Annotated in this window: 43 protein-coding genes and 1 pseudogene (1 of these 44 running past the window's edge); 15 read left to right on the forward strand and 29 right to left on the reverse strand. The window is 37.7% G+C overall.

What is annotated here, in order from left to right:
• Positions 1-83: 83 nt before the first annotated feature.
• Together F968_RS12590 and hrpA are read right to left on the reverse strand one after the other, a co-directional pair.
• Positions 84-1190 carry a beta-ketoacyl-ACP synthase III gene (locus tag F968_RS12590; protein ID WP_004793623.1) on the reverse strand — a complete coding sequence of 369 codons (1107 nt, stop codon included), beginning with the start codon at positions 1188-1190 and terminating at the stop codon, positions 84-86.
• Positions 1191-1285: 95 nt separating this feature from the next.
• Positions 1286-5143 (reverse strand): ATP-dependent RNA helicase HrpA, encoded by a 3858-nt coding sequence (gene hrpA / locus F968_RS12595; RefSeq protein ID WP_004793624.1) that lies wholly within the window; start codon positions 5141-5143, stop codon positions 1286-1288.
• Between the two features lie 352 nt (positions 5144-5495).
• On the opposite strand from hrpA, the gene ahpC reads away from it, so the two are divergent.
• On the forward strand, positions 5496-6059 hold the full coding sequence (ahpC, locus tag F968_RS12600; protein ID WP_003652649.1) for an alkyl hydroperoxide reductase subunit C: 564 nt from the start codon (positions 5496-5498) through the stop codon (positions 6057-6059).
• A 253-nt stretch (positions 6060-6312) separates the two neighbouring features.
• Positions 6313-6522, forward strand: coding sequence for a KTSC domain-containing protein (locus tag F968_RS12605; RefSeq protein ID WP_004793625.1), 210 nt, complete (start codon positions 6313-6315; stop codon positions 6520-6522).
• Between the two features lie 49 nt (positions 6523-6571).
• Here the strand turns inward: F968_RS12605 and F968_RS12610 are convergent, their stop codons facing one another.
• Positions 6572-7765, reverse strand: coding sequence for an alkane 1-monooxygenase (locus tag F968_RS12610; RefSeq protein ID WP_004793627.1), 1194 nt, complete (start codon positions 7763-7765; stop codon positions 6572-6574).
• A 120-nt stretch (positions 7766-7885) separates the two neighbouring features.
• Between F968_RS12610 and F968_RS12615 the strand changes: the two genes are divergently transcribed.
• On the forward strand, positions 7886-8935 hold the full coding sequence (locus tag F968_RS12615) for a helix-turn-helix domain-containing protein (RefSeq protein ID WP_004793628.1): 1050 nt from the start codon (positions 7886-7888) through the stop codon (positions 8933-8935).
• Here the strand turns inward: F968_RS12615 and F968_RS12620 are convergent.
• Together F968_RS12620 and F968_RS12625 are read right to left on the reverse strand one after the other, a co-directional pair.
• A complete protein-coding gene (locus F968_RS12620) occupies positions 8912-9499 on the reverse strand; it encodes an O-methyltransferase (RefSeq protein ID WP_004793630.1) in 588 nt (195 codons plus the stop codon). The genes F968_RS12615 and F968_RS12620 overlap by 24 nt on opposite strands.
• Positions 9500-9544: 45 nt before the next feature.
• Entirely contained in the window at positions 9545-9763 is a 219-nt protein-coding gene (locus F968_RS12625; protein WP_004793632.1) for a DUF1653 domain-containing protein, read from the reverse strand.
• A 256-nt stretch (positions 9764-10019) separates the two neighbouring features.
• Here F968_RS12625 and ahpF point away from each other — a divergent pair, with 256 nt between their 5' ends.
• Positions 10020-11585: an alkyl hydroperoxide reductase subunit F gene (gene ahpF / locus F968_RS12630; protein WP_004793633.1), complete on the forward strand. Its 1566-nt coding sequence runs from the start codon at positions 10020-10022 to the stop codon at positions 11583-11585.
• A gap of 171 nt (positions 11586-11756) precedes the next feature.
• On the forward strand, positions 11757-12101 hold the full coding sequence (locus tag F968_RS12635) for a hypothetical protein (protein WP_004793635.1): 345 nt from the start codon (positions 11757-11759) through the stop codon (positions 12099-12101).
• A 59-nt stretch (positions 12102-12160) separates the two neighbouring features.
• Here the strand turns inward: F968_RS12635 and F968_RS12640 are convergent, their stop codons facing one another.
• Positions 12161-12772, reverse strand: a complete 612-nt coding sequence (locus tag F968_RS12640) for a glutathione binding-like protein (protein WP_004793637.1) — start codon at positions 12770-12772, stop codon at positions 12161-12163.
• Between the two features lie 207 nt (positions 12773-12979).
• Positions 12980-15418 (reverse strand): ExeM/NucH family extracellular endonuclease, encoded by a 2439-nt coding sequence (locus tag F968_RS12645; protein ID WP_004793639.1) that lies wholly within the window; start codon positions 15416-15418, stop codon positions 12980-12982.
• A 145-nt stretch (positions 15419-15563) separates the two neighbouring features.
• Here F968_RS12645 and trmB point away from each other — a divergent pair, with 145 nt between their 5' ends.
• Positions 15564-16280: a tRNA (guanosine(46)-N7)-methyltransferase TrmB gene (trmB, locus tag F968_RS12650; RefSeq protein WP_004793641.1), complete on the forward strand. Its 717-nt coding sequence runs from the start codon at positions 15564-15566 to the stop codon at positions 16278-16280.
• 127 nt (positions 16281-16407) lie between these two features.
• Here the strand turns inward: trmB and F968_RS20770 are convergent, their stop codons facing one another.
• From F968_RS20770 to F968_RS12665, 3 genes are all read right to left on the reverse strand, one after another.
• Positions 16408-25128, reverse strand: coding sequence for a putative Ig domain-containing protein (locus tag F968_RS20770; protein ID WP_004793643.1), 8721 nt, complete (start codon positions 25126-25128; stop codon positions 16408-16410).
• A 198-nt stretch (positions 25129-25326) separates the two neighbouring features.
• Entirely contained in the window at positions 25327-26313 is a 987-nt protein-coding gene (locus F968_RS12660; protein ID WP_004793647.1) for a hypothetical protein, read from the reverse strand.
• Positions 26310-27086 carry a hypothetical protein gene (locus F968_RS12665; RefSeq protein WP_004793648.1) on the reverse strand — a complete coding sequence of 259 codons (777 nt, stop codon included), beginning with the start codon at positions 27084-27086 and terminating at the stop codon, positions 26310-26312. Before F968_RS12665 ends, F968_RS12660 begins: the two co-directional genes overlap by 4 nt.
• A 216-nt stretch (positions 27087-27302) precedes the next feature.
• On the opposite strand from F968_RS12665, the gene F968_RS12670 reads away from it, so the two are divergent.
• Entirely contained in the window at positions 27303-27929 is a 627-nt protein-coding gene (locus F968_RS12670; RefSeq protein WP_004793652.1) for a glutathione S-transferase family protein, read from the forward strand.
• A 14-nt stretch (positions 27930-27943) separates the two neighbouring features.
• Here the strand turns inward: F968_RS12670 and F968_RS12675 are convergent, their stop codons facing one another.
• The 5 genes from F968_RS12675 to F968_RS12695 all read right to left on the reverse strand — a co-directional run bounded on the left by F968_RS12675 (position 27944) and on the right by F968_RS12695 (position 33183).
• Entirely contained in the window at positions 27944-28723 is a 780-nt protein-coding gene (locus F968_RS12675; protein WP_004793654.1) for a Rossmann-like and DUF2520 domain-containing protein, read from the reverse strand.
• A 93-nt stretch (positions 28724-28816) separates the two neighbouring features.
• Positions 28817-30238: an OmpA family protein gene (locus F968_RS12680; protein WP_004793657.1), complete on the reverse strand. Its 1422-nt coding sequence runs from the start codon at positions 30236-30238 to the stop codon at positions 28817-28819.
• Positions 30239-30451: 213 nt separating this feature from the next.
• The gene (locus F968_RS12685; RefSeq protein ID WP_004793658.1) at positions 30452-31687 is read right to left on the reverse strand and encodes a dihydroorotase; all 1236 of its coding nucleotides are present in this window, start codon (positions 31685-31687) and stop codon (positions 30452-30454) included.
• Between the two features lie 12 nt (positions 31688-31699).
• Positions 31700-32716, reverse strand: coding sequence for an aspartate carbamoyltransferase catalytic subunit (locus tag F968_RS12690; protein ID WP_003652674.1), 1017 nt, complete (start codon positions 32714-32716; stop codon positions 31700-31702).
• 122 nt (positions 32717-32838) lie between these two features.
• Positions 32839-33183 carry a hypothetical protein gene (locus tag F968_RS12695; protein WP_004793661.1) on the reverse strand — a complete coding sequence of 115 codons (345 nt, stop codon included), beginning with the start codon at positions 33181-33183 and terminating at the stop codon, positions 32839-32841.
• A gap of 239 nt (positions 33184-33422) precedes the next feature.
• Here F968_RS12695 and rlmKL point away from each other — a divergent pair, with 239 nt between their 5' ends.
• Positions 33423-35633 carry a bifunctional 23S rRNA (guanine(2069)-N(7))-methyltransferase RlmK/23S rRNA (guanine(2445)-N(2))-methyltransferase RlmL gene (gene rlmKL / locus F968_RS12700; protein ID WP_034596304.1) on the forward strand — a complete coding sequence of 737 codons (2211 nt, stop codon included), beginning with the start codon at positions 33423-33425 and terminating at the stop codon, positions 35631-35633.
• An 18-nt stretch (positions 35634-35651) separates the two neighbouring features.
• Here rlmKL and F968_RS12705 read toward each other — a convergent pair whose 3' ends face one another.
• Positions 35652-36068: a hypothetical protein gene (locus tag F968_RS12705; protein WP_004793664.1), complete on the reverse strand. Its 417-nt coding sequence runs from the start codon at positions 36066-36068 to the stop codon at positions 35652-35654.
• 269 nt (positions 36069-36337) lie between these two features.
• On the opposite strand from F968_RS12705, the gene F968_RS12710 reads away from it, so the two are divergent.
• Complete coding sequence (locus tag F968_RS12710; protein ID WP_004793667.1) at positions 36338-36832, forward strand: CinA family protein; 495 nt, start codon at positions 36338-36340, stop codon at positions 36830-36832.
• A 50-nt stretch (positions 36833-36882) separates the two neighbouring features.
• On the opposite strand, the gene clpB is transcribed toward F968_RS12710, so the two are convergent.
• A complete protein-coding gene (gene clpB / locus F968_RS12715; protein WP_004793668.1) occupies positions 36883-39462 on the reverse strand; it encodes an ATP-dependent chaperone ClpB in 2580 nt (859 codons plus the stop codon).
• Positions 39463-39762: 300 nt separating this feature from the next.
• Between clpB and F968_RS12720 the strand changes: the two genes are divergently transcribed.
• A complete protein-coding gene (locus tag F968_RS12720) occupies positions 39763-40572 on the forward strand; it encodes a peptidoglycan DD-metalloendopeptidase family protein (protein ID WP_004793669.1) in 810 nt (269 codons plus the stop codon).
• Here the strand turns inward: F968_RS12720 and F968_RS12725 are convergent.
• From F968_RS12725 to F968_RS20675, 3 genes and pseudogenes are all read right to left on the reverse strand, one after another.
• Positions 40569-40994 carry a GNAT family N-acetyltransferase gene (locus tag F968_RS12725; RefSeq protein WP_004793670.1) on the reverse strand — a complete coding sequence of 142 codons (426 nt, stop codon included), beginning with the start codon at positions 40992-40994 and terminating at the stop codon, positions 40569-40571. The genes F968_RS12720 and F968_RS12725 overlap by 4 nt on opposite strands.
• Before the next feature lie 94 nt (positions 40995-41088).
• On the reverse strand, positions 41089-41511 hold the full coding sequence (locus F968_RS12730) for an OsmC family protein (RefSeq protein ID WP_004793672.1): 423 nt from the start codon (positions 41509-41511) through the stop codon (positions 41089-41091).
• Positions 41512-41646: 135 nt separating this feature from the next.
• A pseudogene (locus tag F968_RS20675) lies at positions 41647-41709 on the reverse strand (hypothetical protein); the annotation flags it as partial.
• Positions 41710-41950: 241 nt separating this feature from the next.
• Here F968_RS20675 and crp point away from each other — a divergent pair.
• Together crp and F968_RS12740 are read left to right on the forward strand one after the other, a co-directional pair.
• Positions 41951-42658: a cAMP-activated global transcriptional regulator CRP gene (crp, locus tag F968_RS12735; protein ID WP_004793675.1), complete on the forward strand. Its 708-nt coding sequence runs from the start codon at positions 41951-41953 to the stop codon at positions 42656-42658.
• Positions 42659-42817: 159 nt separating this feature from the next.
• A complete protein-coding gene (locus F968_RS12740) occupies positions 42818-43867 on the forward strand; it encodes an NADP(H)-dependent aldo-keto reductase (RefSeq protein WP_004793677.1) in 1050 nt (349 codons plus the stop codon).
• Positions 43868-43918: 51 nt separating this feature from the next.
• On the opposite strand, the gene F968_RS12745 is transcribed toward F968_RS12740, so the two are convergent.
• From F968_RS12745 to F968_RS12765, 5 genes are all read right to left on the reverse strand, one after another.
• A complete protein-coding gene (locus F968_RS12745) occupies positions 43919-44701 on the reverse strand; it encodes a M48 family metallopeptidase (protein ID WP_034596647.1) in 783 nt (260 codons plus the stop codon).
• 117 nt (positions 44702-44818) lie between these two features.
• A complete protein-coding gene (locus tag F968_RS12750; RefSeq protein WP_004793680.1) occupies positions 44819-45136 on the reverse strand; it encodes a hypothetical protein in 318 nt (105 codons plus the stop codon).
• A gap of 126 nt (positions 45137-45262) precedes the next feature.
• The gene (locus tag F968_RS12755) at positions 45263-46582 is read right to left on the reverse strand and encodes an adenylosuccinate synthase (RefSeq protein ID WP_004793683.1); all 1320 of its coding nucleotides are present in this window, start codon (positions 46580-46582) and stop codon (positions 45263-45265) included.
• 63 nt (positions 46583-46645) lie between these two features.
• The gene (locus F968_RS12760) at positions 46646-47812 is read right to left on the reverse strand and encodes an ATP phosphoribosyltransferase regulatory subunit (protein ID WP_004793685.1); all 1167 of its coding nucleotides are present in this window, start codon (positions 47810-47812) and stop codon (positions 46646-46648) included.
• Between the two features lie 311 nt (positions 47813-48123).
• Positions 48124-49143, reverse strand: coding sequence for a type I glyceraldehyde-3-phosphate dehydrogenase (locus F968_RS12765; protein WP_004793687.1), 1020 nt, complete (start codon positions 49141-49143; stop codon positions 48124-48126).
• Between the two features lie 270 nt (positions 49144-49413).
• Between F968_RS12765 and alaS the strand changes: the two genes are divergently transcribed.
• Positions 49414-52050, forward strand: coding sequence for an alanine--tRNA ligase (gene alaS, locus F968_RS12770; RefSeq protein WP_004793689.1), 2637 nt, complete (start codon positions 49414-49416; stop codon positions 52048-52050).
• Positions 52051-52336: 286 nt separating this feature from the next.
• Positions 52337-53539 carry a tyrosine-type recombinase/integrase gene (locus tag F968_RS12775; RefSeq protein WP_001229162.1) on the forward strand — a complete coding sequence of 401 codons (1203 nt, stop codon included), beginning with the start codon at positions 52337-52339 and terminating at the stop codon, positions 53537-53539.
• A 258-nt stretch (positions 53540-53797) separates the two neighbouring features.
• Here F968_RS12775 and F968_RS12780 read toward each other — a convergent pair whose 3' ends face one another.
• Positions 53798-55444: a phosphoethanolamine transferase gene (locus F968_RS12780; RefSeq protein ID WP_004793693.1), complete on the reverse strand. Its 1647-nt coding sequence runs from the start codon at positions 55442-55444 to the stop codon at positions 53798-53800.
• Positions 55445-55622: 178 nt separating this feature from the next.
• Between F968_RS12780 and F968_RS12785 the strand changes: the two genes are divergently transcribed.
• On the forward strand, positions 55623-56396 hold the full coding sequence (locus F968_RS12785) for a COG4705 family protein (protein WP_001066070.1): 774 nt from the start codon (positions 55623-55625) through the stop codon (positions 56394-56396).
• A gap of 144 nt (positions 56397-56540) precedes the next feature.
• Here F968_RS12785 and F968_RS12790 read toward each other — a convergent pair whose 3' ends face one another.
• The 3 genes from F968_RS12790 to F968_RS12800 form a co-directional block, all read right to left on the reverse strand.
• On the reverse strand, positions 56541-57086 hold the full coding sequence (locus F968_RS12790) for a glycoside hydrolase family 108 protein (protein WP_001019728.1): 546 nt from the start codon (positions 57084-57086) through the stop codon (positions 56541-56543).
• 43 nt (positions 57087-57129) lie between these two features.
• Positions 57130-57519 (reverse strand): hypothetical protein, encoded by a 390-nt coding sequence (locus F968_RS12795; protein ID WP_000433907.1) that lies wholly within the window; start codon positions 57517-57519, stop codon positions 57130-57132.
• Positions 57520-57586: 67 nt separating this feature from the next.
• Positions 57587-57671: the final stretch of a host specificity factor TipJ family phage tail protein gene (locus tag F968_RS12800; RefSeq protein ID WP_004793696.1), read on the reverse strand. It continues 3362 nt past the right edge of the window; only the last 85 of its 3447 coding nucleotides appear in the window; the start codon falls outside the window, past its right edge; it ends in the stop codon at positions 57587-57589.

The raw sequence follows: 57671 nt of genomic DNA on the forward strand, positions 1-57671 counted from the left end.
TAAGCGGGCTAATTTTAGTCCGTTTTATTATTTTCGACCCATAAAAAAACGCTCTTACGAGCGTTTTTAATTAACTTTGCAACTTAAGCAACATGCTTTTGTACAACAATCGAACCTACTGAATAACCGGCACCGAAAGATGAAATCACGCCATACTCGCCATTATCTACTTCATGGCCTGTACGATGTAAAGCAATAATAACGCCTGCTGAAGAGGTATTGGCAAACTCATCCAGAATAATTGGGGCACGGCTTAGATCTGCCTCTTTACCAGCCACATATTTCAAGATTAGTTCATTCATGTTGGCATTGGCTTGATGTAACCAGAAGCGCTTAATATCGTTTGCAGTTAACTGCATTTTTTCCAACTGTGCATTAATGATTTTTGCTACGAGCGGACAAACATCTTTAAAGACTTTGCGGCCATCTTGACGGAATAACTTGTCATCAACTACTGCATCTTCACTACGGTTTAAGAAACCAAAGTTATTGCGAATATTGTTTGAAAATTGAGTAAATAAATGAATATCTAAGATTTCAAAACCAGTTTTAGTCGTGGTTTCTTCAATAATAGAAGCCGTTGCAACATCACCAAAAATGAAGTGACAATCACGGTTACGGTAGTCTAGGTGACCAGATGTAATCTCGACATTCACCAATAAAACACGACGAGCGCCTGAACGAATTGCATCTGCCGCTTGTTTCAAACCAAAAGTGGCAGCTGAACATGCAACGTTCATGTCATATGCATAACCTTGAATACCAAGTGCTGACTGAATTTCAATTGCAACTGCTGGATAAGCACGCTGCATGTTTGAGCATGCCAAAATTACAACATCGATATCTTCAGCAGTTACGCCTGCATTTTCCATTGCCTGCTTCGCAGCAATCACGCCCCACTCTGCTTGAAGTGAAAGTTCATCATTTGAACGTTCAGACAAACGAGGACGTAAACGTGTTGGATCGAGAATACCTGATTTCTCAATCACGTAACGGCGCTTAATACCAGACGCTTTTTCAATAAATTCAGCACTAGAACCACGTAACTCTTCTAGCTCACCTGCTGCAATTTTCTCTGCATTCTCTTGGTTATATTGTTCCACATAAGCATTTAAACTGTCGGCCAGTTCTTCATTAGAAATGATTTCTATTGGGTGAAATAACCCAGTACCTGTGATACGAATGCCCATGTAAAACTCCTAAAAAAATGAATAGGGTCTGTTAATCTTTCATTTATAAATTGCGTTGTAGGCTAAACAACAACATAAACAGACCCCGATCTATCTTAACTGATTCCCAAACGATCCCATAACTTTTGCAGTCGAGTTGGCGAAATAGGCATCTTGGTTTTCATCGGCTGAGAAAATAAAGAAATGCGGAATTCTTCCAACATCAAATACAATTCTTTGATTTTGGGATTGTTTTTGAATTTAAATACCTTGTCCATCCATGGATCGACATCATCAATAGCGGCATGATCTCGCTGTAGATTATTTGGCAATCGATCTAAACGCAATAGCAGTGCTTTTAAATATCGTGGATATTCCTGCCAAAGATCGACGGGTTGGCAGTAAACAAAATTGCTAAGTGACATTAAATCGAGTTGATCTTCAATATCATCAACACTACGGCCAAATATGTCTCGGTCAAGCACTAAAAGCTGACGGCGAATTTGCTGCCATTGAATATAAATATCACTTAATTGCTCAAGTGCTTGCTGACCATGACTCAAAAATTGCTTTTTGACCTGCTCGAGCAGTTTGTTAAATTCATCTGCATTAATTGGCAAAGTTGTAATTGTCATCTGCAACGTTGCATAGACCAACATCTGCTCAAGCTTAGCTTTATCACCCAAAGGTGAATAAGCCAACGCAAGCGGTTTTGAAATCTGCTTTTTCAACTGACGAACCAAGTCGCCAAGCTGCATATGGACCAGACGAATAATCCCTTCACGATGCTGTTTAATGGCTTCGGCCTGATCATTAAAGGTTTGAATAACAACGCCTGAGTCATCTTTAGCTTCAATTTCAGCAAAAGCTTTTGTCGGGACCAAAGCCTGATATTGTTTCACAACAACACCCGTCACTTTATGTGAAGCCTCAAAAGTAAAATTCTCAGGGAAGTTTTTAAACTCACCTTTTTGCTGTTTCACTGGACGATGTGTTTCTACACGGCAACGCGCTTTTAATTCAGGTAAATCACGGCCTTTTGCAATCAACTTACCTTTTTCATCAATAACCTTAATGAAAGGCACCAAATATGGATCAATGCGTTCAAACGAGAAATCTTTGTCAGTAATTTGCTCACCACGTAAGGCAAAAGCTAAATAACTAAAGATATGTTCACGTAAATGTACAGCATCAATGCCTTGCATGAGCTTACGAGCCGTATCAGGAATAGGCACTACATTACGACGCTTGTCTTTAGGTAAAGCTTTAAGTAAAGCCTCAATTAAATCTTGTCGCCACCCCGGAATTCCCCATGACCAGATATTTTCATCAACCTGAGGCAATGCCTGTACAGGAATTTGAACAGTCGCACCATCTTCATCATGGCTCGGGTCAAAATGATATGTCGTTGCTAAACGTAGCTGCCCATTGTGTAGATGATCTGGGAATTGCTGCGTTGTTGGTCGGTCATTGAGCCAGAGTGAATCATCTTCAATAAATAAATAGCGTGGGTTATTTGCTTCTACCGTCGCGCGCCAGTCTTCAAAACTACGACGGCTTGCGATTTCTTCGGGAATCTTAGAGGCATAAAACTGATAAATCGTTTCTTCATCGACCACTAAATCACGGCGACGCAATTTATCTTCAACTCGCTCCACTTCTTCAAGTTTAAGCAAGTTGTGTTTTAAAAATGGTGGGATCGTACCCAAATTACCAGTGGTTAATGCATCACGTAAGAAAATCTCATGAGCAGCAGGCTGGTCAACTTTTTCAAAATTAATTAAACGTTTTGGTTCAATAATTAAACCAAACAGCGAAATTTGCGCATATGCATTTACGATCCCAGCTTTCTTAGACCAATGCGGCTCAAAATAGTGATATTTTAATAAGTCACGTGCAGCAAGCAAAATCCATTCAGGGTCAATTTTGGCTAAAGTACGTAAGTACACTTGAGAGGTTTCGACCATCTCAAAAGCCATCACCCAAGAGGTATTGGTTTTGTGCAACGTACTTGCTGGAAAAACTTTAGCCTTTTGCTGACGCACTGCCATAAAGGTGTTGCGTTCATCAGTTTTATTAGCAATAAAAGATAATAAACCTGTCAGTAATGCACGGTGCAAGTTTTCGTAGTTTGCAGGTTTTTCATTAAAGCTGAGTTTTAAACCTTCTGCTAACTCAACTAATTGCTGGTGTGTCTGCTTCCACTCACGTAAACGTAACCAACTTAAGAAATTCTGCTTAGCAAACTGACGTCGTTTATTTTCAGACATGCCAGCTTCACCTTTAGGATTTAAAGTATCCCAAAGCTTCAAATAAAACAGAAAATCCGAATCGGCTTCTTTGAACAAAGCATGCTTTTGGTCAGCCTGCATTTGTTTGTCTGCCGGACGCTCACGCGGATCTTGCACTGCAAGCGCACTGACAACCACTAAAATTTCTTTGAGTACACCAAAGTGAGCACCGCCAACAATCATACGAGCGAGTCGTGGGTCAATTGGCATACGTGCCATCATTTGCCCGACTTTAGTCAGCTCATTTTTCTTCTCATTAAGTGCCCCTAACTCAATGAGTAACTTACGACCATCATTTACAAGTCGGAAATCTGGTGGCTCAATGAAGTCGAAGTTTTCTAGCTCACCTAAACCTAAACTGTGCATTTGTAAAATAACAGACGCTAAGTTAGTCCGTTTAATTTCAGGTTCGGTAAACTCAGGACGGCTTAAAAAGTCTTCTTCGCTATATAAACGAATACACACACCCGCCGCAATACGACCACAACGCCCTTTACGCTGATTGGCTGCGGCTTGAGAAATGGCTTCAATTGGTAAGCGTTGTACACGTGAGCGGTAGTTATAACGCGATATACGAGCAAAACCACTATCGATCACATAACGAATATTTGGAACCGTAAGTGCAGTTTCGGCTACGTTCGTCGCAATAATAATACGACGACCTTTTCCACCCGGACTAAAAATCTTTTGTTGTTCAGAAACAGCTAAGCGTGCATACAACGGTAAAATTTCAGTATGTCTTGGTCCGTACTTTTGCAACGTTTCCTGCAACTCGCGAATTTCTTGCTCTGTGCTTGAGAAAATCAGAATATCAGCATGTTCTGGGTGACCTTTTGCTTCTGCGTCAGCAAAGCATTCTTCTACTGCCTGTACGACTGCTCGAGGTAAGTTTTCTTCGAAATCATCAAACTCATCGTCATCACTGCCGACAATATTCATCTCTGAAATTGGACGATAAAGCACTTCGACAGGATAACTACGCCCTTCTACTTCAAAAACTGGTGCATCATTAAAGTAACTACTAAAACGATTTACATCTAAAGTTGCCGAAGTCACGATAACTTTTAAGTCTGGCCGTTTTGGCAGTAATTGCTTTAAATAACCCATAATAAAATCAATATTGAGTGAGCGTTCATGTGCCTCATCAATAATGATCGTGTCATATTTAGATAAAAAACGGTCATTGCCTAACTCGGCAAGCAAAATACCATCGGTCATTAACCGTACAATGGAATCTTGCGAACCTTGTTCATTAAAACGGATTTTAAAACCAATCGATTCGCCAAGCTTTTCGCCGACTTCTTCTGCAATACGCTGAGAAACACTACGTGCAGCTAAACGACGAGGCTGTGTATGGCCAATCATACCCGTTAAGCCACGACCTGCTAGCATTGCAATTTGAGGAAGCTGAGTGGTTTTACCTGAACCCGTCTCACCTGCCACAATAATGACCTGATGCTTTTGAATCGCATCAATTAAACGGTCAGCATATTGAGAAACAGGTAGTTCCTGATTCAGTTTAATTTTAGGTAGACGTTCAAATCGCTGTCTTACTTTGGCATTCGATTGTTCAAATAATTTTTCAATCTCTGCTGTATTGGCTTTTTTATCTTTACGCAAACGATTTAAACGGTAACGATCTCTCGCCATCACCCATTGATCTATATTTAAATCATTCTGCACAGACAAATTTTCCTGAAAATTCAACAATCCGCTATTTTACGCTTTAATGCTCTTCAGGTAAAACAGTTGGTTTTTTATATATTTTTAATTTTTTAAAATTTTACCCTTGAATTTTGACTCGCTAGACTTCATGTTGTTATGCAAGTTTCTTTTACGATAACTGTCATTTGATTTACATGTTTTTGCAGTCAAATCGAATACAGTATTTGGGGACCTAAAAATCGTAAATTTATCACTTATTCAATTTTCCGATTTTAGTCATGTAAAAATACTATTTCCCCAATAAAGAATTTTTATTTATTCTACATCTCGTAAACAAGTTTAAATATAAACCTCAATCATGGAGACAATGATGAGCTTGATTAATACTGAAGTTAAACCATTCCAAGCAACTGCTTACCACAACGGCCAATTTGTTGAAGTTAACGAAACTAACCTTAAAGGTAAGTGGTCTGTTGTATTCTTCTATCCAGCTGACTTCACTTTCGTTTGTCCAACTGAACTTGGTGACTTAGCTGACAACTACGCTGAATTCCAAAAACTTGGTGTTGAAATTTATGCTGTATCTACTGATACACACTTCACTCACAAAGCTTGGCACGACACTTCTGAAGAAATCAAAAAAATCCAATATCCATTAGTTGGTGACCCAACTTGGACTCTTTCTAAAAACTTCGACGTTCTTATTGAATCTGAAGGTTTAGCTGACCGTGGTACTTTCGTTATCGATCCAGAAGGTAAAATCCAAATCGTTGAACTTAACGCTGGTGGTATCGGCCGTGACGCGTCTGAACTTCTTCGTAAAGTAAAAGCTGCTCAATACGTACACGCTCACCCAGGTGAAGTTTGCCCAGCTAAATGGAAAGAAGGCGAAGCTACTCTTGCTCCATCTATCGACCTAGTTGGTAAAATCTAATTTTTTAGATTAGACCAATATGTCTGAAAACCACCCTTTTTAGGGTGGTTTTTTTATTGATTATTTTTATAAATCTAAGCCCTATTCTCTACTCAAATTATATAGCTAATTTTTTACAATTCTTATACTTATAAATTTATAGCAATATTCATTTATGAATTGTCAGCCTGCTTAACTTAGAGTACTGTCGAATTATGAAACAAAAGAGCTTTATATATGTATTAAAAGATCAAACAAAAGTAGGAGTAGTTATATGGAAAAATCTGTTGTTGTAACCTCTTGGAAATACGATGTTTCTTCACGCTATTTAAAAATTTTCTATAGCAATGGCTCAGGTGAGCTCTACCATCCAGTTCCAGAGTTTATCTACAATAATTTGTTACGTACCAATGATAAAACTGCATTTGTTCACAAATATCTTGAGTTTGATCTGCATTTTAACAGACTCCGTATTTCTGCTTAATCATAAAAATCAGCCCGCTGGGGCTGATCTGTTTTATATATTTTGGCTATTAAGCCGCGTCATTTTGCTCAATATATTTCTCTAGCATTTTTTCCTTCACATCAACATGCATATTGATTTTACTGAGGTCACCCTTATAGTGCTCGACAACGCGATCATCCATAATTTTTGACCACCAAGATGGAATAAATGCAGGCAAAATCATTGCACCATAACCTGCTGGTAATTGCGGCGCATCTTCAAAGTGACGTAAAGTCTGAAAGCTGCGAGTTGGATTGGCATGATGATCTGAATGGCGTTGTAATTGATACAAGAACAAATTAGTCACCACATTATTATTGTTCCAGCTGTGCTCTGGCAAAGTACGTTCATATTGGCCATTTTCTTTCTTTGCACGCTTTAAACCATAATGTTCAATGTAATTCACCGATTCAAACAAAGTTATTGCATACGCAGCTTGAGTAACTTGAAACGGGATCGAAGGCGTACCAAATTTCGCAAACATGGCTGCATGGTACATAGCCGACATTGCCCAGCCATGAATCAGCTCATTTTCCTTACAGAAGAAAGGCAATTTCTTACGTTCTAAACGATTTTTTTCAATTTCAATCGCTGATTTAAAGCTGCCAATTACTGTACGCGGTAAAAACTTCCAAAAGGTTTCACCAAATTGTGAAGATGCTGGGTCTTCAGGTGTCGCAACGCGGCGGTGGTGTCCATAAGGGTGTTCAATTCGAAAATGGTTATAACCCGATGGTGCTAACGCTAAATGCGATAAATAATGTTCAAGCTTCCCATTCTTGTGGCTAAGTTCATGTGCCGTATTAATGGCAATCCCATTAACCATTCCCACCAAAGTTCCAAGTAAAACCTGATCAGCAAGAGATGTATTTTTACGACTGGCTAAATATGCTCCATAGATATTGGTCGCGTATTGCAAAGGAATAAAAAGTTTAACAATGCGAGCGTAATACGGATCCGCTTCTAAATCCGCGATTGCATCTAATGGCGGATTTTCCTTGTCTTCCCCAATCAGTTTATCTAATGCAGGAATAACACCATGAATAAATAATGGCCCAAATGAAGCGAAGAATTTTTTAGTTTTTTTAGGACCAAATTGATAGCCTGCTAGCCCACCCATTGCAATGGTCGGTACAGCCAAACCCAGTAGCCATAAATGACGTTTCTTATCCTTAAATGTTGTTGTCGCTTGCTCGACATCCAGTTGAGTATGCATATTCATTAGAGACTCCAATCAAACACAAAATGTTTTGCTTGAATTGATTGTGCTCGTTCATAGCCCCTCTATATTATCATTTTAAGACTTGCTATTATCATTTTAAGACTTTGCTGAGTTTTTCTTATGCAGAAGCAACAGATTCCTGTTATTCCATCACGTTATTATTTACGACTGATTGAAATTTTAATCGGTACACATCAATACGATAATGATTTATTGAGAGCATTCCAAAAAGAACTGGCAAAGACAGAATTGCTATCGATTCAACAAATTGAACGATTCATTGAGATGGGTTTAAGTCTGCCCAATACGCAAGACCTTGCATTTGAACTGGGTAAAAATATAAAACTCAGTTCACATAGTCTGGTGGGTTATGCGCTAATGACCAGTCCTAATTTGGAACATGCACTTAGGCTTATTGCACAATATTTTAGACTGATTATGCCGAGTTTTAAGCTCAGCATTGGGTTTCTGACCAACCAGCAAAAGGTTGAACTATTATTTGAACCGATTTTGCAGATGAATAAGCAATGTTTGGCCTTTCATATTGAAGCGATTGCCGTGGCCTTTTACTACAGCCTGTTAGAATTAGCAGGTCAGCAATTACAACGCTACCAAGTGTATTTGAGTGTTCCAGAGCCTAGCTATCAAGAACGTTACATATCCCTAGTAAAAGCCAATTTCCACTTTAACTATACGTGGCTTTTAGGTATACGCGTGGTGATTGATCAGCAACAATTAGCACTGCCCTTGCCTTTAGCTGACGCACATAGTTTAAAAATAGTTGAACAACGCTGTCAGGAACAAATCCAGAAGATCTATCATCAAGGTGAAATTGTTGAATGGGTTAGCATGATGTTGCGGCAAGCTAATCAAGTCCCAACCCTAATGGAATGTGCCAGAGTATTAAATATTTCGACTAAAACTTTGCAACGCTATTTACAACAGCAAGGCGTCGAATTTCAAAATTTAAAGCAACAAATCAGCACTGAGCGCGCCATTGATTTATTAGAGAATTCTACTTTTACCATTACCCATATTGCCTATGAACTGGGCTACTCCAATCCTGCCAATTTCACTCGTGCATTTAATAAAGTAGAGGGCTGTAGTCCACAAGCTTATCGGCAAGAATATCTCAAAAAAGCGAACCTACTTCAGAACCACCATACATAAACCAGCACCTACGGGTAAAATACTGCTCATAAAATTTTCATCTTTTTTAATTAAAGCTAAGAATGAACTGACCTCAGCTGCATGTGAAATAACATTATCAATAATCAGCACGCCACCTTTTGGCTTCATTAAACGTTTTAAATCTGGCCAATAATTTTCATAAGCAGGACGCTCAGCATCTAACAAAATAAAATCGAAAGTTTCCTGAGCTTCTTTTAAATAGTCGGCGGCATCTCCTACCCAAAAATCAACGACTTCCTTTAATGCCAATTCTGTAACATGGCGCTTCGCCTCGGTACTACGATTGGCATCAATTTCAAGCGTGGTTACTTTTCCGTGAGTGGCTTGTGCCGCCTCAGCAAGCCATAAAGTAGAATAACCTGTTGAAGTCCCGATTTCTAAAATTGATTTGGCTTGCTGCATTCGAATAAATTGCGAAAGTAGTTTTGCAGACTCCGCCTCAATATTGCGATACCTCAGCAAACGATCTGCCTGCTGGGCATCATGTCGTTTAAAGGTGTCATATAAATCGGCAACTCTTTGTAAGAAAAAAGTATTTGGCATATATTCACCCTTTAAAATCGTTATTTTATATGAAAGCCGTTTGAGTTAAGTGCTTTGAATTAACTTAAAGCGCGGCACGATACTTCCATCAGCTATTTGAACCGTTTCAGTAAACATATCTAGCGGACGTACCCAAGTTGAATAGTCACCATAAAGACACTGATAAACGACTAATTCTTCTTCAGTCTCGCTGTGTTTTGCCACAGAAAAAACTTGATAGAGATTACCTTTATAATGCTGATAAATGCCGCGTTGCAATGACATGAAAGTACCTTTTAATGTTATGACATAAAATCTTTACAGCCATATAACATATATAAATTTTTAAATACTTTCACTTTAAAACGCTACAAAAGCTAAAAAAGTGGATTTTAAAGATAAATTCTTGATCTTATTTATGAATGTTTTTAATAATTCAAAAAACCGATCAAATATATAAAAACATACTGTTTCACCTATTTTGTGTTTTAACGTACTATGCATCTATTGAAAGAATTTGGATGCATTGGAGTAAAAACAGATGTTAGATCAAAACATTAAAACTCAATTAAAAGCTTACTTAGAACGTTTAGAAAGTCCAATCGAATTAGTGGCTGCTTTAGATGAATCAGATAAAGCTGCTCAAATTAAAGAGCTGGTGAGTGAAATCGCCGAGCTTTCTGACCAAGTCACTGCCCGTTTTGATGGCAACAATACACGTCGTCCAAGCTTTGGTGTGGCTAAAGTAGGTGAACAACCTCGTGTGTTCTTTGCAGGCTTACCAATGGGCCATGAGTTTACATCTTTGATCTTGGCTCTGTTACAAGTGTCTGGCTATGCACCTAAAGTGTCAAATGAAGTGCTCAACCAGATTAAAGGCTTAAACCTCAAAGCCAACTTTGATGTGTTTGTATCGCTAAGCTGTCATAACTGTCCGGATGTGGTACAGGCGCTTAACCTGATCGCAATTTATAATCCGAACACCACAGCTACCATGATTGATGGTTCATTCTTCCAAGACGAAGTTGAACAACGCAAAATCATGGCTGTACCAATGGTATTCCAAGACAATGAACACATTGGTCAAGGTCGTATGACCCTTGAAGAAATTGTGGCAAAACTTGACACCAACTCAGCTGAAAAAGATGCAGCAGCACTCAATGCCAAAGATGCTTTTGATGTATTAGTGATTGGTGGTGGTCCTGCGGGTGCAACAGCAGCAATCTATGCAGCACGTAAGGGCATTAACACAGGTATCGTGGCTGAACGCTTCGGTGGTCAGGTGATGGATACCATGGACATTGAAAACTTCACGTCTGTACAAAAGACTCAAGGTCCTAAGTTTGCTGCTGAAATGGAAGCACACGTTCGTGAATACGATGTCGATATCATGAACCTGCAACGTGTTAGCAAAATCACAGGTGCCAACCAAACTGCAAATGGTCTGGTTGAAGTTGAACTTGAAAACGGTGCAAAACTTGAATCAAAAACTGTGATCCTTTCAACAGGTGCACGTTGGAGAGAAATGAATGTACCGGGTGAGCAAGAATACCGTACCCGTGGTGTCGCGTACTGCCCACACTGTGATGGTCCATTGTTCAAAGGCAAACGTGTTGCGGTAATTGGTGGCGGTAACTCAGGCGTTGAAGCTGCGATTGACCTTGCAGGAATTGTTGAGCATGTGACTTTGGTTGAGTTCGATACCAAACTTCGTGCAGACCAAGTGTTGCAAAACAAACTGCATAGCTTGCCAAACACAACAGTGATTATGAATGCCTTAAGTACAGAAGTGTTGGGTGATGGCTCACAAGTGACTGGTCTTAAATATAAAGACCGTGCGACTGATGAAGAGCATGTAGTCGAGCTAGCAGGGATCTTTGTACAGATTGGTTTATTGCCAAATACTGACTTCTTAAAAGACAGTGAAGTTGAGTTAACCAACCGTGGTGAGATCATTGTCAATGATCGCAACGAAACCAATGTCAAAGGTGTATTTGCTGCAGGTGACTGTACGACTGTACCTTACAAGCAAATCATTATTGCTACAGGTGAAGGTGCTAAAGCATCACTCTCTGCGTTTGATTACATCATCCGTTCTGGGCAATAAAATCAGTCAAATTATTATTGTTTAGTTCAAGCCTAGCATTACAAAATGCTAGGCTTTTTTAATATTGGAGTTACAACTCTTTAACAATTTTCGATCTTTATTAATCAGTTAGTTTATGTTTATATTTTAGACATCCATATTTGGATGCCATGAATTAGAAGGAAAAACACAATGAATAAATTACTTGTTGCTTTAGGTCTTGCTGCGACCGTTGCCCTTGTTGGATGTAATAAAGATAAAGCTCCAGAAACAGGTGCGACAACGGGTGAACACTTAGAAAATGCCGCTCAACAAGCAAGTGCTGATATTAAGTCTGCTGGTGATAAAGCTGCTAATGATATTGCAACTGCAACAGACAACGCTTCAAACAAAATTGATGCTGCTGCTGACCACGCTGCTGATGCAACCGCTGAAGCTGCTGCAAAAACTGAAGCAACTGCCCGTAAGGCAACTGCTGATACAGCTCAAGCTGTTGAAAATACCGCTGCTGAAGTGAAAAAAGATGCTCAACACTAATCTCTAAAAATAAAAAAGCCCCTGTTTAAACAGGGGCTTTTTTTAAACCTAAAAACTACTTATGAAATTAGACCTTCATCACGCATCGCAATTTGTACAGATTGACGTTCTGCAACTTTATTACGTAGCGCAATAATATGTTTATATGGTGTTAAGTCATGCTCAATTGAGTTTGACCAATTTGTTAAAACAAATAGATAAGCATCTGCTGGGCCAAAATTATCATTTACGAGATAATCATAATCAGACTCAGCCAAATAGTTATCGATATATTTTAAAAGACGATCAATTTCTGCATAAGCTTTGGTTTTTTCATCAGCTGTTAACGGCGCCCCGAAGAATACAGCATAAGCATCATGTAATTCAGAGTTCAAATATCCCAACCATTCCAATACTTTCGCACGGCCCATCCCTGATGGAGGAATCAAATCTTGTTTAGGGTCATGCTGAGCAAGGAACGGTAAAATCGCCACATTTTCAGTTAACATTAAACCCGGATTAATTTCTAAAGCTGGTACATATCCTTTTGGATTAATCTCGTAATAATCTGCGCCTTTTTCTGTTTTATGAGTTTTTAAATTTACCCGTTCTAAGTCAAAATCAACATTAATTTCATTTAAAATAATATGTGCAGCTAAAGAACATGCGCCTGGCGAATAATATAATTTCATATCTGATCCTTGTTATCTCATATTAACGTTTTAAATTGCTTCTAGAAAACCTGCAAGGTTTGCACAATTCTTTAATTGTAAAAAAGCGTAAACTTATAAAATACTTACACCATCTAATATTCTTGAAAAAGTTATTCCTTGCAAGTTGTCTTGCGTGACGATTGTTTAAAATATGATAAAACACATTTGCGTCACGCAATTTTTCCGTTAATTACGCTTAAAAAGCTGACTAAGCCAATTCATTAATTCAGTTAAGAAATCAAAAATACCGTTTTTCTTATCATCATCAGGATGGCTTAAGTCTTTTCCATTTAAATCTAGATCGACAATTACAGGGTCATGATCTGAAGAACGATAAGCATCTTCACCATAGAACAATGTCTTTTGCTCATCAGTTTTATATTCTTCGTTGTAGTCTAAAGCTGTTGGCTCATCTGCATTGATATGCCATGCAAAGGTTCTTACCACTTTTGGATATAAAGAGGCATCCGCAATTGCATGGTCTAAGTTACCTGCTCCACCATTACCATTGGCATCACTTGCAACACCAAAAACATAGCTATATGCCTGAGCCCCTTGCCCTACCTTGGCGTCATTCAGCAAAACTTTGTAGTTCGCTTTTTCAAATGACAAAATTGGTTCTTCTTTTGCATAGCTGTTCATATCTCCGACAAGTAAAGCATTTTGCTTAGGCACTTGAGTCGGATTTTTCGCTAACCACTGCACAATTTGATCAACTGCTTTTACACGAGTCGGGTTCCAGCAACCTTGCCCATCTTTCTGGTCTGCATCACTTGAGTTAGCATCAACTCCGCTACAGCTTTTCGATTTCAAGTGGTTTGGAATAACAGTAAACGTTTTATTGCCACGAACGGCTTGGAAACTTTGCGCCAATGTTGTTCGGTTCTTGTCGCCTAAATCAAGCACAACAGGTTTATTTAAAGGCTTAACACGCTTGCTGTTATAAATAATAGCAACCGCAATTGCATCGCCACCTAAACGGTCTAAGTTTTCAGGAACAACGTACTTCCAATCGCTACCTAAAGCACTCGTTAAATGAGCTATTGCACTGTTAGGCCCATAACCATTGTTCGCAATTTCCATTAAACCATACACATCGGCATCAATCGCTTTGAGCGCACTCACAATTTTACGATGCTGTTTATCAAACTCAGCTTGTGTCGTTGCGCCGCGCTCTGTTGGGAAACCAGTTGCACCATTGTCATAGTTCAAAACATTAAATGAAGCTACGCGAATGTGATTAGCATTTTTGGTAATGACACTTTGACGTGGGTTTGTTTGAGTAATCACTTCAGGTTGATTACGCCCAAGTACAGGTTGCACACGCCAACCATTAAAACGGTATTCCAAAATACCTTCAGCATTTTTAAGTTGATAACCCGAACGTAGCGTATTGGCAGCGCTAAAATTTGTCGGTAACCACGGAGTACGGTTTTGATTGTTATAGCCATCGTCAAAAATAATTTTCGACAGTAAGTTTTTCTGGGCTAGAGCTTTAGCTTCAGGAGATAACGCTGGGTATAAATTGGTTGGAATATATAAGCGACCTAGGCTTAGAGATAGTTCACCATAACGACCATAATTGTAGTTCTCGCTCACCGTCAAAGTCTGAGGTAATTTGACCAACATACCTTGATAACGCTGCGGTGAATTAATTGAGCCACCCGTTAAACTAGCAAACGGAAGTTCAAGGTTAATCGGCTGAACTTGATTTGCCATATTGCTATTACAGGCTTGAATATCTTGTTGTAATTGATCTAATTGTAATTGGCTTTGATAAGACGTTAAACGACCACGCAAAATAACTTCATCGCCAACTTGCCCACCTTTCACGGCACTACTATTCGGAATATAAACAAAAATGGCATTGCTGACATTTGCACGTGCTTTCGTATCAGGTGTTTGAACATAAAAACCTGAGAAACCATTGGCATAACGATAGTCGGCAGTAATCACCCCACGTATGGTATAAGTCTGGTTTTGCGCTGCGGTTGCTAAATCAGCAATTGGTGTATCGGGGCTTGAACAACTCACTGTTTCAACAGGTGGCTGTGTTATAGAACTCGATAAATTTGAAAAGTCATTTCGGTTTGTCCAAGCTGACCATGAACGATCCAAATCAAATGCTGCGGTTGCATCAATACTTAAAGCAGGGTTCTCAGTTTCAATACGCTTAAAACTATTTCCCAAGCTTGAAACGGCTGTTCCCCATCCAGCAGCTGGGCGTTCACCAATACGGCCAAAACGGTCTACAGGCGTACCTTTATAAACAAGTACAACCGCATCATCACCATTAAAAGATAAAGCAGCGACCTGATTTACTTTACTTCCAAGCTCAGTTTGTAACTCTGAGCGCCCCACTAAAAACTTCTGCTTACTCGCGAGCGTGCCTTGTAAACGAAAAGCCACAGTCTTTGCTGTACCACCATTATTAAATTGTTGAATCTCATAATCAGATAAATTAACTGTAGCGCCGTCTGGATTATAGATTTCCAAACCTTTGCGGTTACTACTGCCGTCAACATATTGACTAAACATGAGCTGTGCTTGTGCCCAAGGACTATAGGTAAAAGCACCCAGTGCCCCTAATAGCACAAAAAGTGTGCGTAATTGAAAAGTTTTCATGAGTAAATATGTTCATTTGAAATTTATATAGATTCTTAGATTAAATATTGAACATGACATCTGCATGAAGAAAAACACCGAAACATTTGACTTGACCACATGAAGACTTAAAATACCGCATTTGAATTTCAATATTGCCAAGGTTATGTCGATCGATCAGTTAGAAACGCAAATTGCAGACTTAGACAATTTGCCTGAACACCGTGAAATTGTGACGTTTATGCGTCGTTCAGCACCCCTTAATACGTCTCAACGCACGGCATTAGAACAACATCGCGATTTAATTTTGGAATATCCTGTTGGTGACTTACGCCAACACTTCGAACATCCAGAACGTCCTTTAACTGTTGAAATCGGTTTTGGTATGGGTCGTTCATTAGTGCTTATGGCAAAAGCGAACCCTGAACGTAACTATGTAGGTATTGAAGTCCACGTACCTGGTATTGCTCAGTGTCTTTATGAAGCAGGTATGGCGGAACTTAAAAACTTACGTGTACTTGATGCAGACGCAATTCAGGTTTTACGTGAAATGCCAGACAACAGCATTAACTGCGTACAACTTTATTTCCCAGATCCTTGGCAAAAGAAACGTCATTTCAAACGCCGTTTTGTTATTCATGAACGTATGCAATTGGTTGAACAAAAACTTGAGCTTGGTGGCACATTCCACGCAGCAACAGATTGGGAACCGTATGCTGATTGGATGTTAGATGTACTAGACAACCGTCCAAACTTGGAAAACTTGGCGGGTAAAGGCAACAGTTACCCTCGTCCAGATTGGCGTCCAGTGACTAAGTTCGAACGCCGTGGCATCGAGTCAGGTCATAAAATTAATGACTTTATCTTTAAAAAGATTAAGTAAAATTTGACTACTAAAGACAAAAATGAAGGCATTAAATATTAGTATTTAATGCCTTTTTTAATCTTTTAGATAAATGAACAATTTAAGATAAAGACCAAAAATAATTTTGGTCTCATCGCCCTAATTTTTAAATAATAACTTGCTGGTTATTGATTAGATCATTTAAATTAACGTTTGTATTATTCAATGTTAACAACAATGAACTACTATACGTCGTTCCTACACCATCCCTATCAATATATAACTGTGTATTTGAACCACTCACAACAGTTTTTATAAATGGTTCCAAACTAGTAAAGCTATAAGTACCAGAATAACCAATTAACAGATCACCAATATCAATTTTATCTGCATTTGTATTTGATGTGGTATTACCAATAGTGAAATCAGACCAGACATCTGTACCATTTCCACCCAGAGCATCAGATTGAACTAATAATTGATACAGTGCTGTATCAGCACCAGTTCCGCCGTTAAGCTGATCATTTCCACCTTGTCCATCTAAAATGTCATTACCAGCTCCACCATTTAAAGCATTTACTCCACTATTACCTGTAAGAGTATTATTTAATGTATTACCTGTTGCATTGATGGCTGTTGAACCACTTAAAGTTAAATTTTCTAAATTATTGCCTAATGTATAAGTAATAGAGCTCAGAACCGTATCTATACCTTCACTAGCATTTTCTGTAACAATATCGCCAGAGTTATCAATTACATAAGTATCATTACCTAAACCACCAAGTAACTTATCAGCTCCTGCTCCTCCATCCAGATAATCATCACCTGCGCCACCAGTTAAAGTATTAATTGCACTATTACCAGTCAGTACATTATTAAGTGTATTACCCGTAGCGTTAATAGCACTTGTTCCTGTCAGGATTAAATTTTCCACATTATTACTTAATGTTAGAGACACTGAACTTCGTATAGTATCAGTACCTTCATTAACATTTTCAGTAATTACATCACTTATATTATCAACAACATAGGTATCATTGCCTAGTCCACCTAGTAATTTATCTGCACCTACGCCACCATCCAGATAGTCATCACCAGCGCCTCCTGTTAGAGTATTGATAGCACTATTTCCTGTTATGGTGTTATTCAGTGTATTTCCCGTTCCGTTGATTGCAGTTGTGCCAGTTAATGTGAGATTTTCCACATTATTTGCTAATGTATAAGTAATACTACTTTGAACAGTATCTGTACCTTCATTAAGGCTTTCACTAACAATGTCGGTTGCACTATCTATAATATAGATATCATCACCTTTTCCACCGTACATTGTGTCGTTACCAGCCCCACCATTTAGAGTATCATTGCCAGATTGTCCATAAAGAACATCATTACCTGCTTGTCCTGTTAGGGTGTCATTCCCTGAAGCCCCATATAAGGTATCAGTATTGCTTGTTCCATTTATTGTTTGATTTTGAACAACAAATGTTAGCTTAAACACATCAGAAACTGATTGGTTAGCAATATCTTTGACTGTAATTTTAATATTTAACGGCATTGTGTTATCAGGTGAAGTGCCACTCAACACTCTCGTAGTTGGGTTGAAACTAAGCCACGATGGTAATGGAGAGCCATCTTCTAAGGTAGCCGAATACGTTAATGTATCACCATCAGGGTCTTTGAATGTTGTTGCAGGAACGGTATAGCTAAATGCTTTAGCATCCGTCACGCTTTGATCTGCAATTGCATTTAACAATGTTGGAGCTTGGTTCGGTAGACTAACTTTTAAATTAAATGAGGTGGCGGTACTATAACCATACATATCTGTTCCCCAATAAAAGAACGATAAGTTGCCAGTCACATTAGTAGGAGGAGTACCAGATAAAGTTTGTGTTGTCGCATCAAAACTTAACCATGATGGGATAGCTTGATATTGTCCACTACTATCTTTAGTCGTTAAGGTAATTTTGTAACTTAAAGAATCCCAGCTATCTTGATCAATAATAATATTATTAGCAAATTTATAACTAAACTCACTATCTTGATTGCTTGTAATTAAAGGTATAGCTGCATTCACAGTTGGGGCATGGTTTGTTAAAGCTCTATTAACCAATGCATCAATATCATTGGTGCCCCAGACGTCTCCAGAGTCAAAAATAATCTGGTCCATTTTATATGTTGTATCTTCGGTATCTACAGCATAATAATTTGAAAGCCAAATATGATCATTTGTACCTTTAAAACTAAGATATACGCTATCGCCATATTTTTGAGCAGATACATCATTAGCTGAATAACCTTGAATTTTTAATATATTTACAGCATCAATATTATCTTCAAAGCTATAGGTATCGGTACCACCACCTCGGCTAAAAATATAAGTATCATTTCCAGCTAAACCATCAATATAATTATCTTGCTCATTTCCAACAATGATATTATCAAGATCATTACCAAATCCTGTTTTAGCATTACCTTTTAAAATAAGATTTTCGATGTTATTTTCTAATATTTTATAACTATCTGTTAAAACTGGATTTCCATTTTCATCTTGACTAATAAAGCGTGCATCTTCCCAACGTTCAAGAGTATCTATACCACCATCAACATCTTCAACAATCTGGTCTCCGTCTATAATGTAAGTAACACCATTATCATCAGTTTCAATCGTTTCGGTTGTATCAACAACATAATAGTCATTACCTATACCTCCTTGCATATAGTCACTACCTGTACGACCATCAATATAGTTATTGCCACTATTGCCAATTAATTTATTATCAAATTCATCTCCATAGGCATTAATATTCTGGTTACCTAATAATGTAACAGCCTCAAAATTATTTAATGCAAGATCAAAATTTTTAGCAATATAAATTGTATCGTAACCACCATTTTGGTCATTTTCTTCATAAGTATCTTGTTCATCAACAATAAAAGTATCATCACCCGAGCCACCCACAAGATGATCTGTCCCAGCTCCACCATCTAAATAAGCTCCACCATTTCCAGCCTTCAATGTGTCATTTCCATCTCCTCCATATAAAAACTGTATATTTGATGAAAGAGAATAACTTACAATAATATCATTACCATCATCGCCATATGCTTCAGTTTTTTGATTACCTAAATAAATATAATCATCACCCTCTCCACCATAAACAACATCTTTAATATCATAGATATTACGCGCTAAATTTATATTTAAATAGGGACTATTACTAATTTGATTATTAGACAAAGGATCATAAGTATAAATTACATCATTACCAGCTCCGCCACTTATTTTGTCAGTTGCAAAGACATCAGGTGTAATGATTACATCATCCCCCTCTCCTGCATAAACTTGACTAGATCCTAAACCAGTATTTATTTGATCATTACCATTACCTGCATAGATAATATCTCCAGATCCAGCACCACCGACATAATCAGTTAAACCTAAAATAATATCATTAGAAGCAGTATATTCTGAAATAACTTCACCCTGTGAAAGAAAATCACCAAAAGAAAGTTTTGTTTTATTAAAAGCATAGGGATTGAGTTCTAAATTAAATTTAAAACCAGAAATTTCCACATCCATATTTTTCAAATTTTCAATATCATTAGGATTAAAAACTCCACCAATTGAAAACTTATAATCCATATTTTTAAGTTCTTTTTGTGATTGATCTCTAATTAATAGTCGAATTTCACCTAATGAGAAATCATAATAGATACTTGAAATTCTCTCGCTATATTTATTGTAGTTATAATACTTAACTCCATTATAATCACTTGAAAATTCAGATAAAGAGTTTATAAAAGGACTAATAACCATGTTAGCTTTTTCTTGTACAAAATTGCTTTCATGGATATCAGAAGCATTATGAATATAAATACTTCCTTTAAAATCTGAATCAAATATCTTAGTATTTCTTCCATTTACTTGATAGGAGTCATATCCTTCTCCACCATAAAATTCACTGTTATTATTTCCTATTAAATTATCATCTCCCTCTCCTCCATAAAGGAATCCAATATTACCTGGATCAACAATAGCATCATTACCATTGCCTCCATATATATAATCAACACCACTTCCACCATAGATTTTATCGTCACCATTTTTTGAATATACAGTATTATTAAAATAAGGATTACCCACTATAATATCATTTCCATCACTACCATCATGAAGAAAATTTATTTTTTGGCTTAAATCTTCTGGATACCATACAGTATCGCTAAATTGTATTTCTTTTATATTATAATTCAAAATAAAATCAGTAATAGCGACGCTTGAATCAACCCCATAAAATATATTTAAATTATTATCAACAATCTGTAACTTTATATTTTCTGAACTTACAGATAAAAACCTTAATACACTTACATCTGTATCATTAATTACATTGTTATATCCTAATATATCAAATACATATTCATCTTCTCCATTTCCTCCTTCTAAAATATTATTGCCTTGTCCACCACTTAAAATATCATTACCATCTCCACCGTATAATTTATCATCACCATCTCCACCGTAAAGCACGTCTCTACCAATATCTCCAAAAATTTGATCATTGCCAGTGCCACCCTCGATAATGTCATTTCCATCGCCAGCTTCTAAATGGTCATCATCATCCCCACCTTCTAAATGATCTTCACCAGCACCACCGAAAAGTTGATCATTGCCAATGCCCCCTTTAATGACATCATTACCATTTCCACCTTTAATGATGTCATTTCCATCACCACCTTCAATAATGTCATTTCCATCACCACCTTCTAACTGATCATCACCTTCACCACCTTCTAACTGATCATCACCTTCACCACCAAAGAGCTGATCATTACCAGTGCCCCCACTAATAAAGTCATTGCCAGTATCCCCCTCTAACCTATCATCCCCTTCATCGCCAAAGAGCTGATCTGAACCACCAAGACCTTTGATAGTGTCATCGCCAATTCCACCATAAACAATATCTTCACTCTCAGAGCCTGTTGTTTGATCATTTCCTCCTAACAAGTGATATTCATTGGCCTGATATTGCGCATACGAAACAACATTATTTCTAATCTGTTGAATATCAACAATGTCACTTAAATCGGAGTTTTCATAAATTAAATTATCATCTTTAATATAACTATTAGTGAAAATTAGATATAACCCTTGGATTCCATGCCAAGAGGTATTCAAAACTTTATAACTTAGTCCTTCACGTTCTTTTAAATAGGTATCAAGATGAATAACATAATCATTCTGAATTGTATTATTTAAATTTGTATTTACATTATATTCATTGCGATTAAAATGAAGATATTGATTATAACCACCCGTAATATTATTTCCATATTCATCTTTAACTATCTCTCCATCAGTCGTTAATTGGGTTTCACGACCATCAGCAAAAGTTAGCTTAAACTGGGGTAAAACAGCATTAGGATCTTGACTTATAGTTGGGCTAATAAGACTAACTGCATTGTTATACCAATAGATATTTATATTTGAAAAATTGAAATTTCCTTCTAAATAATAGTGATTTTCTCCAGAACTATCTAAAACTTTAACTTCCGAATCTCTTACTTGAATATGATAGATATCATTTCCTTCACCCCCAGATAATTGATCATTTCCTTCATTACTTATGAAATAATCATCACCTTTACCACCAAAAATGATATCGTCTCCGGCACCACCATCTAAAGTATCATTACCATCAAAACCAGATAAACTATCTTTTCCATTGCCGCCATAAAGCTGATCATCACCATCAAATGCACGATTTTTAATCACATCACCTACAAGGAAATCATCTCCGTCTCCTCCATATATAATATCTGAACCTCCATCACCACGAATATTATCATTCCCAGCATCACCATATAACGTATCATTATTATGATATTGGATATCTATCTGATTACTATCACCATAAATATAATCATTATCTTTTCCGCCATATATTATATCTCTGCCACCATCTCCAAAAATTGTGTCATTTCCTTCCCCACCGTAAAGCAAGTCGTCTTTATGATATTGAATATTTATACTAGTTTCATCACCCTCTATATAATCTTCACCCTCTCCGCCATATATAGTATCTGAACCTCCTTCTCCCCAAATCAAATCATTTCCATTACCACCACTAACAGTATCATCTCCATGATATTGAATATCTATATTAATGCCATCTCCTGAAATTCTATCTTCGCCATCACCACCACTTATTGTATCATTGCCTCCCTGTCCCCAAATTTCGTCATTTCCGTCGTTACCCTCAATATTATCTTCAGCATGGTATTTACCATCTAACTCACTATTATCACCGAATATTAAATCATTACCATTTCCACCTTGAATTGTGTCTTTTCCACCATCACCAACAATTTGATCATTTCCATTACCACCATATAAATAGTCATCGCCGTGTATATCCCCAGCTAGATTAGGATGATCTCCTGCGATTTGATCATCATCATCATCACCATAAATTTCGTCACTTCCTAAATTCCCCCAAATTTGATCTTTTCCAGCCCCCCCATAAACAAGATCATGACCAAAACGACTATAAGTCTTAGGTTCAACCGGCGGAGCTAAGGTATCTATTGAATCATTTAAATCAGCTTGAATAATGTCATCGCCATCACCACCGTAGAGTTCATCGCCCTCTAACCCGCCAGTAAGCTCATCATCCCCTTGCCCACCAATAATTTGATCAGCACCATCGCCACCATATAAGATATCTTTATTTTCTCCCCCATATAAATAATCCTTACCATCCATTCCATAGATAGCATCATCACCCACTTCACCATATAAAAAGTCTGTATCAGATGAACCCAAAATAATGTCATTTCCTATACCACCATAAGCGATATCACTACCAGCATAGCCATGACCGTAATTTAAAGATTCTAAAAGATTATAAATATAATACTTACCATTTTTCCCTGTATAATAAATATCAAAAGAGGGCAGAATCTGTTCTGTAATTTGTCCTATACTATTATTTGTATAATGTGAAAATCTATTATTATCGCCTAAATTAATTTCAAAATTAAAATTTAAAATATTATATTCTTTATCTAAGTCTGTGAAACCTGTATCTGCATCTCCCATTTGATTCAATAATGAATCTTTAACAGCATTTAGTCTGTTTGAAGTCATAATGATATCATTACCAACTCCTCCATAAACCTGATCTCTACCACCACCCGAAAATACAATATTACTATCTTGATCTGAAGTAACTACTCCAGCGTAAATAACATCATTCCCACCCCCTGTAGAAATCAGATCATTACCATCACCAGCAATAATTACAGCATCCTCATTGGTTGCATGAATAAAGTCATTTCCTGAAAAACTTGCTACATAACGTTCACCAAAAATAATATTATTACCCTCTGATCCAAAGGCATAAATCGAGGTATCGGATGGTGGAATACTATTATTCTCTAAATCACCGAAATTAAGTCCTAATGCCCCATTTTTAAAATATTTTATAATAATACTATTGTTGTCATCGTCTTTACTAATGACTACTTTTTGTGTTCTAGCTACCCCATCAAAGTCTTCGACTAAAGCTAGTGAGTATTGTCCGTCAGCACTTTTCCATAGTTTATTATTAATTTTTTCTCCGACTGAAAGAGCTATAACATCTATTTTTATTTGACCATTACCATCTAAATCATAGATAGTATCGCGCCCAAAATTCCCATTAAAAATATAAGTATCATTGCCTCTTTCATCGACTAAATTATCACCACCTTCTCCGCCATCTAAAATATCATTCCCCATTCCACCATTCAGGTAGTCACTATCTTCAGCACCATTTAACGAATCATCATTACTCCCACCATATAAGGCATCAGAATATTTTGTTCCAGTAAGTGAATCATCCCCATCACCAGAAACAATAGAAATACCTTTTTGAATTAATAAACTCTTCGCCAAATTTATAAGGTTAATTAATTGTTCATTTAAATTTAATGAAGAAGGTAAATTGGCTATACTCAATAGAATTGATTTTTGTAAAACTAAATTCGTTAACTCTCCATCACTCAAATTATCTTGTTTACTTGAGCCGTAAATGATTGCACGTCCAGAATTATCTACATAACTAATAATATCATTTTTAATTAAAGTTTCTAATGCTTCTAAAAGCTTTCCAGTATCTGGAATAGGTATATTATTAGGTAAAGATGATGAATAATCTTTAGCTTCCGTAATTAAACCTTGCAAATAATTTTCTTGTTTTATTAGAGATGGTAAATCACTTTTATCAAGATCAATTTTCTGCAATTTGTCTTTTTCATCAAATATTATATTTACAGTTTTTCCTATATGATATGGATCAATAGCTCCTTCCGTAAGTAAGTTCGTTAATTGAGCAACCTTATTATCAGATTTATAATCAAAATTATCATCTACAGGAATTACTGAAATATTTTTAATTTGAAAAGATCCATCTTTTCCAACAATAAACTGAGCATCTGGATTAATAGTAAATGACATTGAACCAAACACATAAGATCTATCAACATAATCATTACTACTTGTATCAAGACCATAATTTAAAACCCCAAGCTGAGTTTTTTCATTAGTAGGATAACCAGGATAACCTATCTCTTTAAAAAAATTCTCAGTATTATAAACTTTTCCAACTTCTAGTTTATCAGCATATTCACCTGCCAAAAACTTCCTTATTCCCGTAAAATTGCCCAAACCCACATAACGCCCAGCTCCAGTAGCCATAAATTCAATTGAATTTATATGGGCTTCAGTTACCAAGTTATTACGATCAGAAGAAATAATTTTATCATCAAGTAAATTTTCTGGTTTTATACGCTGCCCATATAAATAATAACTGATCATTTCAAACATATTAATAATAGAACTCACACACACCCCTTAACTAAAAATAATCATATTAAAAAATATTACTTAAAAAATTAAAATAGATTCATAAGATCATTTCAACACCCCAGCCTTACCAAAAAATATAAAATTATTTAAATTAAAAAAACACAAAAGCATAACAAATCATCTATATATTTTATAAATTTAATATTATCAAAAATACTATTTAAAAAATTTAAATTAATATAGTTTATTTCTTTTTCTTAATGAAATATCTTCACCACTTTGAGTTTCACTAGAGTTAAATACTTGCTCTTCTTCTGAAATAGTACCACATGCAGTTACCAATATTCTCCTAACAAATGGATATATATCTTTTCTTAGAGAAGCCATACTCATACGTATCCCATATCTTTGGATATGTTCTGGCTCATTAAGTGCTAAATTTTCATATAACTTCATAATATAAATATTATCAATATTTTGACCATCAATTTGATCCAAATTTAAATCAGGTTCTTTGGTGCTATAATTTTTTTCACCTTCTTTCATTCTTTTCATATTCCCTATCATTTTTAAATCAATTGTTTTAATCGATTTAAGGATTTCTTTATTATCACAACAATGCTTATCAATAGAGTATTCTTCTATACTATAATTACTGTTACTTATTTTCTTCAAACTTGAAAGTGGATAAATTGTTCGCCCATAAGTTATTACAGAATAATTTATTGGCAAGCTTTTCAAATAATTAATATCCACACGATTATCTTTTGTCCATAAACTTTTTAAATTATTCTTATTTTCGTTTAAATTTTTGCATCTTCTTTTATCTTTCTTACAATCTTTATTATCATAATATTCCTGCATTGTTGCCACTGCCACAATACCCATATTATCTTCGAATGTTTTATCTAATTTTGCAGTACTTATTACTTTAATAATTTCCCCCTTATTATTAAAATTAAATTTAGAAATATACATTGTATTATCATACACATTAAATCCTTCACGACCGGCCCTAATCCAATGTTCCATTTCTATAGCCAAAAAATCTGCTTTTAAGTTTCTTAACTTTTCTTCATCAGTAAGATACTTATTCTCACTTGTACAAAATCCTTTTTCTTCATTTTTATTAATTATATATTTTTGATATTTATTATTTAAAAATTTAAATATCAAAAAAAACACAAAAACAGCAAAAAAAAATATTTTATATTTCTTCACTTGCAACCTCTTTTATTTTCAAGTAGTCTATTTGGCCTTATTTTATCTACTTCATTAAACAAACTAAATGTCCGATTCATATAATTTACAACACCAGATATTTGTTCAATATAATGCATAAGCTCAGGAGTTTTTTCTGCTTGAATTAACTTAACTGATCGTGATGGATCAAAACCATCAAACTGACAGTAAAATAAAGGATCACCACGTTTTAATATTAAATCCTTTGATGTGTCGTACCATTCAAACGCCCACATTAATGGTCTAGGCCAAATATGAATTGGGAAACGTCCACCAAAAATAGTTCCAGGTAAAGGATTTTTACGATAATGTGCAAATGCATCGAGTTGAGTTAGATACACGACTTCATCAGCTATAAAACAGTAAGGCAATTTAAGCTGAAGAATTGGCACTTGGGGTGTCCGCCATTCATTTTCATTTACCAACGTTAGCAATTCACGTAATTTATTGGCTCGAACAGGTGACTGGTCGCCTAATACATTAACTAAAGTCGGTTTTCCGTTTGCATCTCGGGCGAATCTTAAATGAAAATCAAAAGGACAATTCACCACGAAGTAGCGACTTTCAAGTTGTAATACCGCAGGACAGCGACTCGCTGACTTCGCATGCTTGGTTTCAGATGATTTTGAACGCATTCGATAAGGTGGTTCATAAAGTAATGCAGACTTATCATCTACCAGAAACCAACCTACCTGGATTACGCCTTCCCCTATGATCTTATCTTGATCATCAATTGTAAAATTAAGAAACATTAAGAATTTATATTTTCATTTTAAATACATTATTTTAACACCAACTATACAAAACTGTCTGTATATTTCTAGCACAACAGAATGATAAATATCAAAAAAATTATGCTCTTATAGCTCATATTTGTTCTGCTATCTTTTTTATTATTAAATCTTAAAAAATTAAAGAATCTGTATTACATTCAATTTACTTAAACTCACGAAAAGTCAGAAAACAATATGTTAAAAATTTTAGGGCGCGATAACTCCATTAATGTTCGCAAAGTCTTATGGTTGTGTGAAGAACTAGATCTTGAATATGAAAGAGAAGACTGGGGACGAGGCTTTCGCTCGGCACAATCACCTGAATATTTGCAATTAAACCCAAATGGACAAATTCCTGTAGTTTTAGATGGTGATTTAGTCCTTTGGCAATCCAACAGCATTATCCGTTATCTGGCCAATGCTTACGATAAAGAGCAGCAGCTTTATCCTACTCAAGCAAAAGAAAGATTCTTTGTTGACCAATGGATTGATTGGCAAGCGATTGAGCTGAATAACAGTTGGACTTATACGATTATGTCCCTGCTTAGACATTCTCCAGATCATCAAGATCCAAAGTCGTTAGAGCAAGGTATTGATGACTGGAATCATCATATGCAGATTCTTGATCAACAACTCGCAAAAACTCAGGCCTATGTTGCAGGTACTGAGTTCACTCTAGCGGATATTCCAATTGGTCTATCTGTACAGCGTTGGAAGGCCACTCCTTTTGACCATCCAACGCTTAAGAATGTCGACCAATATTTTGAACGTTTAAATCAACGTGCGGGTTTCTTAAAATGGGGAAATAACGGCGAACCTTAATTTTTAAATAAGCTTTAAGCCGAGTGATGGCGCTTCAAAATGCCATCACTTAAAAGTTGATAGACCTGTTTTAAATCATTTCGATTTGCTTGAGCCAATAAGTCTTGATGCATGGTCAAGATATTTTGATCGCCACGCATTGCAGGCCCAGTTTGCATTTGCTTTGGATCATTTTCAGTGGCTTTTTTTGCTGTTTCTATAATTAAAGGATAAAGTAAACTAAAGTCGACCTGCTCTTCATCTACAATTTGCTTTGCCATATCAAAACAATAATTACTAAAGTTACAAGCGAATACAGCCGCTAAGTGTAAAGTTAAACGTTGTTTTGAGGTGTATTGATATACTCGACTACTTAGGCTATTTGCTAAATCTGAAAGTAGCTCCTGATCGACATCTCTTATTGCTTCAACAAATAACGGCGTTGCAGACCAAATAACATCTCTTTCTAAGCTAAATGTTTGTAATGGATAAAACACCCCTGCTTTTTCATGTACATGACTGATGACTTCAATATCAGTACTGCCCGAGGTATGAACAATAAGTGTGTCAGGAAAGAATTCATGAACTTGTTTTACAAGCTCTGCAATTGCACTATCTGAAACCGCTAAAATGATAAGATCGGTTGATTGGAATTGTTGAAGAGACTGGCAGGCTTTTGCTTGAATTTTCTCTGCAAAATCTTGGGTTTTATCAAAATCACGCGCATAGACTTGTACGATGTTATGACCTTGGCCCAATAAAGCCTTTGCCAAATGAAAGGCAACTCGCCCACTTCCAACCAAACTGATTTTCATATCAATCCAATATTATTTGTCTCAACAAAAAAGCTTCTCAAAATGAGAAGCTTTTTTCAAATTAAAATATCTAATTTTTCATAAATCAGAATATTATTGAGCTATTGAAAACTCGATACGACGGTTTTTAAAACGTCCTTCTTCTGTTGTATTCTCTGCAACAGGCTGATCAGAGCCATGACCTTGTGCAACTAATTTAGACCCGTCTACACCTTTAGATGTTAGATAGTCGACTACTGCTTGAGCACGGCGTTGTGATAAAGCTTTATTTGCTGCTGCATTACCCGTCGAGTCAGTGTGACCACCCACATTTAATTTCACACCACTGACTTTACTTAAAAGTGTTGCAGCTTGATCAAGAATAGCTTTGTTGTCTGCTGGAATATCGCTTGAGCCACTCGCAAAGTTAATGATTTGCAAGTTAAGTGCTTTTACTAATGCATTTACATCGACATTATTCGGATCAATTGAGCCTAGAGCAGTTTGCGAAGCAGTTAAGCTATTGCTTACAGATTGCTCAGCTGTTGCTGGTGCTTCGCCTACAACCTCAGTATGTGGCACCAATGCTTTTACTTTTGCAGTTAAAGCTTCTAATGCTGCCGCATCACCCGCTTTCAAAGTAATTTTGTCGCCCACCCATTCTAGAGATGCATTTGGCACACCTTTTAATGCACCTAACACACCAGCAAGTGCATCTTTATCTGTGAATGAAGCTGCATGGGTCTGGCTTGTATCAACATCACAGTCTTTAGTTGCTGAAAGCACTTGTTTCACTTGAGTTTGTAAAGTAGCCAAGAAGCCTTGATCACCAATACCTGCCTGACACTGACTCACTGCACCTTTATCATCAGTGCTTAAAATTAAGCTAGCTGGTGCCGCTGCAGCTTCAACACCACTTGCAGCCGTCGGTTCTGGGGCTGGTACAGCTTCTTTATGCTGACAAGAACGCCATAACCAAGCAATGATAAGCCCCAGAATAATGAGGGCAATAATCGGTAAGAATCCACGAGACTTACCTGTATTTTCAGTTGCTGCAGCTAATGGCGGGGCTGCTGAAGTTGCATGTGGAACTGAAGATAAACCTGCACCAAGTCCTAGCGGAGCTAATAGACCCACTGCCCATGCTGGTAAATATGAACGAATAGTATCTGCATGCTGGCGCAAGTAATTCACAATACTTTGCTGGTCATTTCCTGCAACATCTGAAATTGCATTAAGGCTGGGTTTAATTGCACTGTTGAGCGTGCTTTCAATTTCATTATTTGGTGCTGTACCACTTAAATGGGTAAGTACAGTATTTTTGATTTGGTCATTATGAGAAAAAAGGTCTGATAAGGAAGGAGCCAAACTATTTTTCAATTGTCCGATAAGATCAGGTTTAGCAGCTAATAATGAAAGTAAAATTGGATAAAACTTAGATAAAGCATTCGATTTTTCGCCTAGGTATCCATCCTGTTCATTTAATAATATTGAAGATACTTTTTCTTTAAGCAATTCTATAGGGTTTATCGACATTGGTTATTCTCCCGAATCTTATACGTCGTAACCAGCAATTTTTGATTATTCAAATACTTCTCTTTGCTGATAGTTTTTTATTCTAATCTTCCTTCAATCTTTTGTTGTTTTTTATATAATTTATATACAATTTTCCATCTAGTATTTACAAAACAGGTAGATCATATTGATCTACCTGTTTATATTTTAAATTTACTTTAACTAAGCACTTTATCAGTTAGCAAAAGTTTGAAGTACTTTACCCGTCAAGGTTTGACCCAATAATGGGGTATTTTTTCCTTGAGATAAAATAGTGTCTTTACTTACTGTCCAGCTTAATTCAGGATCTACCAACACCCATCCAGCTTCATCTTCCCAACGCGAGGTCATATTCGCAACCTGTGCTGGAACACTCGTAACTTTAGCAACCCATTCAAGAGGTTCAAATAAACCTTCATTAATGAGTTGGACACCTAAAGATACATAAGTATCAAAAGCAGTAATACCCGGCTGAGTTTCAGCAAATGGCGCCATTTTTGCCGAACTGCTTAAAGGTTCATGGTGCGTACAAATTGCATCAATTACGCCTTCTTTTAATCCTTGACGTAAAAGTTCTTTATCTTGCTCAGAACGCAATGGTGGGCGAACGTGTGCAAGTGAATTGAAACCGTCGATTAAGTGTTCGGTTAAATGTAACTGGTGCATGGCAACATCAGCAGTTACAGGCAAACCTTTTGCTTTTGCTGCACGAATTAATTCAACCGATGCACCACAAGACAACAAACCAAAGTGAGCTTTGACGCCAGTTGCTTCAATCATAAGCAAATATTTTGCAATCGCTACAGTTTCAGCAAGCGCCGGAATCATTGGCAGACCTTGGCGAGAAGCAATAAAGCCTTCGTGTGTACATCCATCTTTAGCAATCTGTGGTTCTTCGGCATAGAACACAACCGTTAAGCCAAGACCCGCTGCATATTCCAAAGTACGAATAACCACATCATCATTTTCAAAAGCAGCGTTAGCATTTGAAACAGCAGTACAACCACCCTTTTTTAGGCCCGCCATATTTGCTGGTTGTTTACCATTTAGACCTTGGGTTTGAGCACCGATAATATGCATATGAATGCCGCCATCAAGCCATGCCTTTTCAATCAAGCCATGAATAAGCGCACCGTTGTCTTGTACAATCGGTTTTGAGTCTGGGGGAGTAATCACATGCAAAATACCATTAGCACGAGCTGCCTTACCTTCAGATTTAAGTGTACCGTGTTGCTGTTGACCCGGTTCACGCAAACGCGCGCACAAATCAACCATGGTTGGCATTAACCATTTACCTTGTCCATCAATGGATTGTTCAACTTGCTCTACTGGAGCAACCAACTTGCCATTTTCAAGATATACAGTTTGTACGCTGTCTGTTTTTTGGACTGGGTCTAACACACGTACATTTTCAATTTTTACAATACTCATGTGATCCATTCCTTACAACGTAATCGCTTCAATTAAACCTTGCTCTTGGAGTTGGCCTTGCATTGATAACGCCAATACGGCCATACGAACAGCAATACCATTGGTTACTTGTTTCAAAATAACCGACTGGTCTCCATCTGCAACACTTGAGTCAATTTCTACACCACGATTCATTGGTCCCGGATGCATCACGATACAGTCCGGTTTAGCTAGACCTAGACGCTCTTTGTTTAATCCATACATTCTGTAAAATTCAGACTGTGAAGATAATGCTGGAGAATCAATACGCTCATTTTGAATACGTAGGGCAATAATCACATCACAATCTGCGATCCCTGCATCCATATTGTTGAATAAACGAACGTGTTCACCATATTCTGAAAAGCCCACTGGCAATAATGTATTCGGTGCAATCACACGAATATCTTTACAGCCCAATGTTTGCAGAGCAGCCACATCCGAGCGTGCTACGCGAGAGTGTTTGATGTCTCCAATAATAGCAACACTCAACTCTTCAAAAGGTTTCTTTGTTTCACGGCGAATCGTAAGCATATCAAGCATCGCTTGCGTTGGATGAGCATGACGTCCATCTCCAGCATTAATAATCGCGACCTTTGGACATACATCTTTAGCAATGAAATGTGCAGCGCCCGAAGATGAATGGCGTACAACAAAAATATCGGCAGCCATTGCTTCAAGGTTCCAAAGCGTATCTCGTAGCGTTTCACCTTTTGATGTACTTGAACGTGCAATATCAATATTCAATACATTGGCAGACAAGCGTTTTGCTGCTGCTTCAAAAGTAGTACGGGTACGGGTGGAGTTTTCAAAGAAAAGATTCATCACCGTCAACCCTTCTAAGAGCGGACGATTAATTAAATTATTATTATCATCTAAAAAGCTTTGTGCGGTATCTAAAATCTTCGTGAGGTTTTCTTTTGAAAGTCCCTCAATTGTTAAAAAATGTTTTAAATTTCCGTCCTGATTGAGCTGAACCTGGCTCGGCTGATGCAACGCTGCAATATGCATAATGGATTCCTATGGGTCGAATCGCGAAAACGTGCATAGTGTAGCTGAATTCCGCTCTTTTCGCAGAAGAACTTTACAGAATAAGACCCTAAATTGACCAAAATTTAAGGTCTTATTCGAGATTACCTTAAGGCACCAATGTAATGGTGTGGAACTTGTGCCCGATAAATGTCTTCGGCTGTTATTTCTGGCTCTTCATCCGCCTTAGTAACAGCGGGCGTTTCTTTTTGAGAAGATTCTGGCAGTGTTTCAACTAATGATCTTAATCGCTCAACACATCGTTTTAATTCATCATCCTCTGTTTCTAACGCCACCGTAATTACATATTTTGCATAATCTTTATTTTGAATCACATACATTGCATCTATTACCCGCCCCGTTACCCGACGCATACGTACATATATTTGTGTGGCCACTGAGAAAGCATCTGCATTAGCAATAAAACCATTCCCCATCATGTCTTTCATTTATAACGCCCCCATCCATTAAAATTATAAAAATGGTTAAAAATCGACTTTGTCTGTTAAATAAATAACCATCAATTATCTTGGTCTAGCAAAATACATACCAATTACAAGGTATTACTCTTTAAAAATCAGTTTATTGGTTGCTAAATGATAGGTTGCAATAATTTAAAAACCTTTAGACATCAAAATAAGTTAAACTTTGCATCGTTAATATTTATATGTTTTGGTCAATCGAGTTTATGAATACCTCTTTACGTTTAAACCACTATTGGATTACTTGTGCTGATGGTTTAGAACCCCTCTTACAAGAAGAAATAGAACAACTTGGCACCAAAGTGACAGAACGTAAAGCAGGACGTTTAATCATTGAAGGAACGCTTGAACAAGCTTACCGCATCTGTATGTGGTCGCGTCTCGCGTCTCGTGTTTTACTTCCTATTCATACTTATGAACTTGATTTTACGCATGATGCACGTGATGTCGCAGAAGAACTCTACGAAGGTGCAATGAGCTTTGACTGGTCACTTGTTTTTGCACCACAAAGTACCTTTGCAATTCGCTTGCATGCAGAACGTGAAATCATGGTCAATTCGCAATTTGCTACACTGCGTGTAAAAGATGGTGTTGTTGATTCCTTTATGGAAGCTGTAGGTCGCCGTCCTAGCATTGATACCAAACAACCAGAAATTACGATCTATGCTTTGGCAGGTAAAACTGAACATACTTACTGTCTAGATTTATCAGGTGATTCACTCCATAAGCGTGGTTACCGCCGTTACATGACAGATGCACCAATTAAAGAAAACCTTGCTGCGGCAATTTTACAAAAAGCTCAGCTCAAACAGCGTAATCCAGAGATCGTGCTTGACCCAATGTGTGGTTCGGGCACATTCATCATTGAAGCATTAATGATTTTAACTGACCGTGCACCGGGACTTGTTCGCCGTTTTGGATTTAATGGCTGGCATGGTCATGACCGTGAACTTTGGCTTTCACTTAAAGCAGAAGCAGCAGAACGTCACGAAAAAGCACTTCAATTACCTTTACCTAAATTTTATGCCTACGATGCAGACTGGGAAGCGATTAAAGCAACCCGTGAAAATATTATTGCAGCAGGCTTTGAAAATTTATTAGGTCAGATTCAAATCGAAGAGCGTACTTTAGCTGACTGGCCAGATTTTGCTGCTGAAGGCAAAACTGCATTTATTGTCACTAACCCGCCTTATGGTGAACGTTTAGGTGAAAAAGCTTCAAACCGTTCTCTATACTTAGGTTTATCAGCGCTTTTACAAAAACATTTCCCAAATCAATATGCAGCGGTTATTGCAGCTCAAATTGAACAATCTGATGTTTTGGCATTTGAAGCGCCTGAAACCTTACGCTTAATGAATGGTAAGTTGCCAATTTATATTCGTTTCGGTGTAATCAAACCTGAAAAAGTAACTCAACCATTTTTAGCAACTTGGCAAGCTCAACCTATTGAAATGGAAGAAGCTCAAGACTTCGCTAACCGTTTGCAAAAAAATATGACTGCCTTGAAAAAATGGGCAACGAAAGAAAATGTTTATTGTTTACGTTTGTATGATGCAGACTTACCTGACTTTAATGTCGCTGTTGACTTATATGGTGACCGTTTACACGTTCAGGAATACGCACCACCAAAAACAATCGATCCAGAAAAAGCTAAAAAACGTTTTAATTTAGCGCTTGCTGCAATTCGCGCTGTTACTGGTTTAAACCGTGATGCCATCTTTATTAAGACACGTGCACGCCAAACGGGTACAACTCAATATACGAAGCAAAGTACAGCTTCAAAACGTTTTATCGTTCAAGAAGGTAAAGCTAAAATTTTAGTTAACCTGACTGATTACCTAGACACGGGTTTATTCCTTGACCATCGTCAAATGCGTTTACGTATTGCTCAAGAAGCACGTGGTAAACACTTCTTGAACTTATATAGCTATACGTCTACTGCAAGCTTACATGCTGCGCTTGGCGGTGCTGCTAGTACAACAAGTGTGGATTTATCTAACACTTACCTAAACTGGTCAAAAGAAAACTTTGTTTTAAATGGCTTAACTGTAGATCATGCAGATGAACAACACATGTTCTTTGCCAGCGACTGTTTTGAGTGGTTAAAAGAAGGTCATGAACAATACGATCTTATTTTTATTGACCCGCCGACATTCTCAAACTCGAAAAAATTCTATGGTACATTCGATGTACAACGTGACCACATCTCGCTTATTAAACGCGCAATGAACCGTTTACACAGTGAAGGTACGCTCTACTTCTCGAATAACTATCGCGGTTTTGAAATGGACGAAGAGATCGAAGCTATTTTTCAGGTTGAAGAAATTACTTCTGAAACCATCGGCCTTGATTTTAAACGTAATCAAAAAATCCACCGTGCATGGAAAATTCAGCACCCTGGTCTAGATCAGTATTAATGAGACTAGAGGTTATTATTACTTCACGGTAATAATAACCTCACCATGAACATTTTTTGACTCAAAATCATATTTAGTAAAACGGTCTGCTCTTTCCGGTAACGCAATCATTTCTAACTTCTTCTTTTCTTTGCTATCAACAACATGATTCTGTTTTTGTTCTTGATACGGAGAAAGTACGCTGGTTCTAAGCGCATTCCATCGAACTTGCTGTAAATAGTTATCTCCTAACGCCTGCTGTACTTGTTGTTGTTCTCTCGCAGGCTTTTTGGCATCGTCCTGAGCTTTGGCAATAATCACGGGTAAAGATGCGGTTATCGCCCCTGTTTGAGTTGCAAGCGCACTTTCCGACATTGGTTGTGCTGCCCATGTAGTTGATAATAATACAGATACACCGCTCAAAATTCCCAGCATATATCCTTGTTTATTGTTCATTTCATTCATCCTAAAATTGTTATTGTTTGTTATATCAAACAAAATTAACAATTTTTTAAGCATGTCGCAATGTTATAAATAAACTTCCCGACCATTAACATTGATCATTTTAAAACCTGATTTTTTTCACAGGCATTTAGTGAATATTCAAGCATTTTTATAGATTTTTATCCCAGACTTGAATGACACCCTTAAATCACTTACTGTAATTTTATAATTTATCTGCAAATTGATTTTATTTATAAATAAACACCATTCGAGGTGAAATAATGCTTCAGCACTGCTGCCAACTATTAGAAGATCTTCAACTCAAAATTGCCTTTATTGAAAGTGCAAGTTCCGGTTATTTAACCAGTCAATTTTCTATTCATAAAAATAGCGGTGCAGACATTTTACTGGGTGGTTTAGTAAGTTATGACCCCAGCATTAAAATTAGTATCTTAAAAGTTAATCCAAAGTTAATAGAGACTTACACAGCAGAGTCACCACAAGTTACAGAGGAAATGTGCAAGCGGGGACAAACGTTATTTCCAAAAGCCGATATTATTGTAAGTTGTACTGGGCTATTAAAATCTGGAGGAAGTGAAACCTCAGAAAAACCCGTAGGTACCTTTTTTATCTGCATTTCTTATCAAGAATGTATTTATCATTACCATTATTTTTTATCTGGCCATCCCGAACAAAAATTAAAGACATTAACTCAGAAAGTTTCAGACACCTTAATTGCTTTACTCACATCAAAAACCCAAATAGTCTCGACATAAAAAAAGAGAATATGTTTCCATATCCTCTTTTCGGTTTTAGCAGAACAAACTTAGCTGAGTTTCATTTTATCGAAGACTAACTGACCATTTTCACCTTTTACTAAAATGGTGTCACCTGCGACAAAATCACCCGACAAGATTTTTTGAGCCAATGTATTTTCAATCTGTTGTTGAATCGCACGTTTTAATGGACGCGCGCCATAAACAGGATCGAAACCGGCATCAATCAATAAATCAAAAGCAGTGTCATCTACAGTTAAACTCATATCACGATCAACCAGACGTGAACGTAATCGATCCAACTGAATATCGGCAATGCCTCGAATTTGTGCTTTTTTGAGTGAATGGAAAATCACCAGTTCATCAATCCGGTTAATAAATTCCGGACGGAAATGCTGAGTTACCGCATTCATTACAATGGTACGCACTTCATCGTCTGTTGCACCCTCACCTAGCTCACGTACATCTTGTGAACCTAAATTCGAAGTCATCACAATAACCGTGTTTTTAAAGTCCACTACTCGACCTTGAGAGTCAGTTAAGCGACCGTCATCCAACACTTGTAGCAAGATATTGAATACATCTGGATGCGCTTTTTCAACCTCATCAAACAACACCACACTATATGGCTTACGGCGAACAGCTTCAGTTAAAACACCGCCTTCTTCATAACCTACATAACCTGGAGGTGCACCCACTAAACGACTCACCGAATGTTTCTCCATGAATTCACTCATGTCGATACGAATCATGGCATCATCACTGTCAAACAAGAAGTTCGCCAGTGCTTTTGTTAACTCGGTTTTACCAACACCTGTTGGACCCAAGAACAAGAATGAACCACTTGGACGATTCGGATCAGACAAGCCTGCACGTGAACGACGTACAGCATTCGAAACGGCTACAACAGCTTCATCTTGCCCTACAACGCGGTCATGTAAAAAGCCTTCCATATTGAGTAGCTTTTCACGCTCGCCTTGCATCATTTTAGCAACCGGAATTCCTGTTGCAGCACTCACAACTTCGGCAATTTCATTTTCAGTCACTTTAGTACGAATAAGTTTTGGCTCTTCGTTCTCTTCTGCAACTTCATCTTGCTCAAGTTGTTTTTGAAGCTCTGGAATTACACCATATTGTAACCGTGCTGCTTCAGCCAAATCACCCTCACGCTGAGCCTTTTCAAAAGCAATACGCGCTTTATCAAGTTCAACCTGAGCCTGTTTAGTGCCTTCTACCAAAGTTTTTTCAGACTTCCAGATTTCTTCAAGATCGTTGTATTCTTTCTCGACTTCAGCAATCTGTTTTTCAAGATGAGCGACTTCGGCTTTACTGCCTACATCTTCATCTTTTTTTACAGCTTCCAATTGCATTTTCAACTGGATTAAACGGCGGTCCAGCTTATCAAGCGCTTCTGGTTTAGAGTCAATTTCCATCTTAATACGAGAAGCTGCTTCATCAATCAAGTCAATTGCTTTGTCTGGTAATTGACGATCTGTAATATAGCGATGAGACATTTTTGCCGCTGCAATAATCGCCGAGTCTAAAATCTGTACGCCATGGTGAGTGGCATATTTCTCTTTTAAACCACGCAAAATCGCAATGGTATCTTCAACGCTTGGCTCATCAACCAATACTTTTTGGAAGCGACGTTCTAAAGCTGCATCTTTTTCAATATATTGGCGATACTCATCTAAGGTTGTTGCACCCACACAGCGCAACTCACCGCGCGCCAATGCAGGTTTTAACATATTACCTGCATCCATTGCGCCATCACCTTTACCTGCGCCTACAAGCGTGTGTAGCTCGTCAATAAACAGGATGATTTCACCTTCGTGTTTTGCCAAATCTTTTAAAACAGCTTTTAAACGTTCTTCAAACTCACCACGATATTTAGCACCAGCAAGTAATGAACCTAAATCTAAAGATAAAACACGTTTGCTTTTTAAGCCTTCTGGTACTTCACCATTGACAATACGCTGTGCCAAACCTTCAACAATAGCGGTTTTACCAACACCTGGCTCACCAATAAGAACGGGGTTGTTTTTTGTACGACGTGATAAAACTTGAATGGTACGGCGGATTTCGTCATCACGCCCAATCACCGGATCAAGTTTTCCAGATAAGGCACGCTCAGTTAAATCAATCGTATATTTATTAAGTGAGTCACGTTGATCTTCGTGATTATTACTCATGACTTTATCACTACCTCGAATATGTTCAATTACTTTGCGTAGACTGTCGGGAGTTACACCTACGGCACTTAAAATATTTTTAGTTTCGCCTGTCTCTGCTAAGCCTAATAGCACCCAATCAGTTGACAAAAATTCATCACCCGCCTTTTGCGCATATCTATCTGCCAGATTAAGCGCCTTAACAGCTTCAGGGTTTAAATTGACATCCCCAGTCGGATTCGCAATGGTCGGAGCATCTTTTATAGCTTGCTCAAGCTTTTGTTTAAGTTCAGGTAACCGTGCACCTGCTTGTTGCAACAAACTAATATTTGATGGCTCTTCTAATAGGGTACTCAAAATATGAATACCTGCGATCGCGGTGTGGTCTTTACCCATCGCTAAAGATTGAGCATCTGAAAGGGCTTGCTGCAAGCGGTTTGTAAATTTTTCAAAACGCATTCTTGTTATTCCTCACAACAAATTTGTACTTGTCTAATAGATGGGAACACTTTTTCGGATTTCAAATAAATTTATATATATTTTTCATAATGTTATTAAAATAACAACGAGTAAAACTCCATTATAATATGGGATTGTTTTGTATATATTTCAAGTACAGTTCAGCTACATTTTATTAAAATACTTGAATATTTAGCTTCATGCTTATTCATACTACGCTTTTCACAAACTCTTCATTGAGAATTTAATGATTAAGCTTTAGTTTATCTTGCTAGTTTACTACTCGTTTTGAAATGAAAAATGCACTTTAAACACATTCTATTAACAACAACTTGTCTTTTTACTTCGGCACTGGCAATCGCCGAGCTTCCACAAGACTCAAGAAGACCCGGTGGCATCGCAGTTATCCCATTAACTGCTGATATTACTCAGGTCACTTTCCAACAAAAACCAGTTTTAATTAGTAACGAAGGTCAGCAGCGTTATGCTGTTGTGGGTATTCCCTTATCTACCCCACTTGGCAGTGTACAACTCGACACGAATAAAGCCCCTATTCAAATAGAAATTAAGCCCTATCCCTATGCGGAGCAACGGATTAAAGTCACTAACCAAGATTATGTGAACCCGAACCAAAGCCAGTTAGACCGTTATGCTCAAGAAGCTAAAGAACAAAATGATGTGTATAGCTCATTTACAAAGAGTTCATGGCAAACCTTACCAGCATTTATACGCCCAACTTCAGGGAAGTTTTCCAATTCTTTTGGAAGAAAACGCTTTTTTAATGGTGAAGAGCGCGCTCCTCACTCAGGGTTAGATATCCCTGCACCAGTAGGACAAAAAGTTGTTGCACCAGCAGATGGTGTCGTTATCCAAACCGGATCTTATTTTTTTAATGGTCAAACTGTGTTGATTGATCATGGCCAAGGCCTAGTCAGCATGTTCTGCCATTTAAGCGCAATTAAAGTAGAAAAAGGTCAACATATTCGCCAAGGAGAAACACTAGGTTTAGTGGGCAAAACTGGACGCGTGACAGGTCCTCATCTGCATTGGGGCATGAGCCTTAATAATGCTCGGGTAGATCCGCAGCTTTTTCTAAATACAGCTCGTTAATTTAAGGCTTTACGAAAATACTTTGGTGCTTCGATATAGCCTTCTCTTAGGTAAAATTGATGTGCCAAAGGTCTTTGTACTCCAGAATGAAGTTCCATTCGATCACAACCACGGTGCTTGGCTTGTTGCTCAGCTTCTTGTATGAGTAAATGCCCTACACCTTTACTACGTATATTCTCATCAACGCATAGATAACATATTTTGGCAAAGTCACCCTCTAAGGCAATTTGCGGAATAAAATAAAGAGATAAAAAACCCCAAATCTTGCCATTTTCTTCAGCAACCAAAATTTGTGAGTTAGAGTCGTTATTTAATATTTCAAATTTTTCTTGGATAAGCGTGAGTGGCTGTGGGTAGCCCATCTGTTTAAGTAAATCGCATATTGCTTGAGTATCGTTCCATTTAGCAGTACGAATATTCATTTCATCCCTCATCTTATTTTTTAATTATTTTTGACAATAAAAAAGCCAACTCTAATGTCAGCTTCTTTTAATTTTTAGCTATCAAAAAACTGTCTTATTCCGCTTCAATAATTTCAAAGTCATGGGTGATTTCTACACCACCATCGGAAAGCATTTTACTCGCTGAACAATATTTTTCGGCAGACAATTCAACCGCTTTTGCAACCTGTTTTTCTTTAACAGCTTTACCTGTTACCACAAAGTGTAAGTGGATTTTAGTAAAAACAGCTGGAATTGTGTCAGCGCGCTCAGCTTTTAAACTACATACAACATTCGTCACATCTTGGCGAGATTTTTTTAAAATGGTCACAATATCAAACGAAGCACACCCACCAAGTCCCATTAATAGCAATTCCATAGGACGTGGACCACGGTTTTCACCACCATACTCAGGTGAGCCATCCATAATGACACTATGCCCACTATCCGATTTCGCTTCAAAAGCAACATTCTCTAGCCAATGTACACTTGTTTGCATTGCAACTACCTAAAAAAAATTATAAATTTAAGCAGGGTCTGTTGACATTTCATCTATGGATTGCGTTAGAGCTAAAAATTAATCCAAATAAGACGCAAAACCCAGACAATGGCAATCCTTTGTCCAGTTTTGTTATATAGTTTGTGAAATTTCAGCCATAATCTGAGTTGCCATTTAAGCAGCGCAGGCACAGCGCAAGACCATGTTATTTTGTACGTTCCGTTGTTAAGATCTATTTATTTAGAATGGCTAAATTTCATAGCTCTTGCTTGGTAACGTCTAAAAGAATTGTCTTATGTCGCAACCATCTGTGAAATGTCAACAGACCCTTGTTTTGTACACTAACATAAAATGAGTTGATAAGGAATTTCATCTCTTCTGTGTAATAGCTCATCTCGGGCTTGTGTGAATTGTTTACCCTATTCGGAACATATTAAGCATGACTTCAAATTTTTCACAACTCAGCACAGATGCTTTATCTCCGGGGCAACTACCTGAATCCGTTAAAGCATTGTTAAAACGTGCTCACATCAACAGATATCCAAAACGAACCACAATTGTTGATGCAGGAACAGAGTCGAAATCTTTATATTTAATTTTAAAAGGCTCAGTTTCAATTATTTTACGTGAAGATGACGAACGTGAAATTGTTGTTGCATATTTGAATCCGGGCGACTTCTTTGGGGAAATGGGGCTTTTCGAACCGAACCCGCAACGTACAGCTGAAGTTCGTACGCGTGATGTCTGTGAAATTGCAGAAATTTCTTATGACAACTTCCACGAACTTAGCAAACAATATCCAGACTTAAGTTATGCTGTTTTTGCACAACTTGTTCGCCGTCTAAAAAATACGACTCGTAAAATGACAGATCTTGCATTTATTGATGTGTCTGGGCGTATTGCACGTTGTCTAATCGACCTATCTTCACAACCAGAAGCAATGATTTTGCCAAACGGTCGTCAAATTCGTATTACTCGTCAAGAAATTGGCCGTATTGTGGGATGTTCACGTGAAATGGTTGGTCGTGTACTTAAAACCTTAGAAGATCAAGGCATGATCCAGACAGATGGTAAGGCTATTCTTATTTTTGATGTTTCATTAGAAGAAGCACCTGTTTCTGATGAAGACTATGATGATGAAGAATAATATTTATTAAATTTTTAATAAAAAGCAAACTTCGGTTTGCTTTTTTTATATGCAACAATGAGTTAATACACAAAACTTACAAACTATTCTAATTTTATGATTTAAGTTGAATACATATTCTCCGTTAGGCTAACTCAAAATTTCCAAGGATTCCGCTGTATGCAATTTAACCCACTTAGTCGCACAGGCCTCAAGCTTCCAGAAATTTGTTTAGGCACCATGACATTTGGTGAGCAAAACTCCCAACAAGAAGCATTTGAACAACTCAATTATGCTTTGGCACACGGTTTATATTTTTGGGATACGGCAGAGATGTATTCAGTTCCGCCAAAACCTGAAACCTATGGTGCAACTGAAACAATTATTGGCAATTGGTTTGCCCAAAATGGTCAACGTGACAAAGTCTTTCTTGCCTCTAAAATTGCAGGGCCAGGCTTTGGAGGAACACACATCAGAGAAGGCCATACGCGCTTCCACAGCGATCATATTGCTAAAGCCCTAGATGGCTCCTTGAAACGTCTCCAAACCGACTATATTGACCTTTATCAACTGCATTGGCCTGAACGTCATACCAACTTTTTTGGTACGCTCGCTTATGGCAACCAACAAGCACAAAATGATTACGACACAACACCTCTAGAAGAAACATTACTTGCTCTACAAGAAGAGATTAACCGAGGGCGCATTCGCTATATTGGTTTATCGAATGAAACGCCGTGGGGCACGATGAAATTTTTACATTTGGCTGAAAAGCTGGGTGTAAGTAAATTTGTAAGTGTTCAAAATCCATATAGTCTACTCAACCGCACCTATGAAATAGGTATGTCTGAAATTGCGAAATATGAAGATGTTGGCTTACTTGCCTACTCTCCTCTTGCTTTTGGCTATCTCTCTGGCAAGTTTAGAAATGGTGCTCGTCCTGCTAATGCTCGTGTCACATTATTTCCTCGTTTTAGCCGCTACAGCAACCCTCAAAGCGAATGGGCAACTGAGCAATATGCACAGCTAGCAGAGAGACATAGACTAAGCTTAACTCAAATGGCATTAGCATTTATCAAACAACAATTCTTTGTGACGAGTACCATTATTGGAGCAACTAACCTAGATCAACTTAAAGAAAATATTCAGGCATTTGAAATTGAATTATCTAGTGAAGTTTTACAAGGTATTGAAGCTATTCATACCCAACAACCCAACCCTGCCCCATAAACAAAAAACGGATGCTTAAGCATCCGTTTTCTTTTATAAAAAATTTATATCTTATTTACGGCTATTATAAACTGCCATTGCCGCAGGCAAGTTTTTACGCATATCGCCAATACGCTGAGAGTTAGATGGGTGAGTGGACAAGAATGATGAACCACCGCCACCTTCAAGTTTATTCATTTTTTCCCAAAGTGTAATCGCTGCATTTGGATTATAACCTGCACGTGCCATTAGCATTAAGCCGCCTTGATCAGCACGACTTTCCAAGCTACGAGAATATGGCAAGCCTACACCCACTTGTGAACCTAACTGAGCCGCAGCCGACCCTAGTTGCCCCACATTACCACCATTAATCTGACTTAAGCCAATATTTAATGCTAAATCAGTTAAAGCTTGAGCACCAATTTTACTTTTCGCATGCTCTTCTAAGGCGTGAGTCATTTCATGCCCCATAACAGCTGCAATTTCAGCATCTGTCAGGTTCAATTTATTCACAATACCTGTATAGAACACCACTTTACCACCAGGTGCAACATAAGCATTAATGGTATCTGATTTCAACACCGCTAACTGCCAGCTAAATGGCTGACCAGTCTGATTCATCTGGTTCGCATATGGTTTTAAACGGTTAAATACAGCATTAATACGGTTATATGTACTAGAACTTGTATCGAGAGCACCCTTACCACGTGCTTCCTGCACCATCTTATTAAAACCTTGAGCAGATTGAGCATTTAAGGTTGCTGTATCTGCACCTGCCATGTCCGCTACTGTTGCACAGCCAGAAATGGTCATCACACTTGCTGCACACAAGCTTAAAAAGAGTTTTTTATTCATCAACATGGATCACCTAATTCGTTAAAAAAGCTGTTTATTCTTTTGCACTTATTATAAGAAATCCCGCTTATGCTTTGAATGTCTCATTCCTTCATGATCATAGTATTTATGTAACGATCAAGTCGATAAAGTCATCAAATAAATCCAAAAAATCAAACATATTACATTTAAGCCAAGATAAACATGACTTAAGGTTTTAACTTTCTCTTCAAGATTAGGACTTTCCCTTTTCCAGAGTAAATAACTATTTTGTATGAGTACCACAGGAATTAACACACATGCGAACAAAACTGACAAGCTCATAAAAGCAGTCATAAAGAAATCTTCATGATATGTTTGTCCATAAATGACCAGCATAGCCAGCGTTGGAGATCCACCAATAGCAAATAAAAACGAATAGAAAATTGTTTTTGAAATAGTCGGTTGCAGCTTCATCCTGAGCCCCTCATCCCTCATCTATGTATATAAGGTTTTAATCTGAATTAAGCAAAACGAAAACTGCACTTTAGTCGGGTATAAAAAAGCCCCCTTTTAGTAGGAGGCCTTTTTAATCTTTGCTAATTAAGCAGAGAATGGATGACGTAAAACAATTGTTTCTGCACGGTCTGGACCAGTTGAAACGATATCAATCGGACATTCGATTAATTGTTCAATACGCTTCACATAAGCTAAAGCATTTGCTGGTAATTGATCAATACTGGTTAAACCAACAGTCGACTCGCTCCAACCTGGCATAGTTTCATAAATTGGTTTCAAGCATTCAAAAGAAACCGCATCAGAAGAACCTACACAGCCTGAATCTGTATTTTCATAGCCCACACAGATTTTTACTTCTTCTAAACCATCTAGAACGTCTAGTTTAGTTAAGCAAATACCAGAAAGTGAGTTTACATCTACAGAACGGCGAAGGATTTCAGCATCAAACCAACCACAGCGACGTTGACGACCAGTAGAAGCACCAAATTCATGACCCACTGTACCAAGGTGTTTACCCACTGGGTCACCAGCATCAGCTGCTGCATCGTAAACCAATTCAGTTGGGAATGGGCCAGCACCTACACGTGTTGTATAAGCTTTAGTAATACCTAATACATAATCAAGATGTAAAGGTCCCATACCTGAACCAGAGCTTACGCCACCAGCAGTTGTATTTGAACTTGTAACGTATGGATACGTACCGTGGTCAATATCTAGAAGTGAGCCTTGAGCTCCTTCAAACATTACAGCCTTACCTTCTTTGCGATAGTCATGCAACACTTTAGTCACATCAACTACTAATGGAGCAAGAACTTCACGCCATTGGTTGCAAAGAGCTAATACATCTTCAAATTTAACAGCCTCTACACCGTAGAACTGAGTTAATTGGAAGTTATGTAACTCAAGCATTTCTTGGAGTTTTTCTTCTAATGCTGCACCACCACGAACAAGGTCAGCAACTCGCACTGCACGGCGAGCTACTTTATCTTCGTAAGCAGGACCAATACCACGACCTGTAGTACCGATTTTAGCATTACCACGTTTCTTTTCACGTGCCTGATCAAGTGCAATGTGGTTAGGCAAAATAAGTGGACAGTTTGGAGAAATACGTAGGCGTTCTTTAACAGGAACACCTTCAGCTTCCAAAATTCCCATTTCTTCAATTAATGCTGCTGGTGAAAGCACCACGCCATTACCAATTAAGCACAATACGTTTTCACGTAAAATACCTGATGGAATGAGGTGCAATACAGTCTTTTTACCACCTACGACAAGAGTATGACCTGCGTTATGTCCGCCTTGATAACGTACTACCGCAGCCGCCTGATCTGTGAGCAGGTCGACGATTTTACCTTTACCTTCGTCGCCCCATTGGGTACCAAGTACCACAACATTCTTGCCCATAATAGCCTCATTACATCATGCTGTTAAAATTGGAAACCATCAGTAAAAACTTACCGTTGGCGTTTAAATCTTTTCAATATTCCATTGACCATTTTGCGACACCAGTTGATGTGTTGCATAAGGAATAGAAGTTAAATCATCATTACCTAACAATTGAACGACACGTAAACCTTGAGCACGTGCATTCGAAATTGCTGAGAGTAAATCTTGTTCTGAGCCTTTTGGAGCAACAACAGTTTCTATTTCGGCGAACTGATTTGCACCTAAAGCATATAAATCGCAACTGAAGCCAGTAGCAGGACGTGCACGACCAAAGTGCTCACCAATACCATCGTAACGGCCACCCTGCGCTAACGGCGCAGCACGGTTCGGCGCATATACTGCATACATTAAGCCAGTGTGATAGTGATAACTACGTAGCTCTACAACATCAATACCGATATTGAGATTTGGCCAACGCCCTTTAATTTGCTCAAGCGTCGTCTTCAGAGCATCTAATGCTGACTTAAATTCAGCATCTTGCAAAATATTGGCACTTAAATTCGTCTGTAATGCTTCTAGATCACTAGAATAACGACCAAGCGCATAGAAATCAGAACCCATGTTAAGGCTTTGAGTAAACTCTGCTAGCTCTGGCAATGCTTTTCTTTGATAAAGATCAGACAGTTCATGTTCTTCATTTTTTGACAGGCCAGCATACTTCACTAGACTGCGGAACAAACCTACATGGCCCAAATCTAAATGCGCGCCTTGTAAGGTATAGATGTTCTCAATCAATCCCAGCATAACATCGACCATTTCGACATCAGCTTCGATGCTGTCATGGCCATATAACTCTGCACCTAATTGCAAAGGTGCACGTGTGGCATTGAAGTTTTGTGGTTTAGTATGTAATACAGTCCCTGAATAACAGTAACGAGCAACACCTTCAACTGGTCTTACATGTGCATCAATACGTGCAACTTGTGGCGTCATATCAGCACGAACACCGAGTAAACGGCCTGAGAGCTGATCAATAACCTTAAAAGTTACTAAATCTAAGTCTTGATTTGATTCTGATAATGAAGACAACGATTCGATGTATTCGATAAATGGTGTATATACCAATTGATAACCTCGCACCGCGAGGAAATCTAAAGCTTCACGGCGAAGTTTTTCAATGACTTGTGCCTGTTCCGGCAATACATCTGCTACCCCGTCAGGCAGCAACCATGTCTCTGAAATGGTCATATTTCAAGCCTAAAATCTGATCAACGTGGAACGACCCCACATAAAAAAATCGGGAACACACCCGATTTCTCTTAGTGTAGCATGATACTTTCTGCCATGCACCTGACAATTTGCATAAATCTTTCTTAATAAACTCTAAAGTCAAAAAGAAGATTTCATGAATTAACTAGAATATTCAATACTTTATTCTACTTCACTCATATTATAGGCAAAAGTTCTTCGACCAAAGAATGGGCCAATATCTGAACTATCACCTGATTGCCAGTTAACTAAATTTAATCTTTGAATAGCTTTCTTAAGTTATTTTAAATTCAGAAAGAATCACACAAATCTAATAATCGATTTGCATAGCCCCATTCATTATCGTACCAAGCAAATACTTTAGCTTGATGCCCAACGACCATAGTCTGAGTTAAATCCACGATGAGTGAATAAGGTGAATGGTTAAAATCACTGGAAACTAACGGCTCATCTGTTACTGCCATAATTTCTGCATAGTCTGTTTGAGATGCTTTGATTAGCAATTCATTAATATGATGCACAGTAATTGGAGATTGCGCGATAAAAGTTAAATCAATAGCAGCCACATTAATAGTAGGTACCCGAATTGAATAACCATCTATACGGTCTTCCATTTTAGGCATAACACGTTTTAATGCACCGAGTGCACTAGATGTGGTCGGAATAATATTTTGCCCTGAAGCTCTAGCGCGGCGCAAATCACGATGTGCGTGATCGAGTACAGATTGGTCTGCCGTTACTGCATGAATTTCGGTCATAAGCGCTGTTTCAATACCAAAAGCATCATCAATGATTTTCACCAATGGAACTAAAGCCTGGGTAGTACATGAAACGCTTGATATGATCTGATCAGTCACTTTCACTTCATGATGGTTCACACCATAAACAATGGCTGCATCGACATGATCAAAAGGTGCTGCCCCAATAATGACACGCTTCGCCCCTGCTTGTAGATGGCGCGTTGCATCAGCGTGAGAACGGAACAGTCCTGTACACTCAAGTACCACATCAATATCTAAACTAGACCATGGTAAAAGTTCGGGTTGTTTTTGGTTTAAAACCTCAACTTTTAGCGTTCGTTGATTTGACTGAATATTCAAAAAAACTTTTTCATTTTCAATGAATATTTCCACATTTCCATTAAAGCGGCCATGTGTTGAGTCATATTTAAATAAATGCACTAATGTTTGCACATAAGCTATGTCGTTGATCGCCACGATTTCAAATTGAAATTGTTTTGAGCTCTCAAACCAGGCACGTAAAACATTACGTCCAATTCGGCCAAACCCATTAATGGCGATACGTTGCATGACCTATCCTTATCTACAAAACTACAGGCTAAAGAAGGCATATAGTAAAGCACGTCACGCCCAATTGAATATAGATTTTTAGCCAAATCACAGTTTTGTAAGATATTCCTTTTAAAATCGTTGGTTCGGTGGGGTTTTTCCGCTACAATTTAGCGTTTTTAAAAAATAAGCCCCGTATCACATGCTAAGGTTTGACATAAAACAAACAAGCATTGATACATTTAGCCAAATTCGAAAATATGGAGTGACTTGGTTGTGAGTACTCGTTTAATGACATCTGCTGAAATTCGTGAAGCATTTTTGCGCTACTTTGAGACGCAAGGGCATACACGTGTCGCGTCGAGTTCTCTTGTTCCTGCCAACGACCCAACTTTATTATTTACAAATGCTGGGATGAACCAGTTTAAAGACTGCTTCTTAGGTCTTGAAAAACGTGACTATGTACGTGCAACGACATCACAAAAATGTGTACGTGCTGGTGGTAAACACAATGACTTAGACAACGTTGGTTACACTGCTCGTCACCATACATTCTTTGAAATGTTAGGTAATTTCTCATTTGGTGATTATTTCAAACGTGATGCACTTAAATTCGCTTGGGAATTTTTGACTAGCGATGAATGGTTAGCTCTTCCTAAAGACCGTTTATATGCGACCGTTTATCACACTGATGATGAAGCTTATGACATCTGGAATAAAGAAATTGGTTTAGCGCCTGAACGTATTATCCGTATTGGTGATAATAAAGGCGAAAAATACGCATCTGATAACTTCTGGGCAATGGGTGATACAGGTCCATGTGGTCCATGTTCTGAAATTTTCTTTGACCATGGTGATCACATTTGGGGTGGTTTACCAGGTACACCTGAAGAAGATGGCGACCGTTTCATTGAAATCTGGAACAACGTTTTCATGCAGTTCAATCGTACTGCTGACGGCGTGCTTCACCCTCTCCCTGCTCCATCTGTTGATACAGGTATGGGCTTAGAACGTATCTCTGCTGTATTGCAACATGTTAATTCAAACTACGACATTGACCTGTTCCAACACTTATTAAAAGCTGCTGCAAACATTATTGGTATCGAAGACGAAGGTCAGCCTTCTTTACGTGTAGTTGCAGACCATGCGCGTTCATGCTGTTTCTTAATTGCTGATGGGGTAAACCCAAGCAATGAAGGTCGTGGTTATGTACTACGCCGTATTATCCGCCGCGCTGTGCGTCACGGTAATAAGCTTGGTGCAACTGGTACGTTCTTCTACAAAATGTTGCAACCTTTAATCGAAGTTATGGGTGAGGCTTATCCTGAGCTCGCAGCTCGTAAAGATGTGATTGAAGCAACTTTAGTTCGTGAAGAAGAACAGTTTGCAAAAACACTTGAGCAAGGTTTAAAACTACTTGAAGGTGAACTTGCTCAGTTAAAAGACAAGACTATTCCTGGTGCAACAGTCTTCAAACTTTACGACACTTACGGCTTCCCAACAGACTTAACTGCTGATATTGCACGTGAACGTGACTTTATTATTGACGAAGCTGGTTTTGAAGTAGAAATGGCTGCTCAGCGTCAACGTGCTCGTGATGCTGGTAAATTCGCTATTGACTATAACAGCATTGTACAAGTTGAAGGCGAAACCCAGTTTGACGGTTACATCAACACCACTGGTCAAGGCCAAATTGTAGCGATCTACAAAGATGGCGTACAAGTTGATGAAGTTTCTGAAGGCGATGAAGCACTTATCGTTTTAAACCAGACTCCTTTCTATGCAGAAAGTGGTGGTCAGATTGGTGACACAGGTATCTTCAAAAACGAAACTGGTATTTTTGAAGTTCAAGATACCAAAAAGTCAGGCGGTGCCTTTGTTCATCAAGGTATTGTGACCGTTGGTAACCTTAAAGCTGATCAAAACGTTGAAGCGATTGTTAAAGCAGATATTCGTGAAGCTACTGCGCGCAACCACTCGGCAACTCACTTATTACATGCTGCTCTACGTCAAATCTTAGGTTCACACGTACAACAAAAAGGTTCTTTAGTTGCAAGTGATATCTTACGTTTTGACTTTGCTAACGACCAACCCGTAACTTTTGAACAGTTACAACAGGTTGAGCGTTTGGTAAATGCAGAAATTATTGCAAATACAGCTGTAACTACTGAACTCCTTGACATCGAAGCGGCAAAAGCTAAAGGTGCCATGATGTTGTTCGGTGAAAAATACGGTAACGAAGTTCGTGTTCTCGCTATGGGTTCAGTGATTGATGAGAAAAACTTCTCCATTGAACTTTGTGGTGGTATTCACGTTAAGCGTACAGGTGATATTGGTTTATTTAAAATCACTTCTGAAGGCGGTGTAGCTGCTGGTGTACGTCGTATTGAAGCGGTTACAGGTACTAAAGCTTTAGATGTAGTACAAAAAACTGATGCTGATATCCAGCACATTAATGGCTTATTAAAAGCACAGAAAGACCAAACTGTTGAGCGTGTACAGGCTAATGTAGAACTTGTTTCTGCATTACAAAAGCAGATTGAACAGCTCAATCAGAAATTGGCAAACTTCCAAGCGTCAGAATTGATTGATCAGGTACAAACGATTTCTGGTCGTCAAACGCTTATTACCACTGTTCAAGGTGTAAACGCGAAATCACTTCGCAACTTACACGACAGTGTTAAATCAAAATTAGAGAACGCGGTTATTGTGTTAGCTGGCGTAGAGGGTGACAAAGTTAGCCTACTTGCTTCAGTTGCATCACAATACACTGCAAATCTAAAAGCAGGTGACATCATCAAGCATCTAGCAACCGAGTTAGGTGGTAAAGGTGGTGGTAAACCTGACTTAGCACAAGGTGGCGCGCCACTTAACGAGAAGTTTGGACAAGTTATTGCTGCATTACCTGCATGGCTTGAACAAAAATAAGACTTCACTTTTTGTGTAACTGACCCTGAAAAGCCTCTCAGGGTCATGGCTTATATGGAAAAACTATGGCATTAATCGTTCAAAAGAATTAATGCCATTTAGCCACTCTAAGACACACCAAGACAAAAACAACAATAAAAGCCTTATTTCTCAATATTTCCCTCGTTTTTAATATAGACATACTAAGACATTTTAGGACAGAATAAGTCTCATTAATTATGTACACATACGTGTACATATTAGTACTTATCTCTTACTTGACCAAAATTATGTACACAGGTGGACTATGGCTTTAACTGAAGTGTGGCTGAAAGCTAATAACGGCAAGGCACGTGATAAAGTTGAAGAAATAGCAGATCGGGATTCAATGAGTGTCAGAGTCTCACCTAAAGGTAAAATTGTTTTTCAGCTTCGGTACCGTTTTGCTGGAAAAGCTGAACGTTTAGACCTTGGTACCTACCCTCATATCTCTCTCAAAGATGCACGTGTAAAAGCTAGTGAAATGCGTTCACTATTAGATAAGGGAATGAATCCTAAAGTTGAGGTTCGTGTACAGCAGCAAAAATACATCGATGCAAGCACATTTGAAGATGTCTTTAATGACTGGTATGAAAGTTATTGTCTAAAGAAAAAGACTTCTGCACAGCAAATTAAAAACACCTTTGAACAACATGTCATCCCTGAAATTGGTGATTTACCAGTTGACCGCATTACTCTGCAACAATGGTTGGCCTTACTTGAAGAATTAGCTGATGATGTACCTTCGATCGCAGATCGGGTATTAACGAATGCAAAACAGGTTCTAAAATGGTCTAAAAAAAGACAATTGCTTGAAGTGAATGTCTTATCCGATATCTATGCTAAAGAAGATCTAGGAATTGAAAGAAATAGAGGTACCAGATTTCTTTCGGATGAAGAAATTAAAATGGTTTTGATGGCTATTGAAGAATCAAATATTTTGCCTAAAAACAAAATTTTCTTAAAACTATGTTTAATGTTTGGTTGTAGAAATGGCGAACTCAGAAAAGCCAAAAAGACAGATTTCGATTTAAATAGAAAGGTTTGGATTGTTCCTGTAGTAAACAATAAGACTGGCAAGAAAACTGGCCGTGAAATTATTCGCCCTATTTTGCCTGAAATGGAGGCATTAATTGTCGAGGCTTTTGAATACAGCACATGTGAGTACTTCTTAACTAATGACAGTGAAGCAACCCCTATGAGCCATGGTTCTTCAAATTCATTGCCTGGTTATGTAATGGAACGCCTTAGAAGACATCATGATTATCACATGAAACATTGGTCGCTTCATGATCTACGAAGAACTGCTCGTACTAATTTCAGTGCATTTACATCGCGTGATGTTGCACAACTCATGATTGGCCATGTAATGTCTGGTGAACAAGGCACATATGATTATTATGAGTACCTACCCCAGCAAACTGAAGCATATGCAAAATGGTTAGAAAAAATTAAATTACTTACTAAATAATTGAGAATTAAGAAATGAAATATTGGGTTTACTTTTATATCGAGCATACAATTAAATATGGTGAACCTTTCTATAAAGAATCTGGGTGGTCTTTGGGTTTTAAGAATAATTATATTGTTGTAAGTTTGATGCATAGCTGACGAAGGTTTATTAAATAATTTTAGAGGGATCTTAAAATGTGTGCTAATTACGAACCAATACATTTTATAAAACGAAACAAGTCTATTTTGCTTCGTTTTATATAAATTAAAAATATATTTATTTACATTGGCTCAACATATCAAGTTTGTTATTTACTACCTTAGTTTTTACATCCAGCAAACTTAACAAACTTGGGAATAAATTATCCTGACTTAACTTTTGTTTAGTTTTTTGGCTTAAACAATTCACTTGAGCAAGATTATGTTGTTTCCAACTTTCAGAGAACCACATAATCATTGGTACATGTGTTTGTTGGCTCGGTGCGATTGCATAAGGTGAACCATGTAAATATAAACCATGTTCTCCGGTTGATTCGCCATGATCAGATAAATACCATAAACCTGTCTGATACTTTGATATTTCTTTTAGAGTATTAATCATTTGGCTTAATACATGGTCTGTATATACAATTGTATTATCATAACTATTTAGCAATTCAGTATGCGAACAGCCCTGTATCGCATTAGTATCACAAGTCGGTTTAAAAGGTTGATATGCCTCAGGCGCACGCTTGTAATATGCAGGTCCATGACTACCCACTTGATGCAGAACAATCAAACGCGGACGATCATCATCTTTGGCAATAGTAGCCAAATACTGCTTTAAGCTGTCAATGAGAATGTCATCATAACATTCGCCATCTTTACACCATTTTTTCTTTAAGTTTTCTGGAATCTGGTATTGTTCAACGCGATCACATACACCTTTACAACCCGAGTTATTATCAATCCAAGTCACTTGGTAACCCGCACGTTTTGCAATATCTAATAAACCTTCGCGGTGACTAGCTAATTGCTCATCATAATCTACACGTGGCATACCCGAGAACATACATGGCACAGAAACAGCTGTCGCCGTACCGCATGAGCTCACTTGCGAAAAGTTGAAAATATCTTGTTTAGAAAGCTCCGGATTCGTATTTTTTGCATACCCATTTAGAGAGAAACTTTCGGCACGTGCCGTTTCACCGACAACAAGTATCATTAACTTAGGGAGGTTCTTTTGTACTTGCTGAACTTGATGAGCATCTTGTCCATATATCACAAGAGGCAGATTTTTCTTCGGAGCCTTCTTATGATAGTAAGACATAAGCGATGAAATACTATTTTGCGGTGAAATCATCCCTTTTAAATCACGATGCTCACGAAATATTGCAGCGAAATCGACATAGTAAGTAAAAAGTAAAACACCGACCACTGCAAATGAAGCTACCAGTGAGAATACTTTCTTCAATAACAACCGTGATGCTTTTTCTTGTTTAAATTTAACTTGAGTAATTAAAAAAATGGGCAAAATAACAAAAAAAACTGTCCATAAAACAAAGCGTAAAGAGATTAGATCGGTAACTTCCGAAACATCGGTCTGCACCATATTTTGAATTTGGTCGGGTGAAATAATGACACCCAATGTATTTACAAAATAAGAGCTAAAACCACCAATAAATATCAATAAAATTGCAAAGATTTTGGCAGTCCATTTCCAATTTATTAATTGAAAAATTAAATTATATGCCGCTATTAAAATAACTAATGTCGCCCCTAAGAAAAGAACTGACTTAATACCATTATAAGGTGTAAGTTGATGGATTTTTTTAAAAAAACCTATATTCAGAAATAAACCTAGCCAGATAGATAAAAGCAAATTAAAATTTAATAGTGTAATATTATTACATATCTCTTTGAATTTTAAAAAATTTACTAGCATTTAAAAACCACTAAATATTAAAAACTCGAAATCTTAGCTAGTAAAACTTAAATAGAAATTAAAAAATGAGCTTAGTAACCAATAAGAATACAAAGCTATATTATTAAAAACAAATCTTTAAGCTCATCTTAATTTTAAAAATTTATTGTTTGATAAATTTATCATTTGAGACTCTTAGATGAATAATTCAAGTCATGAAATGAGTGAGTATATAACTAAAGTCCCCCAAGTTACCCTTCTATTCTGGATTACTAAAATCTTCGCAACTACTTTTGGTGAAACTGGCGGAGATAGTTTTTCAATGTCATTGAAACTTGGGTATTTAACTAGTACTTTTATTTTTGCCATAGTTTTTATTATCTTATTGATCTGTCAAATTAAGGCAAAAAGTTATAAACCATATTTATATTGGTTTACCATTATTGCGAGTACAACTGTTGGTACAACATTAGCAGACTTTGTCACTCGATCTTTAGGTATTGGTTATAGTGGAGGAAGTAGCTTACTCCTCGGCTTAGTCATCTTCTCATTATTGGGTTGGTATAAAGTTGAAGGCAGCGTCTCCCCTCATACCGTTAATAAACCTAAATCAGAAGTCTTTTATTGGTTAACAATTACCTTTAGCCAAACTTTGGGTACAGCTCTTGGTGACTGGTCAGCAGATACGATTGGATTAGGCTATAGTGGCGGGATTGCTCTTTTCTCAGCACTCATTTTATTGATGGTGTTTTTGTATAAATTCACTTCTGTTTCACGAACATTTTTATTCTGGAGCACTTTTATTTTAACTCGTCCTTTGGGTGCTGTAGTTGGAGACTTTCTAGATAAGCCCCTTTCCGCTGGAGGTTTAGACTTAAGCCGTTTTGCAGCATCAGGAGTAATATTAGTTGCTATTTTAATATGTATTTATTTTAGTAAAAATAATCAGTTAGGTAATGTAAAAAATGCATAAATTGTAAAAGCTCTCCTCAGAGGGCTTTCACACAAATACCAACACTCACATTGTTATTGATCGTATGAGCTGTGCATCCTGAAAATAGAATGCACAGCAGTGTGATTGTGAAAGCTATCTTTGAACGTCTGTATTGAAAGAAAGTCATATAACAACCCGATTGGCAATCCAACCATAGAAAAACTGTTCCTGCTTTGGATTACGCTCACAGATTTCAATGTAGCGTTGTCCTTGCATAATATTGAGAACTCGCACCAGAACTTTCTCGCCTTCTTTCCCGCGTTTGGCCAGATAGGTTTTTAGAGCTCTAAGAGTTTCAGATCCATAAACACCATCAACCTCTAAATCTGCATATCCAGCTTTACCTTGGTTGTTTAGTAAGTTCAAAGCTCGTTGTAAAAGAGGTTTTGCAAAGCCGGTACCGCAATTCACACCAGTGTCTAGAAGCTCTTCGGCCACTGCTGAGCTGATTGTATTTACTTGGTCAAATCGCGGAGCTGTCCAATAGTTTTTGCGGTAAATTGCTTTGGCCACATCCAGAGGTAAATCTTTCATATTACCCTTATAGCCGTTTTCACGTGCTACAGCTTGAGTTATACCGTATTTGGTTGCACCGCCCCGATCTGCTGGGTTATTTACGTAACCACCCTCGCGCTTAATTAACTCATCAAGATATTGTTCAATATTCATCTCAGTTTCCTTTAGATATAAAAAAAACCGCCCGAAGGCGGCATTAACTGTTTTCAATGTCTTTTCTGGCTTTTTTAAACTCTTTGATCACTTCAACGATCGTTTTACCTTCCTGCTTATCAATGAAGTTAAAGATCCATCGGACCAAAGCCCAACCGGGTAATCCACAAACAAAGAAGAATCCACCAAGTGCTATCATCCCCCATACATCAGTAACCCATTCATGAAGCCCCCACTTCACAATGATGAACGAGCCACCAGCCAAACTTGAAACAACCGTACAGATCAAGCCCACTGCCCACTCTTGTGGTGAACGTGGCATACGAGTCATTAATACCACTGCTGCAACCAAACCGACCGCTAAAGTCACCATGATTGCAATCCCGTACAATTTTAGTAGTGCTGTAAAACCGCTTGTGGAAACTGGTTCCATTAATATCTCCAAAAAATTTAGACAATAAAAAAGCACCCGAATTGGGTGCTCAAAGTTCTTTTAAAGTTTAAAGTGTTTGTAAGATTTTCCCTCCATTAATCAATTGAGTTGTCAGTGGTGCAACTCCCACAATTGCAGGTCCACCCGGCCCC

The sequence above is a fragment of the Acinetobacter sp. NIPH 817 genome (assembly GCF_000368405.1).
Classification (GTDB): domain Bacteria; phylum Pseudomonadota; class Gammaproteobacteria; order Pseudomonadales; family Moraxellaceae; genus Acinetobacter.

Excerpts from the sequence above, each read along its gene's own strand:
- F968_RS12680 (WP_004793657.1), bottom strand. The coding sequence starts at position 30,238 with ATGTCGATAAACCCTATAGAATTGCTTAAAGAAAAAGTATCTTCAATA.
- F968_RS12740 (WP_004793677.1), top strand. The coding sequence starts at position 42,818 with ATGCAATTTAACCCACTTAGTCGCACAGGCCTCAAGCTTCCAGAAATT.
- F968_RS12695 (WP_004793661.1), bottom strand. The coding sequence starts at position 33,183 with ATGAAAGACATGATGGGGAATGGTTTTATTGCTAATGCAGATGCTTTC.
- F968_RS12635 (WP_004793635.1), top strand. The coding sequence starts at position 11,757 with ATGAATAAATTACTTGTTGCTTTAGGTCTTGCTGCGACCGTTGCCCTT.
- ahpC (WP_003652649.1), top strand. The coding sequence starts at position 5,496 with ATGAGCTTGATTAATACTGAAGTTAAACCATTCCAAGCAACTGCTTAC.
- F968_RS12760 (WP_004793685.1), bottom strand. The coding sequence starts at position 47,812 with ATGACCATTTCAGAGACATGGTTGCTGCCTGACGGGGTAGCAGATGTA.
- F968_RS12730 (WP_004793672.1), bottom strand. The coding sequence starts at position 41,511 with ATGCAAACAAGTGTACATTGGCTAGAGAATGTTGCTTTTGAAGCGAAA.
- F968_RS12690 (WP_003652674.1), bottom strand. The coding sequence starts at position 32,716 with ATGCATATTGCAGCGTTGCATCAGCCGAGCCAGGTTCAGCTCAATCAG.
- F968_RS12750 (WP_004793680.1), bottom strand. The coding sequence starts at position 45,136 with ATGAAGCTGCAACCGACTATTTCAAAAACAATTTTCTATTCGTTTTTA.
- F968_RS12625 (WP_004793632.1), bottom strand. The coding sequence starts at position 9,763 with ATGTCATTGCAACGCGGCATTTATCAGCATTATAAAGGTAATCTCTAT.
- F968_RS12745 (WP_034596647.1), bottom strand. The coding sequence starts at position 44,701 with ATGAATAAAAAACTCTTTTTAAGCTTGTGTGCAGCAAGTGTGATGACC.
- trmB (WP_004793641.1), top strand. The coding sequence starts at position 15,564 with ATGTCGATCGATCAGTTAGAAACGCAAATTGCAGACTTAGACAATTTG.
- F968_RS12665 (WP_004793648.1), bottom strand. The coding sequence starts at position 27,086 with ATGTTTCTTAATTTTACAATTGATGATCAAGATAAGATCATAGGGGAA.
- clpB (WP_004793668.1), bottom strand. The coding sequence starts at position 39,462 with ATGCGTTTTGAAAAATTTACAAACCGCTTGCAGCAAGCCCTTTCAGAT.
- crp (WP_004793675.1), top strand. The coding sequence starts at position 41,951 with ATGACTTCAAATTTTTCACAACTCAGCACAGATGCTTTATCTCCGGGG.
- F968_RS12640 (WP_004793637.1), bottom strand. The coding sequence starts at position 12,772 with ATGAAATTATATTATTCGCCAGGCGCATGTTCTTTAGCTGCACATATT.
- alaS (WP_004793689.1), top strand. The coding sequence starts at position 49,414 with ATGACATCTGCTGAAATTCGTGAAGCATTTTTGCGCTACTTTGAGACG.
- F968_RS12675 (WP_004793654.1), bottom strand. The coding sequence starts at position 28,723 with ATGAAAATCAGTTTGGTTGGAAGTGGGCGAGTTGCCTTTCATTTGGCA.
- F968_RS12765 (WP_004793687.1), bottom strand. The coding sequence starts at position 49,143 with ATGCAACGTATCGCCATTAATGGGTTTGGCCGAATTGGACGTAATGTT.
- F968_RS12670 (WP_004793652.1), top strand. The coding sequence starts at position 27,303 with ATGTTAAAAATTTTAGGGCGCGATAACTCCATTAATGTTCGCAAAGTC.
- F968_RS12645 (WP_004793639.1), bottom strand. The coding sequence starts at position 15,418 with ATGAAAACTTTTCAATTACGCACACTTTTTGTGCTATTAGGGGCACTG.
- F968_RS12725 (WP_004793670.1), bottom strand. The coding sequence starts at position 40,994 with ATGAATATTCGTACTGCTAAATGGAACGATACTCAAGCAATATGCGAT.
- F968_RS12705 (WP_004793664.1), bottom strand. The coding sequence starts at position 36,068 with ATGAACAATAAACAAGGATATATGCTGGGAATTTTGAGCGGTGTATCT.
- F968_RS12615 (WP_004793628.1), top strand. The coding sequence starts at position 7,886 with ATGCAGAAGCAACAGATTCCTGTTATTCCATCACGTTATTATTTACGA.
- F968_RS12790 (WP_001019728.1), bottom strand. The coding sequence starts at position 57,086 with ATGAATATTGAACAATATCTTGATGAGTTAATTAAGCGCGAGGGTGGT.
- F968_RS12720 (WP_004793669.1), top strand. The coding sequence starts at position 39,763 with ATGCACTTTAAACACATTCTATTAACAACAACTTGTCTTTTTACTTCG.
- F968_RS12685 (WP_004793658.1), bottom strand. The coding sequence starts at position 31,687 with ATGAGTATTGTAAAAATTGAAAATGTACGTGTGTTAGACCCAGTCCAA.
- F968_RS12785 (WP_001066070.1), top strand. The coding sequence starts at position 55,623 with ATGAATAATTCAAGTCATGAAATGAGTGAGTATATAACTAAAGTCCCC.
- F968_RS12710 (WP_004793667.1), top strand. The coding sequence starts at position 36,338 with ATGCTTCAGCACTGCTGCCAACTATTAGAAGATCTTCAACTCAAAATT.
- F968_RS12780 (WP_004793693.1), bottom strand. The coding sequence starts at position 55,444 with ATGCTAGTAAATTTTTTAAAATTCAAAGAGATATGTAATAATATTACA.
- F968_RS12590 (WP_004793623.1), bottom strand. The coding sequence starts at position 1,190 with ATGGGCATTCGTATCACAGGTACTGGGTTATTTCACCCAATAGAAATC.
- rlmKL (WP_034596304.1), top strand. The coding sequence starts at position 33,423 with ATGAATACCTCTTTACGTTTAAACCACTATTGGATTACTTGTGCTGAT.
- ahpF (WP_004793633.1), top strand. The coding sequence starts at position 10,020 with ATGTTAGATCAAAACATTAAAACTCAATTAAAAGCTTACTTAGAACGT.
- F968_RS12620 (WP_004793630.1), bottom strand. The coding sequence starts at position 9,499 with ATGCCAAATACTTTTTTCTTACAAAGAGTTGCCGATTTATATGACACC.
- F968_RS12610 (WP_004793627.1), bottom strand. The coding sequence starts at position 7,765 with ATGAATATGCATACTCAACTGGATGTCGAGCAAGCGACAACAACATTT.
- F968_RS12795 (WP_000433907.1), bottom strand. The coding sequence starts at position 57,519 with ATGGAACCAGTTTCCACAAGCGGTTTTACAGCACTACTAAAATTGTAC.
- F968_RS12775 (WP_001229162.1), top strand. The coding sequence starts at position 52,337 with ATGGCTTTAACTGAAGTGTGGCTGAAAGCTAATAACGGCAAGGCACGT.
- F968_RS12755 (WP_004793683.1), bottom strand. The coding sequence starts at position 46,582 with ATGGGCAAGAATGTTGTGGTACTTGGTACCCAATGGGGCGACGAAGGT.
- F968_RS12605 (WP_004793625.1), top strand. The coding sequence starts at position 6,313 with ATGGAAAAATCTGTTGTTGTAACCTCTTGGAAATACGATGTTTCTTCA.